Raw genomic sequence first — 57671 nt, 5'->3', positions numbered from 1 at the left:
ACTAGATAGTTGTTTCATATTGTCTCCTTATTTACTTGTTTAATGTGATTGGCTTTCCAGCATTTCCACATAGTCAATCGCGACACAGAGGGAAATGACTAGGTCTGCATAAGCGTCTTCAAGAACCGTTACGGTATAGGTAGAGGTCAGATGGAAGAGTTCCTTCTTAATTTCCGCAATCAACTGATCGCGATCATCCAGCAATTTGAAATTCAAATCCCAGATATTGCCCTCGATACGAAGACCTAGATTATCAAACTCATACTTATCTCGCCAGAAGGTCAACTTCTTACGAATGACAAAACTCGAGCCATCCCGAAGCTGAATCTCAAAACGAGGAAGCAAGGTCAAGATTTCTTTACTAATCTCACTGACTTGTTCACCAGCCGCATCATAGATGGTAAAGGTTTTAGGAATCTTAAAAAATGATCCCTCCACCTGATAGGCAATTTCTCCCCTGTCATCCTTGATAGCGAAGCGTTCGCCTCCAAGACGAAACTTTTGTTTGACAAGAAATGTTTTCATCAACACCTCCAAAAATCAAAAGACAAGCTCATATCACGAAGGGCGAAAAACCGCGGTACCACCTTCATTCAATGAACTTGTCATTCTCTTGTTCTTATGCAATTGTATGATTGAGTAGCATGACTTCCTAGCTTAGATGGCTCGCAGCACCGCCATTTCTCTGGACTAAGACAAGTGAAAATCAATTCTCAACTTTCTTATTATAACGTTTTTTTAAGCTTGCGTCAACTGGAAATGATCTCCGTTGAATTAGACCAATTCCCTACATCTCTGATTACTTTTTCAGGATATATTTTTTCTTACTGCCATTTTTCTTTTTATCCCAAATTTTCATATTACTAAACACAGCTACTAGAATATTTCCAAATATAAAGGTGCCTATCACCCAATATATGGACTCAGTTGTTAGGTATTGTCGATCCAAGCCATCCTTTAAATGGAATAGTATAACAGTTTGGTTAACAATCATAAAGGTTGGCCAGAAACTTTTTTTGAAAAAAGTAGACATTTTCATTATTTGTTGCCGCTTTCTGTAAGGTTAATACTCAATAAAAATCAAAAAGCAAACTAGGAAGCTAGCCTCAAGCTGTACTTGAGTACGGCAAGGCAACGCTGACATGGTTTGAAGAGTATAGGCTTAGTATACTACTAGGCAAGCAAATAAGCAAATAAACAACTAGAATAGAAAAAGATAGGGCTCTAAAAACTGACTTCTATTCCTTAAAAACGAACCAGCTTGACTGATTCGTCTTCTTACGTTTATCTCCTACTTCCGATACATTTTAAACTGTAGGAAGAGGTCGCTATATTTCCCTGTCCATTTATGGTCAAATTTCTCATAAACTTCTAGGTGTTTCATGGTTTCAACATCGGGATAGAAGGCCTTATCTTCCTTTGTTTCCTCTGGGAGCAATTCCTTCGCTGGTAGGTTTGGTGTTGAATAGCCGACATACTCCGCATTTTGGAGAGCATTTTCAGGTTTCAACATAAAGTTGATAAAGGCATAGGCTGAGTTTTGGTTTTTAACTGTTTTGGGAATGACCATATTGTCAAACCAAAGATTGCTGGCCTCTGTCGGTACCACATAACGTAGATTTTCATTTTTTTCTAACATTTGGCTGGCTTCACCAGAGAAGGTCACGCCGATTGCAACATTATTCTGAATCATATAGCCCTTCATCTCGTCCGCAACGATAGCCTTGATATTTGGAGTCAGTTTGTAGAGCTTATCCACTGTCTCTTCCAACTGCTGCAGATCCTTGGAGTTGAGGCTGTAGCCGAGGGAATTGAGTCCTAGTCCCAGCACCTCACGCGCCCCATCAAAGAGCATGATAGAATTCTTATACTCCGGCTTCCAAAGGTCATCCCAATGCTCAGGCGCTTCATCTACCATGGTTTCGTTGTAGACAATTCCTAAGGTTCCCCAGAAGTAAGGGATGGAGAATTTATTACCTGGGTCAAAGGACTGGTTGAGAAACTCTGGTCCGATATTTTCGATTCCTTCAATTTTTGAATAATCAAGCGGAACCAAGAGGTCTTCGTCCTTCATCTTGTTAATCATGTATTCACTTGGAATGGCAATATCGTAGGTCGTTCCACCCTGCTTTATCTTAGTGTACATGGCTTCGTTGGAGTCAAAAGTCTCGTACTGAACTTGAATTCCTGTTTCTTCTGTAAACTGAGTCAAGAGTTCAGGATCGATATAGTCTCCCCAGTTATAGATAACCAATTTTTGACTATCTCGACTATTGATTTTACTATCTAAATGAGTCGCAATTCCCCACAAGACAAGGATAATCGCTGCAATTCCTGCTAAAAATGAATAGATTTTTTTCATGCTTGCTCCTCCTTCTCACGAGAGATAAAGTAATAACCTACAACTAGGATAATACTAAAGAGAAAGACTAGAGCAGACAGGGCATTGATTTCTAAGGAAATCCCCTTGCGAGCACGAGAGTAAATCTCGACTGATAGGGTTGAAAAGCCATTTCCTGTTACAAAGAAGGTCACGGCAAAGTCATCTAACGAATAGGTGAAGGCCATGAAATAACCAGTAATGATAGACGGAGTCAGGTAAGGAAGCATGATTTCCTTGAACATCTGAAATTGACTAGCTCCCAAGTCATAGGCCGCATGAATCATGTCGCCATTCATTTCCTTGAGTCGAGGCAAGACCATCAAGACCACGATAGGAATGGAGAAGGCCACGTGACTAGATAGAACGGTCAAAAAGCCAAGTGAAAACTTGAGTTGGGTAAAGAGAATCAAGAAGCTAGCACCAATCATAACGTCAGGCGCAACCATGAGGATATTATTGAGTGATAGAAAGGCTTCTTGGTATTTCTTACGAGACTGGTAGATGTAAATGGCACCAAAAGTCCCGATAATGGTCGCTATCAAGGCTGATAGGAAGGCCAAGAAAAAGGTCTGAGTCACAATTAACATAAGGCGACCATCACCAAACATGGTTTTAAAATGGCTCAAGCTAAAGCCTGTAAAGCTGTTCATGTCGTTTCCTGCATTAAAGGCGTAGCCAATCAAGTAAAAAATCGGCAGGTAGAGGACAAGAAAGACCAGTCCCAGATAAAGGTTGGCAAATTTTTTCATCGTTCTCTCCTTTCCTTGGTCACCCACATGGTGATGAACATGGTCAAGATGAGAATTACACCGATGGTTGAACCCATACCGTAGTTGTCATTGGTTAGGAAATTCTGTTCAATAGCCGTTCCCAGCGTAATAACACGGTTTCCACCAATCAAACGGGTCAGCATGAAGAGACTCAAGCTGGGGATAAAGACAGATTGGACCCCACTTCTCACTCCGTTCATAGACAGAGGGAAGATGACATGACGGAAAGTCTCCCACTTGGTCGCACCTAGGTCATAGCTGGCATTGATGAGATTGTTATCCATATCGTCCAAGACATTGAAAATCGGCAAAATCATAAAGGGAAGCTCGATGTAGCTTGCGACAAAGATAAAGGAGAAATCGGTAAAAAGCAACTGCTGTGAACCAATTCCGATAAATTCCAAGAATTGGTTAATAGAGCCATTCTGACCAAAAATCCCGATAAAGGCATAAGCCTTAAGAAGAAGGTTGATCCAAGTTGGCAGAATAATCAGCATAATCCAGAGTTGACGGTGTTTGAGACGGGTCAAAAAGAGGGCCGTCGGATAACTGATAAGCAGTGTCACAAAGGTCACAATGCCTGCATAAAGCACTGAGTTGAAACTCATTTTAAGATAGGTCAAGTTTTGTGACGCAAAGTAAGATTTGTAATTTTCTAAACTGAACTGGCCTTCGATGTTGAAAAAGGATTGACCGAAAATCAAGACCAAGGGTGCCAATACAAAGAGGGCAATCCAAAGCATGTAGGGCACTACAAAGAGTTTAGAGCTTGTTTTCTTCATCTCTTTCCTCCTCGATTGCATTGATCAAACCTGCTTCTTGCTCTTCGATTTCTACGTACTCCTCAATACGAGCATCGAACTCTTCTTCGGTTTCATTGAGACGCATGATGTGGATGTCTTCTGGTTCAAAGTCCAGACCGATTTCCTCACCCACGATAGCCTTACGGGTTGAGTGGATCATCCATTCATTTCCAAGTTCGTCATAGGCGATAATTTCATAATGAACTCCACGGAAAAGCTGGGTATCGACCTTAACTTGGAGCTTGCCTTCTTCAGGAAGGGTAATGCGCAAGTCCTCTGGACGAATAACGACCTCAACAGGTTCATTTGGCTTCATCCCACCATCAACCGCTTCAAAGCGTTTGCCGTTAAATTCGACCAAGTAGTCCTCAATCATGATACCTGGCAAGATGTTTGACTCCCCGATAAAGGTGGCAACAAAGTGGTTGATTGGCTCATCGTAGATGTCCACAGGGGTTCCAGACTGGACAATCTCGCCATCATTCATAACGAAAATCCAGTCACTCATGGCCAGGGCTTCTTCCTGATCGTGAGTGACAAAGACAAAGGTAATGCCCAATCGTTGTTGTAATTCACGCAGTTCGTACTGCATGTCTGTTCTTAATTTCAAGTCCAGCGCTGACAAGGGCTCATCCAACAAAACCACACGGGGTTGGTTGATGATAGCACGGGCGATAGCCACACGCTGACGTTGTCCTCCAGAAAGTTTGCGGATGGAACGTTTTTCATAACCTTCCAACTGAACCATCTTGAGAACTTCCGCTACGCGTTGCTCGATTTCTTTCTTGTCAATCTTGCGCAAGCGAAGTGGAAAGGCAACATTTTCAAACACATTCATATGTGGAAACAAGGCATAGGATTGGAAGACCGTATGGACATCACGCTTGTTGGTTGGAATATCATTGATACGAACACCGTCTAGCATGATATCTCCTGTCGTCGCATCCAGTAAACCTGCAATAATGTTTAGGATAGTTGATTTCCCCGAACCAGATGCACCTAGAAGGGTGTAGAATTTCCCTTCTTCCAACTCAAAGTTGATGTCTTTGAGAACCTTGGTGTTGCTGTCTTCAAAAACTTTAGAGACGTTTTTGAATTCGATAATTGGTTTTTTCAATTGGTATAAATTCCTTCTTTTTCATAGATTAACAGATCGGGGCTCTGTCAGGTCGCCACTACCTCTTGCAGGGAGTAAAACCACCTGCATACATCTTCGCTACCGATAGGCTTTCACCCCCTTTCCATGACATAGCAGCAGCTTTTCAAATACAGCTTCCTACTTGCTTTCACCCAAGATCCGGACTTCTCTTTCAAGCGTAATACCTGAGTGTTCCTTGACTTTTTCGATAACCGATTGGATCAAGTCCTCGTAGTCTTTGGCCGTTCCATCTGCGACATTGATCATAAATCCTGCATGCTTTTCTGACACTTCTACGCCACCGATACGATAGCCTTTCAAGCCAGCTTCTGAAATTAACTGACCTGCAAAATGCCCGACTGGACGCTTAAAGACCGAGCCACAAGATGGGTATTCCAAAGGTTGCTTGAGTTCACGTAGGTGCGTCAAGCGGTCCATTTCCTGCTTGATAACCTGATGGGTTCCTGGAGCTAGGGCAAATTTAACTGACAAGACAACTGCACCAGACTCCTGAATAGCTGAATGGCGGTAACCAAAAGCCAAGTCTTTAGCAGACAGGGTTTCGATTTCTCCATCCTTGGTCAAGACCTTACAAGACTGCAAGATGTGAGCAATCTCGCCACCATAGGCACCCGCATTCATAAAGACAGCACCGCCAACGCTTCCTGGAATACCACAAGCAAACTCAAAGCCAGTTAAACTATGACGGAGGGCAATGCGAGTTGTTTCAATCAAGTTAGCCCCAGCTTCTGCTTCAATGGTATAGCCATCAACAGAAACGTTATTGAGCTTGTCACACAAGATGACAAATCCACGAATCCCACCATCACGAACGATGATATTGCTTGCATTGCCAAGAACCATCCAAGGGATATTTTCTTGGTTGGCAAATTTCACAAGGCGCGCCAACTCAAAACGATTTCGTGGAAAGACCAAATAATCAGCCTCTCCACCTACTTTTGTATAACTATAGCTATGCAAGGGTTCCTTAAAACGGATATCAATTCCTTCTAAGATTTCAAGCATTTTTTCTCTTACAGACATGTCACTCTTCCTTTTACAAAATTCATTCCATTATACCATTTTTAGAGACATTTGACGACCATAAAAATACCTTGTTTGGATTTTGCATAAGAAAAAGAGGTTCCCCCCTTTTTATGATTTTTTACAAAAGATTTCCTTGGTTCCATAGGCAACCAGAACGAGATCCAGTGCTAGAATCACTTCAACCAAGACTGGATTTGTCAACCAGCCTACTTGGAAAAGAGATGGTGCCAGATCAAAGAAGGCATGCAAGCCATAGGCTGCTAGGAGATAAATCCATTTCTTCTGGCGAACAGCTTGGTAAACCCAAACTGTCAAAAGTAATTGGAAACCAAGCGCCAAGATTCGCTCAAAACCAAGCAAATAAATCTGCCAGACCGAAAGTGACTGAATGGTTTTTAACATATTTTCAGACAGTAATTGCATAACCTGTGGATTCTGAGTTTGAACTGCCGAAAGAACGATGTAAAGATTGAGTAAACTAATAAGGCCTAGAAAAATCAACTCCAAGCCACCATGCCCTAGGCCATAGGCCAAGGCATCTGCCTTTTCCAAACTTCTCTTTTTCTCCAACCATTTGAAGAAAACAAGACGAGCCGTTTCCTCAAAAAATGCTGCCATGGCTAGGCCATAGATAATATAGATAAGCGGATGATCTTGCAAGAGGGCAATACTACCGTCTTTTTGAGGATGCAAAATCAAGATATGCACCAGTTTTTCCAAAATCTGCGAAGAGACAAAGAAAGCGACTGCACCCAAGCCCAAGACAGCTAGATTAATCTGGTATTTCTTTTTGGTAAACCAAATGCTTCCTATCAGAAAAGCTAGCAACAGCAACATGGTAATAATGATATGAATGGTCATTTTCTTCTCCTATTCTGCCTTTTCAATATCTTTTTTCATCTCGTCAACATTGAACTTAGCAAACAAGTATTGACGGTCTTGGACTGGGAAACGTTGGTCCAACTGGTCAACTGCTCCCACCTCGATAATGCCTTCCTTGATGACAAAATCCATGACATGTCCACCGAAGGTCAAATCATCTGATATGAAGTGCAGATGGTAGCCTGCCACACTGACCCCATGGAAAATCTGAGGCGTCCAGAAACCAACAATAGTCCCCGCAACATTGTCACGACTATATTCCGGTTGATGGGTTGCGATATCAGCAAACTTGGTATCGGGTGTTGACTTAGGAATCATACGCACATGCATATGTGAAAATTCCCCCCGAATCTTGATAGAGCGGAAAAGATTTTCCCCATCATAATAAGACTCAATTCGTTCTTTCAATTCCTTGTCTGTCATCTCAAAGCGCTGGCGGAAAATGACCTCTGCCTGATGCGGTACCACTGCAGCGTAAGGAATAAGGGCATCTGGTGACACTTCCACAATTTCTGGCTGGTCTCCTGACTCTTTGGCCTGATAAGCCTTGCCATCCAAGACAATCAATTCCCCATCAATGGAATCCAAGGTTCCCAAACCAAGGTCACCATGTTCTAGCAATTCTCCTACTGTCATAGTACCACCATAAAGGCCAGCCATCAAGGCTCCAAGAGTATTGTATTGAAATAATTTCACTGGTTCCTGCACGTTCTTATCCATTCACTTTCTTGTCTGTTATTCTATAAATCTTACTCCTAAGTATACCACATTTGCCCCTAGATGTGAACGAGAGAAACGCTCTAGACATTGCCAAGAAGGAAAAAAAAGGGTACAATGTAACAAAATCAAGGGAGGTCTGGAATGAAGAAACAAAGCAAGTACAAAGAGGTCGTTTCCTATCTGAAAAATGGTATCGAGTCTGGACGATTTCCGACGGGTAGTCGCCTGCCTTCTATCCGTCAACTGAGCCTTGACTTTCACTGCAGCAAGGACACCATTCAACGAGCCCTGCTGGAATTACGGCACGAACAATACCTCTATGCCAAGCCTCAGAGTGGCTACTATGTATTAGAACAAGGGCAACATCAAGACCTAGAAATCGAGGTTACCGACGAACATGCCAGTGCCTATGACGATTTCCGACTCTGTGTCAATGAAACCTTGATTGGCCGAGAAAACTACCTCTTCAACTACTATGACAATCAAGAAGGATTAGAAGACCTAAGACAATCCATTCACAAACTCCTCTTTGACCAAGCTCTCTACTGCAAGGCTAACCAACTAGTACTGACTTCTGGAACCCAACAAGCCTTGTTTATCCTCTCTCAAATATCCTTTCCTAGCCAAGCCAAGGAAATCTTGGTGGAACAGCCAACCTACCATCGGATGAATCGCCTCTTGATTGCACAGGGGCTGGACTATCAAACGATTGAACGAGGCATTGATGGGATTGACTTGGAGGAGCTGGAAGGCCACTTCAAAACAGGAAAAATTAAGTTTTTCTACACCATTCCTCGATTTCACTATCCCCTAGGCCATTCCTATTCTGAGCAGGACAAACGAGCTATTCTTGACTTAGCAGCCAAATATAGTGTTTATATCGTCGAAGACGACTATCTGGGGGATTTGGACTCTAAAAAGGGCCAGACCTTCCACTATCTAGATACAGAGGAACGCGTCATTTATATCAAATCCTTCTCAACCAGCCTCTTTCCAGCCTTGCGGATAACAGCACTCATTCTTCCAAATACTATCAAAGAAGCCTTCGTGGCCTACAAAAATATCCTAGACTACGACAGCAACCTCATCATGCAAAAGGCCCTGTCACTCTATATTGACAGTCAATTGTTTGAAAAAAATCGTTTGGCTCGCTTGACCAATCATGAATCTTACCAAAAACAAATCGAGGAAAGGATAACTAAAACACCTTGTCCCCTTCCTCATTATCCCCTACACGATGGTTTATTGCTAGACCTGAGACAGTATCCTAAAATCGCCAGTCTCAAACACAGTCAACTGGGCTTGGACTTCTTTGAAGAGGCCTATTTAAGCACCTGTCCTTATCAATTTGCCAAGGTGTCCCTAGACAATCTGGAAAATGTTTTAAACTATTTAAAAGCAGAATTGGAATGACATCCAACTCTGCTTTTTCTTATTCTTCAACTTCAGTTAAACTTGCTGCTTTTTCAAGATAGCTTTGGTAAGTTCCTTCATCCTTAAGTTTTTGGATGACCTTGTCTACCACTTCTTTCAAATCATCACTATTTTTTCTAAGAGCAACGACATTGGCGTCGCCGTCCTTCATCTTCAAGCTGACAGTTGCGACAGCTAAGCCAGCGTTTTTAGCAGCATAACTAAGTGCAACAGGCTCATCCATATGAACAGCATCTATTTTTCCAGCCTGCAATTCATTGACTGCTTCACCCATATTAGTTAGGGAAGTTAATTGAGCTTTTGGCAATTGTTCCTTGACCATTGATTCTGGAACAGTCCCTTTTTGGGCTGCAATATTAGCACTTTCTAGGCTAGTTAAATCCTTGTATTTTTCCACATCAGCCTTACGAACCAAGAAACTAATCTTGTTTTCATAGTATGGGATTGAAAAATCAAAGACTTCTTTTCTCTCGTCAGTAGCACTAATTCCTGCAACTGCTAGGTCAGCCTTACCAGTTTGAAGACTGGTCAAAACATTGTCAAAACTCATGCTTAAGATTTCCAACTTAACCCCAAGTTCATCAGCGATAGCCTGAGCCATGTCGATGTCTGCACCGACTACCTGGTTCTTTCCATCAACCAATGATTGAAATTCAAAGGGTGCATAGTCAGGACTGGTTGCCACAACTAATTTCCCCTTTTGCTTAATGGCCTCAACAGCTGACTGAGAACCATTAGAACCTGACTGGCAAGCTACTAAGAAGAAACTTGCAAGAAAATTACATAAAACAAATATCCATTTTTTTGATTTCATAAATAAACAACCTTTCTGTTAATTTTGTATAATTATAACGATATCCAAGTTACTTGTCAAGTGTTTTTTAAATTTTTATCTCAAAAATATTTTTTCGTTCAAAAAAAGGAGCCATCAGTTGATTTCAAGCTCCTTTTTATACAGAATTAAACTATTTTATAGTTCGACAATCTTACCTGTTTCAAAGTAGACAACCCATTCACAGATATTTTTAGCATAGTCACCGATACGCTCCAAGTAGGAAATAACTTGGAAATAATCACGACCCGTAACAATGGCTTCTGGATTTTTCTTAATCTCTTCAGTCGCAAGGTCACGGATAGTTTCAAAATAGTGGTTAATTTGCTCATCCATGGAGGCCACCCGGTATGCGTCGTCAACAGAACCATTAAGATAAAGATCAAGTGCTGCTTCAACAACGCTTTTAACTTCACGTCCCATTTTTTTAATTTCTTCCTCTACAGCTGGGATGCGTTCTTCCCCCTTCATACGGATGGTTGCCTGGGCAATGGCTACAGCGTGATCCCCCATACGCTCCACATCTGATACAGCCTTAAGGACAGTCAAGACTGTACGCAAATCTTGAGAGACTGGTTGTTGGAGTGCGATCATTTCAAATGATTTCTTTTCCAGTTTCACTTCGTATTCATTTACTTCTGCATCATCTTCTATGACCTCTTTTGCCAGGTCACGGTCATGCGTGACAAAAGCACGTACCGTACGATTGATTTGTGAGAGCACTTCTTGTCCCATAGCGTAGAACTGGTTATGTAATTTCTCTAAATCTTCTTCAAATTGAGATCGTAACATCTTTCATCTCCTTATCCAAATTTTCCTGTAATATAGTCTTCCGTTTCCTTGTGTTGGGGATCAAGGAACATCTGCTTGGTATCATTAAATTCAATCAAATCTCCATCTAGGAAAAATCCTGTCTTATCAGAGATACGTGAAGCTTGCTGCATGGAACGGGTTACCAGAAGCATGGTGTACTTGTCTTTTAGACCATACAAGGTTTCCTCAATTTTACCAGCTGAAATCGGATCCAAAGCCGAAGTTGGCTCATCCAAGAGGATGATTTTAGGACTAGTTGCCAAGACACGGGCCACGCAGACACGCTGCTGTTGACCACCTGACAATCCAATAGCTGAATCATATAGACGATCCTTGACCTCATCCCAGATAGAGGCACCTTGCAAGGCTTTTTCTACGGCTTCATCCAGAACCTGCTTATCCTTAATTCCATTGATACGAAGCCCGTAGACAACATTCTCATAGATAGTCATAGGGAAAGGATTAGGTTGTTGGAAAACCATTCCGATTTCCTTACGTAATTCAACCGTATCTGTACGCGGACTGTAGATGTTGTGACCATTGTACACCACGGATCCAGTTGTGGTCACCTCTGGATTGAGATCTCCCATGCGGTTGAGAGACTTGAGGAGGGTTGACTTCCCTGATCCAGATGGACCAATCAAGGCTGTAATTTCCTTAGGTTGGAAAGATAGGGAAACACTATTCAAAGCCTTCTTTTTATTATAATAAACGGACAGGTCTGATACCTGTAAAATCGCATCTGTCATACGGTTTCCTTTCTAACCAAAGTGACCAGATACATAGTCATTGGTGGACTGTAGCTTGGCATTTTGGAAAATAGTTGCAGTCTTATCATACTCAATCAAATCACCCAAGTAAAAGAAGCCTGTATAGTCACTTGCACGAGCAGCCTGCTGCATATTATGCGTTACAATGATGATGGTAAAGTTTTTCTTGAGCTCAAACATGGTCTCTTCTAGTTGCATGGTCGCAATCGGATCCAAGGCTGAGGCTGGCTCATCCATTAAGAGGATATCTGGCTTAACAGAGATGGCACGAGCGATACAGAGACGTTGTTGCTGACCACCTGATAAGGTCAAGGCTGACTTGTGGAGATCGTCTTTAACCTGATCCCAGAGGGCAGCCTGACGAAGGGAGGTTTCTACGATTTCATCTAGGACTTGCTTATCCTTAACTCCAGCACGTTCATGCGCAAAGGTAATATTACGGTAAATTGACTTAGCAAATGGATTGGGGCGTTGAAAAACCATTCCAATGTGTTTACGCATTTCATAAACGTTGATTTCTGGACGGTTGACATCAATTCCACGATAGAGAATCTGCCCAGTTACTTTAGCAATATCAATAGTATCATTCATGCGATTGAGACTGCGTAAGTAGGTAGATTTCCCCGACCCCGACGGACCAATCAAAGCTGTAATTTTATTTCTTTCAAATTGCATATCAATCCCCTTAATGGATTCATTTTTACCATAGTAAACATGGACATCCTTAGTAGAAAGGGCTACTTTTTCTTCAGGAAAGGTAAGGATATGCTTCTCATCCCAGTTATATGTTGACATGGCTTCTCCTTTAGGCAGCGGTTAATTTCTTGTGTAGATAGCTTCCGAACTTACGAGCTCCAAAGTTAAAAATCAGGATAAAGATCAGGAGCACAGCGGCAGAACCTGCTGATACAATGGTTCCATCTGGAATAGTGCCTTCACTATTGACTTTCCAGATATGGACAGCCAAGGTTTCTGCTTGACGGAAGATAGAGATGGGGCTAGTCACACTGAGGATATTCCAGTTAGACCAGTCAAGAGCTGGCGCCGATTGCCCTGCTGTATAGATCAGAGCTGCAGCTTCGCCAAAGATACGACCAGATGCCAAGACGACACCCGTTACAATACCTGGAAGCGCTTCTGGAATAACAACATGAACCACTGTCTCCCAGCGAGAAATCCCAAGAGCCAGACCAGCCTCACGTTGGGTATGGTGAACGTGTTTCAAACTATCCTCTACATTACGCGTCATCTGAGGCAAATTAAAGACTGTCAAGGCCAAGGCACCTGAAATGATTGAAAATCCATACTCAAACTGGACTACAAAGATCAAGTAACCAAAGAGACCCACCACCACTGATGGTAAAGAGGACAAGATTTCAATACAAGTCCGCACAAAGTTGGTAACAGGACCTTTTTTAGCATATTCAGCCAAGTAAATCCCAGCTCCCATAGAAAGAGGTACAGAAATAATCAAGGTAATGACCAATAGGAAAAAGGAATTGTAAAGCTGAATGCCAATCCCACCACCTGCTTGAAAAGCAGAAGACCTTCCAGTCAAGAAAGACCAAGAGATATGGGGCAAGCCCCGAACCAAGATATAGAGAATCAAGGAAGCCAAGATTGTCACAATGATGCTAGCAATCGTATAGAGGACAGCTGTTGCAAGTTTATCTAATTTCTTAGCGCGCATAATTTTTCTTTCCTCTTTCTTTCGTAATCAATTTAATCACACTGTTAAAAACTAAACTCATCAAGAGCAGTACCAAGGCCAGTGACCAGAGAACATTATTATTTACAGTTCCCATGACAGTGTTCCCAATTCCCATAGTTAATATAGAAGTTAAAGTTGCAGCTGGTGTGGTCAAGGAAGTTGGGATAACAGCTGAGTTTCCGACAACCATCTGGATAGCTAAAGCCTCACCAAAGGCACGCGCCATCCCAAAGACCACTGCAGTGAAAATACCAGAACGGGCCGCCTTCAAGATCACACGCCAGATAGTCTGCCAGCGAGTGGCTCCCATAGCGAAACTTGCCTCACGATAATAACGAGGAACCGCACGCAAGCTATCCGTTGTCATAAAGGTTACGGTCGGCAAAATCATGACAAAGAGGACGGAAATCCCTGACAAAATCCCAAAACCAGTCCCACCAAAGACACTGCGAACAAAGGGAACGACGACTTGCAAGCCAATAAATCCGTACACTACTGAAGGAATCCCAACCAGGAGTTCAATAGCTGGTTGCAAAATCTTCGCCCCTTTTGGTGATACTTCGGTCATAAAAACTGCTGCACCAATAGCAAAGGGTGTTGCGATAAGGGCTGAGAGAATGGTAACGATAAAGGAACCCAAAATCATAGGAAGGGCACCAAATTCTTTACTAGAAGGATTCCAAGTTCCTCCCAAAAGAAAGTCAAAGATATTCACACCATTGACAAAGAAGGTCGACAAGCCTTTTTGCGCTACGAAAACCAAAATCATGGCCACAAGGATGACTATCAAAGAAAGACAGGCAAAGGTCAAACCTTTTCCTAATTTCTCCAGACGAGAATTCTTTGATGGAAGCAACATTTTCTTAGCTAATTCTTCTTGATTCATTATTGTCTCCCTTCCAACACTGTCACAGTTCCGGCAGCATCTTTTTCAACCTTCATTTCCTTAATCGGAATATACTTCAATCCTTTGACAATCCCTTCTTGGGTCTCATCCGAGAGAACAAAATTGAGAAATTCTGCAGCTAACTCATTGGGCTGCCCCAATGTATACATATGCTCATAAGACCACAAGGGCCAATTATTGCTACTTATATTTTCTGGACTTAAGTCATAGCCATTCAACTTCATGCTTTTGACCGAATCATCTATATAGGTAAGAGATAAATAAGAGATAGCTCCTGGACTTTTTGATACGATTGATTTTACCGCTCCATTTGAATCCTGCTCCTGACTTTGCATGGCAGACTGACCTTCCATAATGACAGTATCAAAGGTAGCACGAGAGCCAGAGCCGGCTGCCCGATTGATAACAGAGATGGGTAAGTCCTTACCACCAACCTCTTTCCAATTGGTTACCTCACCTATGAAGATTTGACGAAGTTGCTCTGTCGTTAGATTATCAACATCAACCTCCTTATTGACAATCAGAGCCAAGCCAGCTACCGCGACCTTGTGGTCAACAAGAGCAGAAGCATCAATTCCGTCTTTTTCCTCAGCAAATACATCTGAGTTTCCTATATCAACTGCCCCAGACTGAACCTGGGACAAGCCTGTACCAGAACCTCCCCCTTGGACATTGACCGTTTTTCCAACATGGATCGTGCCAAATTCATCTGCCGCTACTTCAACCAAGGGTTGCAAGGCAGTTGAGCCAACAGCCGTTATGGATTCTCCACGATCAATCCAGCTAGCACAGCCTACTAAACAAGCCGTCAGCCAAAAAGCGATAAGAGACAGAGCAAGCTTTTTTCTTTTTTTCACTGTTTTTCTCCTCGAAAATAATTATGAATACTGTGAATTTTTTAAGTAGTTCTTTATGAGTTGACGCATGAATTCTTACCAAATTTCTGCGCAATTGATTATTTATATAATATAGGCTATATTACTCTTTCCTAACCTCCTTTTTTCATATGTGGATAAAATCTCTTGTCTATCCCTTCCCCCATTGTCACCCATTATAGTCATTTCGTGTCTCTTTTTCCCCTTTTTAATGCAAGGGAAATTACTCTCCTTAGATGATAATCTAAAAGCTAGAAAGGTATCTCAAATCTCTCTACTCTCCCAGACTAGTTTACAACTAAAAGGAAAAGATTCTATTTTATGAGAAATCTAGTTTACAAGCGGTAAGAACGCTAATAACTAAACTTCTTGTACTCTTTGAAAATCTCTTCAAAGCAGTGTTTTGAGCTATCTATGGCTAGCTTCCTAGTTTGCTCTTTGATTTTCATCGAGTAGTAAAACTACATGTGATGGCAATCAAGATATCAAGAATCATCCTACTAAAAAAATCCATACTTTCACTATAACATAGAATAAGATATTTGACTAGCATTTTCATTTGAATCTGAGGCCTTTTGGAAAATAATTTTTCAAAACATTTCCAGTAACCTTTGCAAAGCCCAAGCCATTGCCTTTAACCAAAACTTGGTACCAACCATTTGGCAGACTTTCTGCCAGCTGAACGGTTTCTCCAGCCGCATACTTGACAAACTCTTCTTGGCCAATTTCAACCGACTGTTCGACCTGACTCGGTTTCAAGGCTAAACCAAGAGCGAAACTGGGCTCAAAGCGTTTCTTCTTAAAAGTACCCAGATGCAGTCCATTGCGAGCAATCTTGAGCTTCCCTAAATCTGGCAAAAGTTCTGGCAAGAGATAAAGCTGGTCTCCAAAAATCTGCAAGATACCCGGTAGATTGACCTTCAAATGGTTTTGGGCAAATTCCTGCCACAAGGCAACTTGTTCACGGCTGAGGTTACTCTTACTTGCCTTAAATTTAGGAGCTGGATTGTTACCCTTAAACTGTAGATGGGCAACAAACTGACCCTCTCCCTTAAACTGATGAGGGTACATCCGAGCCGTTTCTGGCAGGTCAATACCAGCTACCATTCCATTGATATGCTCTACTGGCAACAAGTCAAAATCATACTCTTCCAGCAACCAATTGACAATCTCTTCGTTTTCCTCGGGTGCCCAGGTACAGGTCGAATAAACCAGACGACCACCTTCAGCTAACATGGTCACTGCATCCTCCAGAATTTCTCTTTGCAAGCTAGCACATTGACTCGGATAATCTAAGCTCCAATAGTCCATAGCATCAGGTTGCTTACGAAACATTCCTTCACCAGAGCAAGGGGCATCAAGAACGATTAAGTCAAAATAGCCTTTAAAGACCTTGACCAAGCGGTCGGCAGATTCATTGGTCACCACGACATTTGTCGCTCCAAAACGCTCCATGTTTTCAACCAAAATCTTAGCCCGTTTGCTTGAAATTTCATTGGAAACAAGTAGCCCCTCCCCTGCTAGATAGGCTGCCAGTTGAGTTGATTTGCCCCCCGGTGCAGCAGCCAAGTCCAAGACCTTCATACCAGGACTGGGTTGGGCTACTTGAGCCACCATTTGAGCAGCAGGTTCTTGCGAATAAACTAAACCTGTAGCATGCTCAGGCGATTTCCCTGAAACCTTCCCATAGTGGCCCCAAGGGGTTTGAGTAATGGCATCAGAAAAGGAAAGTTGCTCTTCTTTTAAGGGATTGACCCGAAAGGCCGAAACCGCTTCCTCCTCAAAAGAGGCAAGAAAATCTCTTGCCTCATCTCCTAGTATTTCTTTATATTTTTCAACAAATCCTTCTGGAAATTTCATTTAAGTTCTTTTCCTTTCGTAAATATAGGACTGAATTTCCTCCTGCATCTCAAGAGGCACCATCATGACCGGCTGTCTGGTTTGAAAATCAGGAGCTTCACCAAAAAGGGTCACAACCCGATAGCCCAGACTTTCCCCTAAAATACTAGCTGCGGCATAATCCCATGGTTGCAGATAGGTGAGATAGGTCAACAAACGCCCTGACAAAATCTTGGCAAAACTAATGGCCGCACTTCCATAGACACGAACACCAAGAACCGCTCGGCTCAAATCAGCCAGCCCCCATTCATTGGTTTCCAGCATACCACTATTCCCTGCAATGAGAAAATCTCCAAGTGGTTTAGTTTTAAAAGAAGCTAGGGGCCTATCATTTAGACAAACTGGAAATTCCCCACCACCGTGGTAACAATCCCCTTTGACCACATCATAAATCAGACCAAACTGTCCCTGACCATTTTCAAAATAAGCCATCATAACAGCAAAATCTTCCTGCTGGGCTACAAAATTATTGGTACCATCAATGGGATCAATGACCCAAACCTTGCCCTCTTGAACCGAGGCTCGCAGACAACCTTCTTCAGCACAAATCTTATCCTCAGGATAACGGGACAAAATCTCACCAACCAAGAGTTCCTGAACTTCTTTGTCCAGTCTGGTCACCAAATCTGTTGGAGAGGACTTGGTTTCAACACGCAAGTCTTCCTGCATATGGTCAAGAATGTACTGACCTGCTTTCTTAACAAGCTCTTTAGCAAATTCAAATTTACTTTCCAAGAGAAATCTTTCCTTCCCCTTTTTCTTTGGCAGCCTGAACTGCTCGGTAAAGTGAATAGCCACTAACCGTTTCAAATTCTCGTCCCAAACGTTTCTCTTCGCTCTTGCTTGGCACGACCGCTTTGAATCCCTTATAGGAGTCCAGTAACTTTTTAGCCTCTACTTTGCCTTCATAGGCAGCTTCAACATCATTAAAAAAAGAAAGCACTGAAGCAAGTTCTTCAGTGCTCCACGACAAATCTAGTGGGTAACTATACTGTTTGTTCATTAACTAATACCAGCTCTCATTCTTGCTTCTTTTAGTTCTTGCTTACGATAACTACGAGGGAGAAAAGCACGAATCTCATCTTCATTAAAACCGATTTGCATACGCTTGGCATCAATAATAATTGGACGACGCAAAAGACTAGGATACTGCTCAATCAAATGAAGCAATTCCGATACCGAAATACTCTCTACATCAATATTCAATTTTTGAAAAATTTTTGAACGAGTTGAAATGATGTCATCAGTACCATTTTCGGTCAAGGAAAGGATTTGTTGCAATTCTTTTCTTGTTAAAGGACTGGTCATAATATTGTGTTCCACAAAGGGAACCTTATGTTTTTCTAACCAGGCCTTAGCCTTACGACATGATGTACAGCTCGGTGATAGAAATAGTGTAATCATGCTTTTCTCTTCTTATCTATACTTTGCTACTTCTATTATACAAAAAAATAAGGCGCTTGACTAGGGATTTTTAGAAAAAAAAGCCTATTTTTCAAGAAAAATAGGCTGTTTGCGAACGATTGACACAATTGGATTTGGTTAATTCACTCTTAACGATGGTTTTAAACGATATATATTTTTATATATGCAAATTAAAAACATCTTTCATTTCATTTCCTACGACTTTTCAGACACAGATAGCCAAAGAAGCTTTCATAGAGGGCAAAAAAGAGGAGGAAGGCATGAAGAAAGAAGGTCTCTGGCAAAATCATAATAACAGGATCCTTGGCTGGATCAAAAAGCCAGGTATCATCTCCCACAAAGAGAATTTGATGGAAAAGAGTAAAGAATTGGTCAAAACCAATCAAAACTCCCCCAAGTCCAATCATCACAGGTAAGACTACTAGAGTCAGGAGACTTTTTCGATAAAGAGACAAAAAGTCCTTTTTCACAATTCTATTGACAAAGACATAGAAACTTGGCAGTGTCACTAGAGCTACTAGCTGAACCAAATGAAAGAGATTCTTGACCACTGCGAAATGGTGCAGACCAGCTGCTGACGAACGAAAATCAGGCATCTGTAAGACCTGACTAAAAGGATTGGTCAGATAATTCATCAAGATATGAAAATTGTATTGAATGGTTTCTGGTTTTAGATAGACTCGATTCGTTAAGTTTAGCCACTGAATCTCCATAGGATAGAAAATCCAAGCCAGATAAATGGTCAGAAGGATTGAGAGGGAGAGGAGAAAGAGCATAGAGCCCCAAAAGATCAATTTAGTTTTCATCAAAATCCCACTCCGCAAGGCTAGAAACCACATGTGTCGGTGCGATTGGCAGGCCAGCTACTTCTTCTGCCTTAGTAAAACCTGTCGTCACCAAGAGCGTTGGAATGCCATTGTCAATCCCAGCCCGGATATCAGTCAAATAATTGTCCCCAACCATAATTAACTCTTCACGTTCCAAACCTAAGTGCTCAACCGCCTTGTCCATAATGATGGCATTGGGTTTTCCGATATAAACCGGCTTCACTCGTGTCGCTACTTCAAGCAGCGTAATCAGGGAGCCAGCACCTGGCAAAAGACCACGTTCCGTCGGGATGTTGAGGTCAGGATTGGTTCCGATAAAATGGGCACCCTTTTGAATAGCAAGAGTTGCTGTGGCAAATTTTTCATAGTCGACTTGCCAATCCAGACCAACTACCACGTAGGCAGGGTTTTCCTTGTCTTCCACATAACCAGCCGCCTTGATGGCTTCCTTGAGTCCTGCTTCTCCGACGACATAGACGGTCTTTTCAAGCCCCAAATCATTCATATAGTCGATGGTTGCCAAAGTCGCTGTGTAGACAGTCGATAGGGGCGTATCGATATTAAAATTCTGAGCCAACATCTCCTTAACACTCTCTGGAGTGCGAGTTGTATTGTTGGTTACAAAGAGATAGGGAATGTCCCGCTTTTGCAATTCATGAACAAAAGTCTCTCCAGCAGGGATTCGGTCTTTCCCCTTATAAATGGTTCCGTCTAAATCAATTAAATAGCCTTTATATTTCATCTATTTCTCCCTAAGCCTTTTTTATTTCTTTCCAAGTAATGATTGCTTGGGCATTGATAACCCCATCACTTGTAATTTCATGCTTGCTTTCCAGTCCAGTCCGTTCAACAGCCGATGTAATCACCCCACCTGGTCGAACTTCCTTGACATACTTGAGGTTGATTTTCTTGGGAATATAGTGGGTCAAAAAATCCGCTCCCATGACCTCAAAAATCCAGTCCAAGTATTTACTGTTATTGACATGACCATTCATATCCAAGTCGTAAAAACGAACATGGTAATCCTTGCTGATCGGCTCTTCCAAGGACTCATACTTCGGTCCACGGATAAGTTTTTTATCAAAATCAGACTGGTAAGGAGCCACAATCTCAGGTTCAACAGCATGGACTTTTCGACTGTCGCGGTCCATGAGAACAAAGGTCGCCATCATATGGATGAGCTCCTGCCCCGCTTCATTATAAATAGTAAAGCGACGGTAGCAAAAAAGTCGATTGTAGCTCAAGGCTTCCGTTTCGATGGTAATTTCTTCCGCAAAACGAGGCAAACGAACCACCTCAATATCATATTCTGCGATAATCCAGACCAGATTATAGTCTTCCAAAATGGCCTTATCACTAACTCCCAGTTCAATCGACTGCATCCCTGAAACTTGCAGTGACAGCAAAATCACATCTGGAAGTTTGATATGACCGTTCATATCAGCCATATCAAAAGGAATTTTCATTTTCATTTGATAAGTTAAGCCCATGATCCTACTCCAAAATAAATCGTTCTGCTACAGTATCTCCCAAAAAGAGACCTCTCTTTGTCATGCGAACGTGGTCACCCTCAATCTGCATGAGGCCTTGTTGAACCAAATCTCTGACAATTTCTCCATAAAGTCCAGCAAAAGACTGTCCAAATTTTTCCTCAAATCGCGCCATGGAAACCCCGGATTTCTTGCGGAGTCCCAAGAACATTTCTTCTTCCATTTGCTCCTTTTGACTCAGGTGATCTTCTGTAATACAAGCATTGCCTTCCTCAACCGCACTGAGATAATGACGAATGGGACCATGATTTTTATAACGTACTCCATTGACATAACCAGATGCCCCTGCACCAATACCATAGTATTCAGCATTGTCCCAGTACATGAGATTGTGACGACTTTCAAAGCCGGGTTTGGAGAAATTAGAAATCTCATAATGCTCAAAACCTGCTCGCTCCAGCTCTGCAATGATGTACTCAAACATCTCCGCTTCTAGTTCCTCCTTAGGCAGAGGCAATTTCCCACGTCGCATCCGGTTCATAAAGACCGTATGGTTTTCTAAAATCAAACTATACAAACTCATGTGGGGAATATCCAGTCCAATGGCTTTAGCCACATTTTCCTTTACTTGCTCCATGGTCTGACCAGGCAGAGCATAAATCAAATCAATGGAGATATTGTCAAAACCAGCCAGTTTCAGGCGATCGATATTTTCATAAATATCCTTCTCCAAATGACTGCGCCCAATTTTTTTCAACATCTTATCATCAAAGGTCTGAACACCTAGCGAAACACGATTGACAGCCGAATTTTTCAAAACAGCTATCTTATCCGCATCCAAATCGCCTGGATTGGCTTCAATGGTCAACTCTTCCAAGACAGACAAGTTCAAGTTTTTAGTCAAGCCATTCAGTAACACCTCCAGTTGCGGAGCCGACAGGGCTGTCGGTGTTCCACCACCGATATAAAGGGTTGACAACTTTTCAATATCATAAGAACGAAACTCTTCCAGCAGATGCTCTAAATAGCTGTCGACTGGCTGATTTTTGATGAAGACCTTTGAAAAATCACAATAATAACAAATCTGGGTACAAAATGGGATGTGCACATAGGCTGACGTTGGTTTTTTCTGCATAGTAATTATTATACCACAAAGACTAGATTCCAGATAAAAATCACCATCCCCAGATACATAGTCCGTCCGGAGATGGTGATGGTTTATTCTTCTGTTATATCAATCACAATCTCTTCTGAGTCATCAAGAGCTTCGGCTTTTTCTTGCCATTGCTCCTTGAGATTATTTAATTGATTTTTTGATGCTTCTGTCGCTTGAAAAGCATAGGATTTAGCTTGAGCAAGTATACTGTCCACAGTGATTTCACCTGACTCAACCTGTTCTTTTGTTTTCAGAACAAAATCTGTAGCCTGCTCCTTAACTTCTGTCAGTTTTTCACAGACTTGCTCCTTGGCATACTCCGGATCTTCTCTCAAATCATCTAGAAAATCTTGAGCCTGACTGCAAACTTGTTTGCCCTTATCACTTGTTAAAAACAAGGCAAGAGCTGCACCTGAAACCGTTCCTAAAAGGATTGAGGATAATTTACCCATAAGGATTCTCCTTTTTTATTTTTTGAAAAATTTACTTGCAAGACGAAGAGCTGACAGACTTGCACCAGTCTTGAGTGTTTTTGAACCAGCTGATGAAGCTTTCTTGCTCAAGACACGCGCATGGTCATTGAGGTCTGAAACAGATAGAGATAAATCTGCAACAGCACTGAAGAGTGGATCAATCGTAGCCACCTTGACATTGATATCATCTGCCAAGACATTGACCTTAGCCAACAACTCATTGGTATGATGCAAGGTCACATCCACATCTGAAGTCAAGGTTTTAATCGTCTTTTCTGTTTCATCGATGACACGACCAAGCTTTTGTACAGTAATGATCAGATAGACCAAAAAGACAATCAAAGCTAGGGCAACAAGAATATATGCAACTTCTAACATTTAGTTTTCCTCCTCTGTAATATAGTAAGGGGCCTTCTTTCGATTTTGATAAATAACGATCATTATACCGAGACCGATAAGGACAACTGACAGCCATTGGGACACTCGAAGGCCGAAGAACATGAGACTATCTGTTCGCATACCTTCGATGACCATACGACCGAAACCATACCAAATCAAGTAAAAGGCCGTGATATGACCTCGTCTGAGACTCTTCCATTTCCGTCTAAAAATCAGAATCAAGGCAAAGCCAAGCAGATTCCATAGAGACTCATAAAGGAAAGTCGGTTGACGGTAGCTCCCCTCAATATACATCTGGTCACGGATAAAGCCAGGTAGATAATCAAGATTATCCACTGTTGCACCATAAGCTTCTTGGTTAAAGAAATTACCCCAACGCCCCAAACTTTGAGCAATCATAACGCTAGGCGCCGCAATATCTAGAAAATCCCAAGTATTGATGAGTTTACGGTCAGCAAAGATATAGAGCACAAGAGCCCCAGTTATCAAACCACCGTAAATGGCCAAACCACCATTCCAAATGGCAAAAATCTCTCCTAAATTCTGACTATAGTAATCAAATCGGAAAATAACATAGTAGAGACGAGCTCCTAAAATAGCCAAGGGAAAGGCTACTAAGATAAAATCTAAAATATCGTCTGGTATGATCTTCTTTCTAGGTGCTTCTTTCATGGTCAAATAAACCGCAAGAATCAAGCCTGTCACAATACATAAGGCATACCAACGAATGGCTAGGGGTCCTAGTTGAATAGCAATTGGATCAAGCATTTTGCACCTCATTTCGAGCGATTAGACTTGTCAGTCGTTCGTCGAACAAACGGGTCGCATCAAAGCCCATTTCCTTGGCACGATAATTCATGGCAGCTGCCTCAATCACAACAGAGATATTACGACCTGTTTTAACTGGAATACGAATACGAGGAATGGCTACGCCAGAAACTTCAAGTTCCTCTGCATTGTTTCCAAGACGATCAAAGGTCTTATGTGTATCGTAATTTTCCAAATAGACAGCAAGCTGAACCTGTGAAGAATCCTTGACAGCACTCGCACCGTAGAGACTCATAACATCGATAATACCAACCCCACGAATTTCAATCAAGTGTTTCAAAATTTCAGCTGGTTCACCCCAGAGAGTAATCTCATCCTTGGCAAAGATATCGACACGGTCATCGGCTACCAAACGGTGACCACGTTTGACAAGCTCAAGACCTGTCTCGCTCTTACCAATTCCACTATCTCCCTGAATCAAGACGCCCATCCCATAAATATCCATCAAGACACCGTGCACACTGGTACGTTCTGCCAAACGAGAATCCAGATAGCTAGATAACTCTCCAGATAAACGACTGGTAGCTGCACGGCTGGTTAAAATAGCAATCTTACATTCTCTAGCAGCCTTTAACATCTCCTCTGGAACCACCAAACCACGGGCAACAATGACTGCTGGTGTCTCAGGTAGAAACATTTTTTTCAAAACTTCATAACGGCTGTTGGAAGGCATGCTGATCAGATAAGACCACTCCTTCATCCCCAAAAGTTGAATCCGCTCTGGTGTATAGTAGTCAAAATAGCCTGTCATTTCAAGACCAGGTCGCGTAATATCCGCTATATTGATTTCCTTTTCAAGCAATTCTGGTTCACCATAGACAATGTCTAGTCTAAGCTTTTCAATCACTTCTTTTACTAAAACCGACATCATTTCCTCCTTCAAATGAGTTCTTCTCTCTATTATATCAAATTGTAGGAGGAAGTTTCAGATTTTTGCAGGCTTTGGAGTATTTATTTAAAAGAAAAAGGACTAGATTTCTCTAGCCTTTCATTCCAATTAGAATTTTTTACGTTTACGAGCTACTTCTGATTTACGTTTACGTTTTACAGAAGGTTTTTCATAGAATTCACGTTTGCGTGTTTCTTGAAGAGTACCAGCTTTAGTAACCGCACGTTTGAAACGGCGAAGTGCGTCGTCAAGAGATTCATTCTTACGTACTACTGTTTTAGACATTTTTTTCACTCCCTTCAAGTTCAATATCTATTTCATTCTACACGTAAAAGGAATAATTGTCAAGCAAAAATGCGGTTTAATTTTGATTTTTTCTTCCATTTATACAAGAGTTGAAAGCGTTCAATAGAACATTGCTTTTTTATTTTTCGAGTAAGCTAAGCGCTTCAGCATCTGCGATGATGGTTACATCAGGGTGATTTTGGAGGCTACTTGCAGGTAGGTTCTCAGTCACTGGGCCAGATACTGTTCCGGCAATGGCTTCTGCTTTCGACTCACCGTAAGCAAAAAGAATAATAGACTTGGCATCCAAAATGTTTTTAATCCCCATTGAAATAGCTTGGGTTGGGACGTCTTCAATCTTGGCAAAGAAGCGTGCATTGGCTTCAATAGTAGACTGGTCAAGTTCTACTAGATGCGTTTGACTGTCAAATGGAGTACCAGGCTCATTAAAGCCGATATGCCCATTGCGACCAATTCCCAAGATTTGGAGGTCAACTGGATGGTCAGCCAAAATTTGGTTGTAGCGTTCAACTTCAGCTTCAGCATTGTCCTTAACACCACGAGGCAAGAAACTTTCTTTAAATGGTTTTTGGTTGAACAAGTTTTCTTGCATGAAGTAACGATAAGACTGTGGATTGTCCCCATCAAGGCCCACATACTCATCAAGGTTGACACTGGTTAGATTTGAAAAATCAAGGTTACTCTCAACAATTTCCTTGTAAAATTCAAGTGGGCTACTTCCTGTCGCAAGTCCTAGAGTTTGAGCTCCATTAGCCAATTTTTCCTTCAACATCTCAAAAGCAACTTTTCCACCTTGAACTTGGTTTTCAACTTTAATAACTTTCATCTTTTCATCCTCCATTTCTGTCTATATTTATTATATGGTATAGACCAATTTTTGTCAAGTGAAAACGATTTAATTTCTAAAAAAAGAGCGTCCAAACTTGAAACGTGTTATAATGGATAGGATTAGAACTTAGAAAGAATGAACAGATATATGAATACAGCTGATTTTGATTTCCACTTGCCAGAGGAATTGATTGCCCAAACGCCCCTTGAAAAACGTGATGCCTCCAAACTCCTCATCGTCAACCGTGAGACAGGAGAAATGCAAGATAAACACTTCCACTCTATTATTGATATGCTGGAACCTGGTGATGCCCTTGTCATGAACGACACCCGAGTTCTCCCTGCCCGCCTCTATGGTCAAAAAGTGGAGACAGGAAGTCATGTGGAACTTCTCCTCCTTAAGAACACTAGTGGAGACGAGTGGGAAGTTCTGGCTAAACCTGCCAAACGCCTCAAGGTCGGTACTCGTATCAGCTTTGGTGATGGCCACCTCAGCGCTGTCGTTACAGAAGAATTGACCCACGGGGGACGCATTGTCCGCTTTGAATACCAAGGAATTTTCCTAGAAGTCTTGGAAAGTCTGGGAGAAATGCCTCTGCCACCTTATATCCACGAAAAATTAGATGACCGTGAACGTTATCAAACCGTCTACGCCAAGGAAAGCGGCTCTGCTGCAGCACCGACTGCTGGTCTTCACTTCACCAAAGAACTGCTGGCAGAAATCCAAGCTAAGGGTGTTCATCTAGTCTATCTGACTCTCCATGTCGGACTCGGAACCTTTAGACCTGTTTCTGTGGATAATCTGGACGAACACGAAATGCATTCAGAGTTCTATCAACTTTCTGAGGAAGCTGCTGCCACCCTTCGCTCTGTCAAAGAAAATGGTGGTCGTGTCATCGCTGTCGGAACCACTTCTATCCGCACCTTGGAAACTATTGGTTCCAAGTTTGATGGGCAAATCCAAGCAGATTCTGGTTGGACCAATATCTTTATCAAACCTGGGTATGAGTGGAAGGTCGTGGATGCCTTCTCAACCAACTTCCACCTGCCAAAATCAACTCTGGTCATGTTGGTTTCTGCCTTTGCAGGCCGTGAATTAGTCTTAGATGCCTACCACCATGCCATCCAAGAACACTACCGCTTCTTCAGTTTTGGTGACGCCATGTTTATTTATTGAGAAAGAATTTGTCTAAATCTTCGAAATTAAAATGCTTCCCCCTAGCTTCGAAAATATTGCCATAGATTGCGTTGACTCTCCAAATTGATTCATCTATATTTTATTTCAGCTTCCTATATTTTCTTCGCTGTTTGTAAATCAAAATGCAAGACACATGAGTAGCACCATATTTGTTACTCTTATCTGTCCTCTCAAGAGACTATTATGAGTTATTTCAGAATCATTCACTACTTTGACCCTGACTCTCCTTAGTCTCAAAATCAAAGACTTATACTCTTCAAAAATCTCTTCAAACCGCGTCAACGTCACCTTGGATTATATATGTGACTGACTTCGTCAGTTCTATCTACAACCTCAAAGCAGTACTTTGAGCAACCTGCGACTAGTTTTCTAGTTTGCTCTTTGATTTTCATTGAGTATTAAACAAAAAGTGAACAAATCTGAATTCTAATGTACAGAAGACTAGGCTTGTTCACTTTTTTATAGTCGCTATAAGATGACCTTATCTATAGCTTTTTATATATAATTATATATTCAGACATACTATTATCAATTTTGTCGCAGGGAGGAATCTGTTAACGCACCCATTCACCATTATCATTGACTCTATAGCCATCTATACTTGTATTGACCGCTAACTCACCCGATGCATTTACATAATACCATTTACCACCAACTTGGAACCATTGATTGACTTTCATAGAACCGTTGCTGTTGAGGTAGTACCATGAACCATTAACTTGTACCCAACCTGTTGCCATGGAACCATCAGTATTATAAAAATACCACATACCATTTTCTTGTTTCCAGTCTGTTGTTGGAGCAACTGCTTTAGCTGGTTCTACTGCTACATCTGTTCCTTGGTTAGATGTAACAGATACAGGATACGAAGGAATAGATGATTGCTCAGGAACAACAACTTTTTCAGGTTCTCTCGTCCCTCTCCTTATACGTCTTTTTACCATCTCTTTAGTAATTTGACGAGAAGTAGTTTCTTCAATTGTTCCATCACGTTCATCTACAGTATAGATTGTAGTAAGAGTAATTTACCAATTTCTCCTACTTCTTCTACTTCTTGACTTTTATCAAGAGTTGGGTCATCGAGATATTCTGTTTCGATTGGAATTTCTTGGACAAGAACTTGGGGCTTGGTTCCTTTTTTAACAACTCTTGTTTGAGAGTCTTCTTTTTGACTTAAAGTACTCTCAGTTACTTGTCCACTCTTTCCATCTACATCATAAGTTATCGTTGTAACTGTTTTCCCATTCTTTCCTAGAGTAATCTCTTGCTCCTGTCCTGCAGAAAGGTCATTGTCTGCTTCATATTTAGTAGCACATGGAACAAGAACTTCTTCAACCTTGCTTTTAGCTGGAACTTTGATAACTGTATCCGTGGCTTGTTTTCTATCAACAGTAACCTGTTCGGTAACATGACCAGTCTCTGGATTAACATCGTAGGTCCTTGTCGTAGTTACATAGCCATCCTCTCCATCAATTGTAACAGGATTTTCACTACGGTCTTTTGTTTCATCTTTTTCATAACGAATTCGCGTACTTGAAATTTTCTTGGTTACTACCTTAGGTTTAGTCGCTACTTTTACAATAATACCCCCATTGTCAGCGTCATCATACTCTATTCCCTCTTCTTTATCTCTAGTATCATCTCTGACATATTGAATCCCATCAGCAGCATGAACAAAACTTGTATTCAGATTCCTCCTAAAAATAAAGTTAGCCCGATTACCGCAGAACCAAAAATCTTTCCGAGTTTACGTAATGCATAGCGCTTATTAGTATTAGATTTTGCCATTACATCCTACTTCTAGTATAGCATCTTTTCTATCAAACGTTAAACAATATACTTTATATATAAAATAGACTTAGAATGATATATTGATTATTGAACTAACACTTTAACTATATCGTAATCAATCTCATATATAAAGGATTGCAGACATCTTATCTAAATACATGCTAATATATTTAGATACAAACATTCCAACTTGATAATTTTCACTCATCTTTCATCATTCCTTATACAACTATGCAGTATAAATAGAATAGTTTTCTCATCAGAATGAGACTATTTTAATATTAGATAATTTGATAGAAAAAACATGAATAAAATTGGTTGAATTTAATTCCCTAACTCGATAGAGGATTCTATTTTAAATTTAACAACAGCTAGGATTACACTATAAAAAGTACATTACCACCTGTTCGGCTGGAGAATCTAGTCGATTAGCTCCCTCTTAGTTACAAGCTTAAAGCGATTTTTTAACTAATACTAAACCAGATTAAAGAAGGAACTAGAACATCTGTCTTGTACTAATCAATATGCTATTTTAAAGTTTCAAATAAACTTGGAATGCTAATTATTATATTTACAATAAATAGTTGACTTCGATAGAAACAGAAAATAGAATTCAACATTCTTCCCTACTTATACCATAATAAATAAGATCCGCAAGATAGCCTTTTCTCTCTACACCATTAACAATGGTTTGTAGATAGGACATTCCAGCCTTTTCCATGACACGACCTGAAGCTGGGTTGAGACTGGCATAACGTGCTCTGACCTTTTGAAAACCTGCTTGAGTAAAACAAAAGTCCAAGATAGCTTTCAAAGTCTCTGTCATCATACCATTTCCCCAGTAAGCCTTGCCTAACACATAGCCAATTTCACAGCTTAAATCAGCCTCGTCTATCTTAACGATGCTGATATCTCCTATCACTTGCTCTGGGTTTTCTTTTAGACAAATGGCCCATTTATAATAGTTGAGATTAGTATAGGAAGCAACCCAATTGCGAATCGAGTTTCGAGTGATTTCGATATCAGGATGGGGATCCCAGGTAACATAGGTCAGATTCTCAGCAGATGAAGCCCAATTTTGAAACATGGCTTCTGCATCACTCTCCACAAATCTTCTTAAAATCAAACGTTCTGTCTGTAATATTTGCGTACCGATAGATTTCATGATGCTACCTCACTTCCTTATTTCTATGCTCGTAGTAAAAAGGCTCAACTCAGTAACAGCTAGAAAACGAGTTTGTCTTCTAATTTCTTGACGCAGTCGCTGCCTGGTTTGAAATGCGCTCTAGCAAGCTTTTTCAAACCTAGTCATCGTTGCAGGGGTAAGACGATGAAATCGAACTCTTCGAGTTACCGAATCTGCCTCATTTTCTTATTTCTAAACTCGGGGTTCAAGATCCCCCGGACCTTTTTACTCCCAAAAGTCATCAAATACAGTGATGGGTAAGTGGCGTTTGTGTTGGCCTTTGTGCCACCAGTTTTCAATGGTCGCTTGAGCTTCTGGGCTGATTGTTTTGCCTTCTAGGTAGTCGTCAATCTCTGCGTAGGTGACTCCAAGTGCGACTTCGTCAGCTAGGCCTGGTTTATCTTCTTCTAGGTCTGCCGTTGGGATTTTTTCATAAAGGGCTGGCTCTGCGCCAAGTTTCTGCAAGAGCTGTTTTCCTTGGCGTTTATTGAGGCGGTAAAGAGGGAGAATATCCGCACCGCCGTCACCAAACTTGGTAAAGAAACCTGTGATATTTTCCGCGGCGTGGTCTGTTCCAATGACCGCTCCGCTATGGGAACCAGCAAGGGCATACTGAGCAATCATACGGCAACGTGCCTTGATATTCCCCTTGTTGAAGTCTGAAACAGGACTACCTGTCGCTTCAACTGCAGCTGTCATGGCATCAGCTGATTCCTTGATATTCACAACCAAGCTGACATCTGGCTGGATGAAGGCTAGGGCTTTTTGAGCATCTGCTTCATCAGCTTGCACTCCGTATGGCAGGCGGACAGCGATAAATTTGTAGCTGTCGTCTCCCGTTTCAGCTCGCAGTTCTTCCATAGCTAATTGCGCCAAACGCCCTGCCAAGGTTGAGTCTTGTCCCCCAGAAATCCCTAGTACAAAGGTTTTTAGGAAGGGATGTTTTTTCAGATATCTTTTTAAGAAATCAATAGAACGACGGATTTCTTCCTGGGCATCAATCACTGGTTTGACACCCAGCTCTTGGATAATCGTTTCTTGCAAACTCATTCTTCTTCTCCTTCACCAAGGGCTTCCTTGCGCATCTTATCAATCAAGTCCATCTTATCTTGCCATACATCACGCGCCAAATCCACTGGATAGTGCTGCGGATTGAGCACACGCTTATACTCATCCCACAACTTGTCAAATTCCTTACGGGCATAATCCTGAATGTCAGTCAAACTAGGCAAGTTGTAAACTAATATTCCTTCTTTGAAGATATCCACCAAGAGAGGAACGGCATCAAAATTACGAACCGTCTTCTTGATGTATGTATAGGTCGGATGGAACATCTTGATTTCTGTCATGTCGCTAATATCCACACCATCATAAGTGATATAGTCGCCTTCTGACTTGCCTTTTTCACGACTGGTAATGCGCCACACCTGCTTCTTACCTGGCGTAGAGACTTTTTCCGCATTATTAGACAGCTTAATCGTATTGCGCATCTGACCAGTTTCATCTTCGATTGCAACAATCTTGTAAACTGCACCAAGAGCTGGCTGGTCATAAGCTGTAATCAGCTTGGTACCCACGCCCCAGACATCAATCTTGGCCTTTTGCATCTTGAGATTGAGGATGGTATTTTCATCTAGATCATTAGAAGCATAAATCTTAGCCTCTGTAAATCCAGCCTCATCCAGTTGCTGACGGACTTTCTTAGAAATGTAGGCAATATCCCCAGAGTCAATCCGCACACCCATAAAGTTAATCTGATCACCCAGCTCACGCGCCACCTGAATGGCAGCTGGTACACCGATGCGAAGGGTGTCATAGGTATCCACAAGAAAGACACAATTTTTGTGGGTCGCAGCGTAAGCCTTGAAAGCTTCATAGTCATTGCCATAAACCTGTACCAAGGCATGGGCATGGGTTCCCAAAACAGGAATGTCAAAGAGCTTACCCGCACGCACGTTGCTGGTTCCATTGGCGCCACCAATCACAGCTGCGCGTGTTCCCCAGATGGCCGCATCCATTTCTTGAGCCCGACGTGTCCCAAACTCCATCAAGGGTTCATCTTCGATAACCGAACGAATACGAGCTGCCTTCGTCGCCACCAAGGTCTGGTAGTTGACGATGTTCAAAAGAGCCGTTTCGACCAACTGACATTGGGCTAGAGGTCCTTCCACCTGCACAATCGGTTCATTAGCAAAAACCAAATCCCCTTCTTGGGCAGAACGAACGGTCAACTCCAACTTGAAATTGCGAAGGTAATCCAAGAACGCCCCATGATAACCAAGCGACTCCAAATAGGATATATCACTATCTGAAAAACGCAAGTCTTCAAGATAGTTCACAATTCTTTCCAAACCTGCAAAAACCGCATAGCCGTTCTTAAAAGGCTGTTGGCGGAAATACACCTCAAAGACCGCCTTCTTATTGTGAATCCCTTGGTCAAAGTAAACCTGCATCATGTTGATCTGGTACAAGTCCGTGTGCAATGTCAAACTATCATCTGGATACATACTTTTCCTACTTCCTTAGCTAGAAACCCATGAAAATTTTCAAGAACTTTCATGTATTCCAATAAATTAGTACTATTATATCACATTTTAGCTGGATTGAGAAAAGAGTAACAAGCTATTCTCCACTCTCCAATTCATCCATATCTTGTTCAAATTTTTTCTGAGCCCATTCGCCATAGCTCTTAAGACCAAGATTGCCAATAAAGACCCACGGAAGGTAAATGACATAAGTAATGACCCAAGCAGACAGGTATTTAAAATTCAAAGGATTGTGCTGATAAATTTCTATGTTGAATTGATAATTCTGCAACATCAAAAGAGCCGTAATAGCCAAGGTTAGGAAAAAACAACCCAAAATCGTAAAATGAAAACGACTATAGTAGGTCACTCCCAGATAACGGGCACGGTTAAAAAAGTAAAATGTCCCTATGATGATAACGATTAGCAGCATATTAGAATTAAAAAGGCTTGGTGCTAATACTGAAATGATATAAGATAGGAGCGACAAAGCGATGCAGATATAGAAACTTTCAGAGCCCGCTTTATTGATCAGTTGTTCTTCTCTTTCGTCTAGTAATTGATAATAATAAAATCTATTTTTCATCTTCTTCCTCCCAAAATAGTTGGTCTAGGGTTTTCCCTAAACATCTGCAAATAGACTGGCAGAGCGAGAGACTGGGATTGTATTTTCCCGCCTCTATCAAACCAATAGTCTGGCGTGTCACCCCGACAGCCTCTGCCAGTTGACCTTGTGTTAAATCACGCTCTACCCGAGCTAATTTTAATTTTAAATTTTTAGCCACCTTCGTCCTCCTTATAGTTTTAATACTCATCTACTCTTAAAAAATCCAAACTAACACAAGCTGTCAGCTATTTATTATAACCCCATTAATTTGCACTCCAGTATTATCTTCAGCCGAAAATCAGTATTTTAGGTTGTTTGAAATAAACTTCCTAGTTTACTTTTTTATTTTTATTTTTATTTAGCATTAGCTTTAGTAGGATCTTTTAAACGAGTTTTTATTGCTTATATTTCTTGTTTAGTTTAGTTGGTTTCATATCACTATTATATAATGCTTTTGGAAATGAGCCTAGTATAAGTCAAAAACGTGTTGAATAGTGAAAGCAGGAGCATACCAATATGACTGATTTTTTACTGTATTTTAGGTATGCAAAATAATACTAAATGAAACTAAAATGAATACTTCTTGCTTTTCTTGAGAGTGAAAAAGTACAATAAAATGATTGTAGTGATTGCCACAAGATACTGACTAATAGACATCGTATTTGAAGCCACAAATACAGGTAAAGAATAAAAAGGAAGAAGTTCAATTGCTTTGATAAACAAATCATTACTAGTATTCATCATCGTATTTAATATATTAGGGATAAAGAGTAGTAAAGCTACTAAAATACCAAGCCACTTTTCAATTTGTATAAATAGAAAATGTAAGATAATAGAAAATAAAACAGGACTAACAAAATTGTATTGACTACAATAGCTACTATAAAATCTAATCCTAAATCATCTGGAATACCCAATTTACTTACTATGACTAGTAACACAATGCCATTCAAAGCATAAATAATGGAAGCTGAGATGGCATATAGAAAATTAGACAAGACGTAAATCATCCGATTCTTCTGTTGATTATAAAACAAACTTACCGTATTGTGGGAAAAATCTCTACTAATGACTCGATTAGCATGTATAACAGCCATTAACATACCGAGCATAGCATAAAAGTTTGAAATATGCTTAATACCAAGCGATGTCCCTTAAGTCTTTAGAATAAAGAATGTAAGCAATATCGGCGGTATAAACGAGATAAGCAAACTGAGATATATTACGCCTGATGAATATAAATTTCTTATATTTTCCTTAAGAAAATTCAATTTATTTAATTTCATGATTATAACCTTCCTTTATTTTGAACGATTTAGGTAAATATCTTTAAGCGTCTCTTTTTTAGTTTCAAAATCAACTACTTTAATAGAGTTTTCGTTAAAAAATTTAAAAAGCTCACTACTTTGAATATTCCCAGACATAGTAATTCTCAATCCCTCTTCCTGAACAATATCCCCAAATTCTTGTTTGGTAATGAAAATGTCTCTATCTGTAGCTGATGAAAAAGCTATCTCAAACAAGAAATTATGACTATCTTTTCCTACTTTTTGAAATGTCAAAAGCCCGTTCTCCAAGAAAAGAACTCTCTCACAAATTTCTTCAATGTCTTCTAATTTATGACTCGATATTAAAATTCCCACGTTTTCATTTAAAGCTAATTTTTTTAGAACCGCTAAAACTATTTGTGATGATTCAATATCTAAACCATTAGTCGGTTCATCTAAAATCAATATATCAGGTTCCGTAACGAGAGTTAGAAGCAAAGCTAATTTTTGTTTTGTACCCAAAGAATAGGTCTTTACTTTTTTATTAATAGACTGAGTCAAATCTAACTCTTGGATCAAACTTCTAAATCTTTCTTGATTGTAGTCAACACCATATAAATTTGACAAATATTTTAAATTCTCTAAACCTGTTTTAGATAAAAATAATTTTGGTTCTTCGATTAAATACCCAACATTATCACTGCTTATAATATTACCTGAAGTCGGTTGATTATTTTGAACAAGAATTTTCATCAACGTACTCTTACCAACTCCATTTCTCCCTACTAGACCAACAATTTCACCCTTGTTAAGTGCAAAATTTATATCTTTGAGAATGATTGAATGACCATAATGCTTACTTACATTTTTATTCCTACATTAATATTCATGGTTTGCTCTTTGATTCTTATTGAGTTTAAAAAGTTGCGCCTCTTTTTAACAATATTATATCATATATCTAACTTGATGCAATATATAAATGTCATTTTGTAAAATTTTATTAACAAAAAACTCTCTACAACAAAATAATAGAGAGTTTTCTGCTTATTAATTTTTTTCAAAATATCTAAGACATCGCTTCTTTGTTTAATTTGATAGGCTTTGATACCTAAGCTCCGACTTTATCACTTAAAAAATAAAAAAGACAGCTAATCTCTTGCGCATCAAGGGATTTCGCCATTCTTTAATCTCGTTTAAGTGTTGTATATGGAGCTTTGCATAATTTTTTAAAACTAAACAACTACATTAAGCACGAACTGTGACGCTGGTTCCATCTTCCTTATAAAGATTGATAAGCCCCTCTTTAAGAGCTCGAACCATGTCTCCTGATTGAACGGGTTGTGGGACTTTAATAGTCAATAGTTCCATTGGATTTGGAGCGCGGTCGATTTTATTGCCTTTGGCATCATGCAAATCTTCAATATAGGTTTCAAAATGACGGAAACCTGGACCATAAAACTCAACTTGGTCCCCTTCGTTAATGACGTTTCGTTGACGAATGGTTGCTGTTTGTGCCGCATCATCATAAGAAACCACTTCAGCGACAAACTTGTACTCAGGGATTTTACGACGAGCACCAAACAACTGCTCATTTTCAGATGGTGTACCATAGTAAAATCCTGTAGCCAGTTCACGTTGGGCAACCTTCCACATCTCGTCCACCAAGTCTTGTTTGATAGCTTCAAACTTTTCAGGACTTTCAAGATAGGCATCCACAGCCGCCTTGTAGCAGTTGGTTACTGTTAATACATAGTGAATAGACTCCATACGTCCTTCGATTTTTAGACTGTCCACACCATTTTCAATCATATCTGGAATGTGGTCAATCATAGACATGTCAACGGCTGACATTGAAAATTCTTCTGGAATCTCACCCTGCAAACTCTTACGTTCTTTCCCAAATGGCATATCGTAAAGGTCGTATTTCCAACGGCATGACTGAGAACATCCACCACGGTTGGCATCACGCATACTCTAGACGCAATTCTAATCTTTTAGACTTTGCATAATAACTGTTAAACAGTTGAAAATTAACCCAGTTTTAACAAGTAGTCAAAATACCAGATAAAGGAAAAAAGTCTTTAAAATCTTAAAAACGCATAGTATCAGGTATTGAACAATCTTGATATTATGCGTTTTATTGTGGGAAGATTTACTTCATTTTCTCTTGGAATTGAGTTTTCTCCTACTTCAAAACTAGATGATTTGCTATTTAAAATAGCGTTCCTTATGATTTTGGCAACCTGGATTAAAGCGAGAAAAACAAAAGGGGCAACTTAAACTTTCTTTATATTGCTTATATGTTAGTAGTTTTAGACAAACACCACATAAAATAGGCTTATCCTGTATCAAAGATAAGGGATACGGCTCAAAAGGGTGATTTTCTAATGAATCATGACACCGATAACAAGCATAATACTTTTTACAATCATAGCATTGTAAAGCAATAATATCCAGCTTGCTATGGTAATGAATGCATCTTGTTTGCTTATCCACTAAGAAACCCTGTGCCTCTATCATTTCCTTTTCCTTTCTTAAGCTCGAACTGTGACGCTGGTTCCATCTTCCTTATAAAAATTGATGAGTCCTTCTTTTAATGCACGAACCATGTCTCCAGCTTGAACGGGTTGTGGGACTTTAATAGTCAATAGTTCCATTGGATTTGGAGCGCGGTCGATTTTATTGCCTTTGGCATCATGCAAATCTTCAATATAGGTTTCAAAATGACGGAAACCTGGACCATAAAACTCAACTTGGTCCCCTTCGTTAATGACGTTTCGTTGACGAATGGTTGCTGTTTGTGTCGCATCATCATAAGAAACCACTTCAGCGACAAACTTGTACTCAGGGATTTTACGGCGAGCACCAAACAACTGCTCATTTTCAGATGGTATACCGTAGTAGAAACCTGTTGCCAATTCACGTTGGGCAACCTTCCACATCTCGTCCACTAAGTCTTGTTTGATAGCTTCAAACTTTTCAGGACTTTCAAGATAGGCATCCACAGCCGCCTTGTAGCAGTTGGTTACTGTTGATACGTAGTGAATAGACTTCATACGTCCTTCGATTTTTAGACTGTCCACACCATTTTCAATCATATCTGGAATGTGGTCAATCATAGACATGTCAACGGCTGACATTGAAAATTCTTCTGGAATCTCACCCTGCAAACTCTTACGTTCTTTCCCAAATGGCATATCGTAAAGGTCGTATTTCCAACGGCATGACTGAGAACATCCACCACGGTTGGCATCACGCATACTCATGTGGTTTGAAAGAGTACAACGTCCAGAGTATGAAATACACATAGCTCCATGGACAAAGGCTTCAATTTCAACATCTGTACGTTTGCGGATTTCAGCTAATTCTTCCATTGAAACCTCACGCGCTAAAACGACACGAGTCAAGCCTAGCTCTTTCCAGAACTCAAGGGTTTCATAGTTAGTGGCACTGGCTTGGGTAGAAAGGTGGATTTCAAGGCCTGGTGCTTCAGTAGCTGCAATCATAATCAAGGCTGGGTCAGATACGATAACTGCTGCAATCCCGATATCACGCAGTTTACGGAACCACTCACCAGCACCAGCTTCATTTCCTTCGTGCATAACCATATTAGCCGCTACATAGACCTTGGCACCATACTTGGCCGCAAACTGCACGCCTTCTTCCATCTGTTCGAAAGTAAAGTTTCCCGCACGGCTACGAAGACCATAGGCCTGACCACCGATAAAGACAGCATCTGCTCCATACTGAACAGCTACCTTTAGCTTCTCTAAAGTCCCTGCAGGTGATAAAACCTCAGGACGTTTTAATGTTTTTGTCATAATTTCTCCTATTTGCAATATAAAAGTTTGACATTTTTCCTTCTCATTTTATAGTAAATAAAGGATAAAATCAAGCCTAGACGGATTGTTTTGACAATTCTAATCTTTTAGACTTTGCATAATAACTGTTAAACAGTCGAAAATTATCCCAGTTTTAACAAGTAGTCAAAAAGTCTAGAAAAGTAAAAACCAGTATCCAAAGATACTGACTCGTAAAAATACATAAATTAGTCCTTAGATGACTACTCCCACTCTATTGCTCCTATAATGGAAAAGGATTGATACAGTCTAGAATATCGCTTTTTTATTTATTATTCTGATATAAAACTGTTAGAATTGATTTTTTGTTTTATACCCAAATATGAATAGAGACATAGCTAATAAGTTGAATAACATATTTGGAAAAATGAGAAATAGCAATATTACTAGAATTTTTAGAAACAATCAATATTTAAAAAGAAAAAAGCTCAAAGAATTTATTAAACCATGTTATAATAGATATAGCTATAATTTTATTTATAACAAGAGGATAGAAATGACCGAATTAGAAAGAAAAAATCGAAAAATTAGCTAAGAAATACTCTGATAACTTAAACATCAAAGTTCAAGAGAGAGTTCGTGAAATGGCAAATGATAATAAGAGCCATTATTTGATATACAGAGTTTTAGGTATTTCATTTGAAGAAGGAGAAAATATCGATTTGTATCAAAATAAAGGTCGTTTTTTATACAAATATGCTGGTTCATTTTTAGAAGAAGCTGCAGTACTATGCTTTAACGAAAAATTTGGTACAGAAAATACTTAAAAAGTTAACATTCCTAATTCTGAAAGTACAAAACCTAAGACTTTTGAAATTGATTGTTTAGTCGGAGAAAAACACGCATACGAAATAAAATGGTGGGATGCAACTACAGATGGAGACCATATAACTAAAGAACACACTAGAATAAAAGTTATTCATAACAAAGGATATATACCAATTCGGTTAATGTTCTACTATCCAAATAGAACTCAAGCTATAAAAATTCAGCAAACTTTAGAAACATTGTATAACGGTATTGGAGGGAAATATTATTATGGAGATTCTGCCTGGGAACATTTAAGAGCAGTGACCGGTATTGATTTACTTAGTATTCTAACAGATATTGCAAATAAAAAAACAGGGGTAAAATCAAAATGACAGTATTAAAAGGAGATAACTTAGAAATATTAAAAACTATTGAATCCTCAAGTATTGATTTAATTTATATGGACCCCCCTTTCTTTACACAGAAAACCCAAAAATTATCTAATAACAAAAATATTATGTATTCATTCGAAGATACGTGGACTTCGATTGAGGATTACAAAGAATTTTTGTCTGTAAGATTAGAAGAATGCAAAAGAGTGCTAAAAAATAGTGGCAGTATTTTCGTTCATTGTGATAAAATTGCAAATCATCATATTAGATTAATTTTAGATAATATCTTTGGAGCAGATATGTTTCAAAGCGAAATTATATGGAACTATAAACGGTGGTCTAATTCAAAAAAGGGATTATTGAACAATCATCAAAACATTTACTTTTATTCAAAGTCAAAAGATTTTAAATTTAATACAATTTTTACAGAGTATTCTTCTACTACAAATATCGACCAAATACTAGTAGAACGAAAACGAAATGGAAACTCTAAAACTATATATAAAGTTGATAATAATGGTAACTATATTCTAGCAAAAGAGAAAAATGGAGTTCCCCTTTCAGATGTTTGGAATATACCATTTCTTAATCCAAAAGCTAAAGAAAGAGTAGGTTATCCTACACAAAAACCTATTCTGTTATTAGAACAAATTATAAAGATTGCTACTGATAAAAATGATATAGTTTTAGACCCGTTCTGTGGAAGTGGAACTACTTTAGTAGCCTCCAAGATTTTGAATAGAAATTATATGGGGATTGATTTATCTGAGGAAGCTATCAATATAACTCAGCAACGTCTGGAAAATGTTATAAAAACAAGTTCAAATTTATTGAATAAAGGAATCGAAGCATATAGAACCAAAACTGAGGAAGAGGAAAACATTCTTAAATTATTACAGGCAAAAATTGTTCAAAGAAATAAAGGAATTGATGGTTTTTTACCTAAACATTTTCAAAAAAAACCGATACCTATAAAAATTCAAAAAAATAATGAATGTCTGAATGAGAGTATCTCTTTATTACAGAATGCTATAAACTCCAAAAAACTTGATTTTGGAGTAGTTATAAAAACTCATTCAGATAATTTATTATTTGATTTTGATACGATCCCTGAAAATATAATAGTAGTTGACCATTTTGAACTTACAATCGAAAAATGGTTAAGTAAAAGTTAACAGTTACTATAGTTTGCAAATTATTTACAGAAAGAACAAAAATGCTCTGAAACACTGATTTCAAAGCATTTTTTGTTAGTTTAAAATTACTCCCATTCTTCTTTTCCAAACGTACAATATATCCAAAACCATTCAAAATACTAGATTCTATTTTTTATAATATCACTAAATCCACCTAATTATAGGACGTTTTCAGATTTTTATCCCGTCCCAGTCCCAGTACCGGAGAAATATTGTTTTAATATAATATCTCTTTTTGTCTTCTAAGCTCTTAAAAGCAAAAGAACAAGTAAAGAGTCAAGACAAGGATAAAAAGTCCATATTAGGGCAAATAAAAAGCTTTAAGACAGATGACAAATCTAAGTCAAATAAGAAAGACCATAGCAAAGGTGCAGAGAGATAAATATTGGCGGTCTTCGGACTGCCTTTATTTTTTTATCCATTTTTCAAATCAAATTTATTCAGACTATATATGCACATATACACTTAAATTCATATAAAAACATGGCTTGTAAAAAATTACTTTAATCACAATAATCGCATTTAAAATTGTGATGTTTGCAAGCTAAATTACGGACTTCACTTGGAAGTTTTCCCTTGTATCTTTTATAATAGATAGAAAATTTGCTGGCAGATGAATATCCAACAGATTCTGCTATCTCTTTTATAGGTAGTTCAGTGTTTAAAAGAAGAGTTTCAGCTACATTCATTCTTTTTCTTTGAGTGTACTCTGTAATGCTTTGACAATATTTTTCCTTAAATAAATTTTTTAATTTAGTACCACTCATTTTAGATATTTTTTCAAGCGTGCCTTGATTTACATTCGTTGCAAAATGATCATCTAAGAATCTTGCTACATCTTCAAGTGCTTTATCATCATCAATTTCAATTTTATATTTTTTTCTATTTAAGTATGTGTCAATTACTATACTTATCCATTCATTTGCCTTTGCTTTAAAGAAAAAATCAGCGGCAGGAGCGTCCATCTTACAATTTAATATTTCCATTGCCACTCTTTCTAAGGCCTTTGTAAGTATTATTTGATTCGGTTGAAGCAAGGTTGAATAAAAAGATTCTGGATTAATGTTAATAGATGCTAAATGTTTTTCTATTAGCTCTTTTTTAAAACCAATGGAAACAGCAAGATAACAACAATTCTCGTGTAATAAAAAAACAAAATCATCTTTTATATTATCAAAATCAAAAGTACATAAAGAGTTTGCGGTAATAGTTTGATACGGATTAAACTTTTCTCCGTTTGCACTGACAATGTAACTTGAATAAATTGAAACATAGTCTGACATACTATAAGTGCTATTTTGAACTACTTCCTCTTTGATATAAAAATCATGTATATCGATAATGAAGCTGCCTCCTTCATAAAACCAATATAGGCCTTCTGCATAAGTTGAATTCTCTTTTTTCCAACAAAATGTATGACCTGCACTTGAATACTTCTCATTGTTTTTACATTCATCTACTTTCATATAATCTTTTACAAAATCATAATATGACATAACACACTATCCCTTTTAGACAATATTCCAATTAGCCTTATTAATTCAAAACTATTGTATTAGTAATTATAACAGATGTATAATAGAAAAGCAATGATAGATATTATCAATTAAGCGAATTTATATCTAAAAGGGATATTAAAGAAAGGAGATATGCTTATGAAGATTTACAAAAAACTATTTGCTTATGTCCAAGATAAGAAATATCTTGGGGTTTTGGCCATAATTTTTTCTGCTATATCTGCTCTACTTACAGTATATGGATATTATTTAATCTACAAATTTCTAGATAAGTTAATAATTAATTCAAATTTATCCGGTGCAGAGAGCATAGCATTAAAATCTGTTATTACACTAACAAGTGGAGCGATATTTTATTTTGTCTCAGGAATGTTTTCACATATCTTGGGATTCAGGCTTGAAACAAATTTAAGAAAAAGGGGAATCGATGGTCTGGAAAAAGCAAGTTTTAGGTTCTTTGACTTAAATCCATCTGGTCAAATAAGAAAGATTATAGATGACAATGCTGCACAAACTCATCAGGTGGTAGCACACATGATTCCCGATAGTTCTCAGGCAATAATCACACCCGTACTTGTACTTGCACTTGGCTTTATAGTAAGTATAAGGGTTGGTATAACTTTGCTTGCTCTTACTATAATTGGCGGCTTAATTTTAGGGGCAATGATGGGCGAGCAAGAATTTATGAAGATATACCAAGAATCCCTATCTAAACTAAGTGCTGAAACTGTTGAGTACGTGAGAGGAATGCAAGTTGTAAAAATATTTAAAGCAAATGTAGAGTCATTTAAAAGCTTTTACAAGGCTATAAAAGATTACTCAAAGTATGCTTATGATTATTCCCTATCTTGTAAAAGGCCTTATGTTTTGTATCAATGGTTATTTTTTGGACTGATTGCAATTTTAATTATTCCTATAGTTTATTTTATGACTAGCTTAGCTAGCGCAAAGGTGATTTTACTTGAGCTTATCATGATTTTATTTTTATCAGGAGTTCTCTTTGTTTCATTCATGAGAATGATGTGGTACTCCATGTATATTTCTCAAGGAAATTATGCAGTAGATACTTTAGAGGCGCTTTACGAAGATATGCAAAAAGACAAATTAGTGCATGGTAATGTCAATAATTTTAAAAACTATAATATAGAATTTGAGAATGTTAGCTTTGCTTATAATGATAAAGCTGTCATTGAAAATTTATCCTTTAATTTAGAAGAAGGAAAGTCCTACGCACTTGTCGGTTCATCTGGATCAGGCAAATCAACAGTAGCAAAACTTATATCAGGTTTTTACAATGTTAATGAAGGAAGCATAAAGATAGGCGGGATAGCAATAAGTGAATATTCTGACGAAGCCTTAATTAAAGCCATTTCCTTTGTTTTTCAAGATTCAAAATTATTCAAGAAGAGCATTTATGATAATGTAGCTTTAGCTAATAAAGATGCGACGAAAGATGACGTTATGAGAGCCTTAAAATTAGCAGGATGCGATTTAATATTAGACAAATTCCCAGAAAGAGAAAATACAATCATAGGCTCAAAAGGTGTTTATTTATCCGGTGGAGAAAAACAAAGAATTGCAATTGCTAGAGCAATTTTAAAGGATTCCAAAATTATTATTATGGATGAAGCATCAGCATCTATTGACCCAGATAACGAGTTTGAATTGCAAAAAGCTTTTAAAAATCTTATGAAGGATAAAACAGTTATCATGATTGCACACAGGCTATCTACAATTAAAGACCTTGATGAAATTATTGTCATGGATAGTGGAAAAATTATAGAAAGAGGGTCTGACAAAGAATTAATGTCAAAAGATACAAGGTATAAGATCCTGCAAGAGATGTTTAACAGTGCGAATGAATGGAGGGTTTCAAATGAAAGAGTTTTATAAAAAAAGATTTGCTCTTACAGATAGAGGAGCAAGAAATTTAAGTAAAGCAACACTGGCTTCATTTTTCGTTTATTGTATAAACATGCTTCCTGCCATATTACTTATGATTTTTGCTCAGGAAGTTTTGAAAAATATGGGCAAAAGCAATGGCTTTTATATAGTATTCTCAATTTTGACTTTGATAGCAATGTATATTTTGCTTTCTATCGAATACGATAAATTATATAACACAACCTATCAAGAAAGTGCAGATTTAAGAATAAGGACAGCGGAGAATTTATCAAAATTACCTCTATCTTACTTTTCTAAACATGACATTTCCGACATTTCACAAACAATCATGGCTGATATTGAAGGCATAGAGCATGCAATGAGCCACTCAATACCAAAGGTGGGCGGCATGGTACTGTTTTTCCCATTAGTATCTGTAATGATGCTAGCGGGCAATGTCAAGATGGGTTTAGCTGTAATTATTCCATCTATTTTAAGCTTTATATTTATACCTTTATCTAAAAAATATCAGGTTAATGGACAGAATAGATATTATGATGTCTTAAGAAAAAACTCAGAAAGCTTTCAAGAAAATATCGAAATGCAAATGGAGATTAAAGCATATAATTTATCGAAGGATATTAAAGATGACTTATATAAAAAAATGGAAGATAGTGAGAGAATACACTTAAAGGCGGAAGTAACTACAATTTTAACTTTGTCTATATCTTCAATATTTAGCTTTATATCTCTTGCTGTTGTGATATTTGTCGGCGTAAATCTAATTATTAATAAAGAGATAAATTCTCTCTACCTTATAGGATATTTACTAGCTGCTATGAAGATAAAAGACTCTTTAGATGCATCTAAAGAGGGCTTGATGGAAATATTTTATTTATCGCCCAAAATAGAAAGATTAAAAGAAATTCAAAATCAAGATTTACAAGAAGGCGATGACTATAGCTTAAAAAAATTTGATATTGATCTAAAAGATGTTGAGTTTGCCTACAATAAAGACGCAAAAGTTTTAAATGGTGTAAGTTTTAAAGCTAAGCAGGGAGAGGTCACTGCTTTGGTAGGTGCAAGTGGCTGCGGTAAAACAACTATCTTGAAACTTATATCAAGACTTTATGATTATGACAAGGGACAAATCTTAATCGATGGCAAAGATATAAAAGAAATATCAACAGAATCTCTTTTTGATAAGGTCTCTATAGTTTTCCAAGATGTGGTTCTCTTTAATCAAAGCGTTATGGAAAATATTAGAATCGGAAAGCAAGATGCAAGTGACGAAGAGGTTAAAAGAGCAGCAAAACTTGCAAATTGCACAGATTTTATAGAAAAAATGGATAAAGGTTTCGATACAGTTATTGGTGAGAACGGAGCTGAGCTATCAGGAGGAGAAAGACAAAGATTATCAATAGCCAGAGCCTTCTTAAAAGATGCGCCGATATTGATCTTAGATGAGATAACAGCAAGCCTTGATGTTAACAACGAGAAAAAGATTCAAGAGTCTTTAAATAATTTAGTTAAAGATAAAACTGTTGTAATCATTTCACATAGAATGAAATCCATAGAAAATGCAGACAAGATAGTAGTTCTTCAAAACGGAAGAGTAGAAAGCGAAGGTAAGCATGAAGAGCTTTTACAAAAATCAAAAATTTACAAAAATTTAATAGAAAAGACAAAAATGGCAGAAGAATTTATTTATTAGGAGGACTACAATGGATAATAAAAAATTAAAAGTAAAAGATTTAGTAAGTATCGGTGTTTTTGGCGTAATTTATTTTGCCTTCATGTTTGGAGTTGGTATGATGGGCTTGATTCCAATATTGTTCTTAATATACCCGACAGTATTAGCCATAGTTGCAGGAACTGTTGTTATGTTATTTATGGCTAAGGTTCAAAAGCCATGGGCACTATTTATATTTGGTATGATATCACCACTTGTGATGTTTGCAGCTGGTCATACCTACGTAGTTGTGGTTTTATCACTTATAGTAATGATAATAGCAGAATTAATTAGAAAGATTGGTAATTATAATTCATTTAAATACAATATGCTTTCTTATGCAATCTTCAGCACATGGATATGTAGCTCTTTAATGCAAATGCTTTTAGCAAAAGAAAAATATATGGAGTGGTCTTTGATGACGATGGGAAAAGATTATGTTGATGTATTAGAAAAGTTAATAACTTATCCTCACATGGCTTTAATAGCCTTAGGTGCTTTCTTAGGAGGAATTCTTGGAGCATATATAGGCAAGGCTCTATTGAAAAAACACTTTGAAAAAGCAGGCATCGTATAATGCCTACTTTTTCTTCAAATGCTCCCTTTAATCCCAATCCGATCTCTAAGATATTAGTCGTATTTATCACAGGCTTAACTGTTATGCATAGCATAAACATCCGTTTTGAGCTGGCAATTGTTTGTCTTATTGGTATTTTGCTTTATTTGAATGGATACAAAAAAACACTTTTCAAATGGATTATATTGTGTGGGATACTTTACTCCTTGCCTAATTTTATGGTGTTATCTGAATTAAACCCTATAGTTAAGATGTTTTTGAGTATACCTATTGTTATTAGAATGTTTATTTTACCATTTATGGCAGCAAGCTTTATGATAAAGACCTCGGATGTAGGCGCAATAATTTCATCGATGGATAAGCTTAAGATTTCAAAGAATGTATCCATACCTATTGCGGTTATGTTTAGATTCTTCCCATCTTTTAAGGAGGAGAAGAAAAACATCAAAATGGCTATGAGAGTAAGAGGGATAAATTTTAAAAACCCAGTCAAATATCTTGAATATGTTTCTGTGCCACTACTCATTATATCATCTAATATATCAGATGACATTGCAAAAGCGGCAGAAACAAAGGCAATAGAAAATCCAATTGCCAAGACCAGATACATTCGCGTAAAGATACAGCTAATTGATTTTGTTTATGTTTTAGCGGTTGCTGGACTTATTGTGGGAGGCTTAATATGGTTGAAATAAAAAATTTAAGTCTTGATTATGGTGAAGAGCATATATTAGATGATATATCACTATCCATAGCCGAGGGAGAGTGCGTGCTATTTACAGGAAAAAGTGGAAATGGTAAGTCATCTTTAATAAATTCAATCAATGGACTAGCTGTAAGGTATGATAACGCAAAGACAAAGGGCAAAATAATTATTGATGGTAAGAATATAAAAAATTTGGAACTTTATCAAATCTCAATGCTTGTTTCAACTGTTTTTCAAAATCCTAAGACATATTTTTTTAATGTCAATACGACATTAGAATTATTATTTTATTTGGAAAATATCGGTCTTGCAAGAGAAGAGATGGACAGGCGTTTGAAGGATATGCTTGAGATATTCCCGATAAAAAATCTTTTGAACAGAAATATATTTAATCTATCCGGCGGTGAAAAACAAATTCTTTGCATTGCAGCTTCTTATATAGCAGGTACAAAGATTATAGTTATGGATGAGCCTTCATCGAATTTAGATATTAAAAGCATAAGTGTTTTGGCAAAGATGCTAAAGATATTAAAAGAGAAAGGCATAAGCATAATTGTTGCAGAACATAGAATTTATTATTTGATGGACATAGTTGACCGTGTATTTTTAATAGATAAAGGAAAGCTTAAAAAAACTTATACTAGAAGGGAATTTTTAAAGCTAGATAAAAATGAATTAAATGCTTTAAGTTTAAGAGATAAAGAATTAAGTAAATTAAAAGTTCCTTATTTAAAAGAAGGTGGAGAGTATCAGATAAAAAATCTTAGCTACAAATTTACTGATGATGAGTGTTTAAGCTTAAAAGATATTTCGTTCAAGCTTGGGAAAATTTATGGCATAATAGGATCCAACGGACGAGGAAAATCAACGCTTTTAAGATGTTTAATAGGTCTTGAGAAAAAATCAAAAGAAGAAATTTATTTTAAGGGAGAGAAGCTATCTAAAAAAGAAAGACTCAAAAACTCTTCACTTGTTATGCAAGATGTAAATCATCAATTATTCACAGATGAAGTATTCAACGAGCTTAGATTAGGAGTAAAGAATTTTGATGAAGAAAAGGCGAAAATCATTTTAAAAGATTTATGCCTGGACGAATTTATTGAAAGGCATCCGATGAGTTTATCAGGAGGGCAAAAGCAAAGGCTTGCAATAGCATCTGTTATGTGCAAGAATTCTCCATTTGTCTTTTTTGACGAACCTTCAAGTGGTATGGATTATTCCAATATGATAAAAATATCTGAACTGATTAATAAGTATAAAACCATGGATAAAATAATTTTTATTGTTTCCCATGATATAGAATTTTTAAATGAAGTGGCAGATGAAATTTTTGAATTGTAAAATAGAGTCTGTTAAACATGTCTATAGAACTAGTAAATTGTCTAAAAATTTAAAAGATACTAACACATATTGATATTTATTAGAAAATTAACTTCAGGATTTTTACAGTATTTATAAACTTTATAATATGTATTTATAGTATTAATAATTTCCATATCTTTAGGGAAATTATTTATTTACTTACCATAATTAAAGAGATGAGAGATAAATATCGGCAGTCTTCGGACTGCCTTTATTTTTTTACTTAATTTAATGCAGTAAATCATACGATTGAAAGGAATCTGCGTTATATGCTATAATTAGGTAGTTAATCTATACATTTAGAAAGGTAAAATATAGAATTGGAGAATGATATGGGATTTTCATATAATAAATTGTAACCGCCCAATAACGAAGTCTATTGAAAAATCTCCAGACTAGAGAACTCACGGATAGTTCCTAATCTGGAGATTTCTTATTTGTACTTTTCTTGTACAACTTTAGTCCATGGTAAATAGGCCTCTAAAACCTCTTTGTTTACGAGAGTTTCCTCGTTTGGAAGACATTCTAGAAGATAGGATAGATATTTCTCACTATTTAGTTGATGACGTTTAGCTGTTTCCAACAAGCTCATAATAATAGCTCTTGCTTTAGCTCCTTCAAAACTTTGAGAAAATAACCACCCTCGCTTTTTTAAACTGAGCTCAGGCTAAAAGAGTCCACTGGACTCTTTTACTCCGTCCCATAACCAATGATTTAATGGCGCGTTCAGCTAGATTATTGGAAAGGACCAGATGGTCCGTCTTTCAAAATAGTCTTAAAGGTTTCTTCATACTTGAGGCTGTATTCAATTGCCCTTCCTAGTTTTGAACCTGCTAAAACTGACTGACGGCGGCACCAAGCAAAGAAGTCTTCCATTAGGGGCTGGAGATGTTCTTGACGTTTCTGTAGTCGTTCATCAGCTGGCAAAGCCTCCCAGTCTCTTTCCAAGGAAAATAACTGATCACAATAAGCTAAACCTTTAGCTCCTAAGGATGATTTATCTGCTTGCTTGGGGGTCGCTTCAAAAAATTTCCTTCTCACATGCGCCCAACATCCAACAAGTTCAGCTTCTTCCAGTTGACGATAAGCTTCTAGCGGTTCGCAGTTTACCAAGCTTAGCGTCGCCTTGCTCCTAAACCTTGGACTGCTATCGCATAGGCAGAACTAGAGGACTAAAGTCCTAAGTTACTGCCGCAACATGTCACAATGAACATAGCCAGAATAATCTCCTAGGAATTCTTGTACTACTGAACCACTTCGACACTGATCATGGTGGTAAAGCGTAATCCCTTGTTTCTCTGCTTTACCTGACAAAAAAATCCAATAGTAAGTCAGCTGACTATCACTTTCTAGAACACGATAAGAGGTTTCATCCGCATGAAGAAGAGCTTGTTCTAACAACTTTTCTCGTAAAAGATTATAAAGGGGCTCCAAATAGTATTGACTCGCCTTGATATGCCAATTAGCAATTTCCTTACGTGTGATTGGTAAACCCATCTTAGCCCAATCTTCTTCTTGGCGATAATTGGGTACCTTCAGATTAAACTTCTGATGGATGGTGTGAGCGATAATAGAAGCTGAGCCAAGGCTATGCGCCAAAGGGGCTTTAGGAATAGGAGCTTTCACGATTTTATCACTCGGATTTTTATCACTGCATGCTTGGCACTTATAAGCGTGTTGGATATGATCTATTCGTTTTAATTGCGCAGGAATAAAGACTAATTCTTGTCGTTGAAGGGTTGCTCCAATCTCTTTTAGATCTCCCTGACAATCAGGGCAAATGCTCTCTTCTACTTGATGATAAACTTCTTCTGAATCAAATTGGGCAAGAAGAGCTTGGCGTTTCCCTTTAGATTTCTTACGTTTATAGGTGATTTCTTCTCTTTCAACTGGGTAAGTCAGAGTCTTCTTCCATATTTTGTTCCTCTTCAAAAAGACTGAGTTGTCCAGATGGGCAAACACTTTTCTCAGAGGATTTTCCATAGAGCTTTTGCGTTAGATAAGCCACTTGTTCACGAAGAAGGGCAAGTTCATTGGTGAGACTATCAATTGTAGCACTCTGTTGTTGAATGATTTTCAATCTTCTTCCATGGGCTTCCTCTCCTTATTTCCTAACTTTATTATAACTAAAAAGAAAGTCCTCATTTCAATAGAAATCACGACTTTCTGATGGATTTATAGTAAAATGAAATAAGAATAGGACAAATCGATCAGGACAGTAAAATCGATTTCTAACAATGTTTTAGAAGCAGAGGTGTACTATTCTAGTTTCAATCTACTATATTTTTGGAGTGATAGAAAAGCCCTTCATAAGCTAGTCTACTTGTTCAGGTGCGAGAGCTTTGACATCCTTTTCTGTACTTAGCCAAGTCAGTTTTCCGTTCTCAAAGCGTTTATATAGTAGCCAAAATCCTTGACCATCCCAGTAAAGGGCTTTAAAGCGGTCTTTACGTCCACCACAAAAGAGAAAAACTTGACCTGAGAAAGGATCTAATTCAAAGTGGGTTTTAACCAGATAAGCCAGTGAATCAATGCCTTGCCTCATATCCGTTTTCCCACATACGAGATAGACCTGTCCTAGGCTAGATAGATGAATTGTCATAGAGCAACACCTTATCCAAAAGCTGTTCTACCATTTCGAGATTGAGAGATTGAAAAAAACTTACTTCAAGCTTGCCAATACGAATTTTAAGCAGAATATCATTTCTCTTTTTAGAATCAAAAAGACGAGATTGTGGAATCTCTACAGGAACAATAGGTTGTGGCATTAAAATATCCTCCAATAGTTTTACTTTACTAATAGTATACAGGAGGAGCTCCATGAATGATAGATACCTTGTTATGACGCGCTTACTATATTAGAAAGTTGGCTCTCTAATTAAATTAATTCTCATTATATATATCAAAAGACCGCAGCTTGAAAACTACGGTCTAATTTTTTGTCCAAATGTAAACCACTTGGAACTATTATTCAATTTATTCTTTTTAGTAAATGTTCCCGTTTTAATCCCAGTTACAGTTTTTAATCCTCTGTAACCGTTGATTTTACAAAGCTTTTAATTTTTTTGCGATTATTCCCACTCAACTGTTGCAGGTGGTTTACTTGTAATATCGTAGACGATACGGTTAACATGATCCACTTCATTTACGATACGTACTGAGATTTTTTGAAGTACTTCCCATGGAATTTTGGCAAAATCAGCAGTCATACCATCGATAGAAGTGATAGCACGGATTGCAATCGTGTAGTCATACGTACGACCGTCACCCATAACACCGACTGAACGAACGCCTGTGTTAACAGTGAAGTATTGCCAAATATCGCGGTCAAGTCCAGCTTTAGCGATTTCTTCACGAAGAATAGCGTCTGATTCACGAACGGTTTCAAGTTTCTCTTCAGTGATTTCACCCATGACACGGATAGCAAGTCCTGGTCCTGGGAATGGTTGGCGCCATACGATATGGTCTGGCATACCAAGCTCTGTACCAAGAGCACGAACTTCATCCTTGTAAAGAGTATTGAGTGGTTCAATCAATTCAAACTGCATATCTTCTGGAAGACCACCCACGTTGTGGTGTGACTTGATAGTTTGAGCTGTATCCGTACCAGACTCGATAACATCTGTATATAAAGTACCTTGAGCAAGGAATTTCACATCTTTGAGCTTGCTTGCTTCGTCATCGAATACATAGACAAACTCGTTACCGATGATTTTACGTTTTTGTTCAGGGTCAGAAACGCCAGCAAGTTTGTCAAGGAAACGTTTAGCAGCGTCTGCTTTGACAATATTCAAACCAAACTTACCACCGAGCATGTCCATAACTTGATCAGCTTCGCCTTTACGAAGAAGACCGTGGTCTACGAAGATACAGATCAATTGATCGCCAATCGCTTTTTGGAGAAGAACCCCAACGACAGATGAGTCAACACCACCTGATAGACCAAGAAGGACACGTTTATCACCGACGGTTTCACGAATTTTTTTGATCTGCATGTCAATGAAATTATCCATTGACCAGTCACCTTTAGCCTTACAAATGTTAAGGGCAAAGTTACGAAGGATATCATTTCCGTATACAGAATGACGAACTTCTGGGTGGAATTGGATACCGTAAATGTGTTTATCTGGGTTTTCGATGGCTGCGTATGGGCAGTCAGCTGATGTACCTGTACGAACAAAGTCAGCAGGAATCTCAGTAACCGCATCACCATGGCTCATCAAAACAGTCTGTTCATCAGGTGTTGATTCAAAAAGCGCTGATGGTGTGTGAGTTAGGGTTGATTGACCGTATTCACGATTTCCAGCATCACCTGCAGGAACAACTTTTCCTCCAAGTTTATGGGTCAATAACTGCATACCATAACAGATTCCCAAAATTGGAATTCCGAGTTCGAAGATTTCTGGGTCAATATCAAATGAACCATCTTCATATACAGAATTTGGACCACCTGATAGAATAATTCCTACAGGATTGACTTCACGAACTTCAGCAGCTGAAATTTTATGGCTTTTTAGTTCTGAAAAAACACCAATCTCACGGATACGGCGTGAAATCAGCTGGTTGTACTGGCTACCATAGTCCAATACGATGATTTTTTCTACATCTTGCAAATCAGTTGAAATGTTGCTCATCTTTTTCCTTTCTCAAAAGAAATATCTTTTCTCAATATTCTATCACAAATAAGGGCGAATTACCAACTAAACAAGGCGAAGTTTGACTTTTTCTAGTTTATTGGGGTACAATAGAGAAAAGATAGAAATGAAGTGAAAAATATGCTACCTGCTTATATGAAAATCCATGATCAGATAAAAAAGGATATTGACGAGCACCGTTGGGCTATTGGTGAGAGGCTTCCCAGTGAAAGAGATTTAGCTGAGCAGTTTGCGGTCAGTCGCATGACCCTCCGCCAAGCTGTATCTCTATTAGTCGAAGAAGGCGTCTTAGAGCGCCGTGTAGGAAGCGGCACTTTTGTTTCCAGTACTCGAGTACAAGAAAAGATGCGAGGGACAACCAGTTTTACTGAAATTGTCAAATCCCAAGGTAAAGTTCCCTCTATCCAGCTCATTTCCTACAAAAAAACCATTCCCAATGAGCAAGAAGTTGCCAAGCTAGGAATTTTTCCAACGGACAATATTATCCGAATGGAGCGGGTCCGCTATGCCGACCAAGTTCCCCTAGTTTATGAAGTTGCTTCTATTCCTGAAAAATTCATTAAGGACTTTAAAAAAGAAGAAATCACCAGTCATTTCTTCCAAACCTTGCAAAAATATGGCTATCGTATCGGCAAATCTCAACAGACCATCTATGCTCGCCTTGCTAAAGAAAAGATTGCCCACTATTTGGAAGTTGAAAAAGGACATGCTATTCTTGGATTGACACAGGTTTCCTACCTAGAAGATGGTACTGCTTTTGAATACGTAAAAAGTCAATATGTAGGCGAACGCTTTGAATTTTATCTTGAAAATAATTAGATTACCACGCAAAAACTCTCTGTCACGGACAAAGAGTCTTTTTTATTTTTCTAAGAATAAATCTTTCAAAGAAATCAAAGTTACAGCAAACAATATCATTGCCATACCAAGAAAATCAATGGGATAAAATTGTTCATTCATTATTAAGAAGGCAAAGAAAATCGCCGATATTGGCTCAATTGAAGCCAACAAGCTTGACTTGACCGGTCCTATCAGACTGGCTCCTTTAAGGAAAGCTGTATAGGCAAAGACAGTCCCGATAAGGATAATGCCTGCAAACGCAAGGAGAAAATCAAGACTAGTCGGGATATCGGCCTGTAGAACCCCTGTAAAAGGAAGAGCGACCAAACCTGCTATGACCATTCCCACACCAATGACCAAGCTGCTCCCCCACTTTTTAATCAAGGCTATGGGTAAAATGATATACAGAGCATAAGTAAAGGCAGAAAAGAGACCCCAGAACAGACCAGCAGGTGTCATGGATAACTGGTCCAACTGCCCATGTGTTGCGATCAGGAAGGTTCCTCCGATGGCGAATATGATGGAAACTATCTCTCCCAGTGTCGGTGCCACCCTATCCTTGATACAGCTATAAATTAAAATTCCGACAGGACAAACATACTGAAGCACCGTCGCTGTTCCCGCATTGGTCTCCTGAATAGCAGACAGATAGGCGAATTGGTTGAGAAAAAGACCAATCAGAGCAAAAATAAGAAGAGACAGCAAACTCTTTCTATCCTTTAAAAAGACCAGTATTTTATCCTTTGCAGTAGCATAAGCCAAGAGCATGAGAATTCCACCAGCGATTAAAAGACGCAAGTTGGTCAAGACCAGAGCCGAAATTCCGTGTGCCATTAGGTATTGGCCACTCGTTCCTGACAACCCCCAAGCAATACCAGCCACAACTGTTAGTAAAGTCCCTTTTAAACTATTTGACATGTCTCTCCTTACTCTTCTTTGCGAATCAAGTTCATCACTTGATTGCGGTCTAATATCCATTGAGCTCTCTCGTCCTTTTCATAGGTACGATTCGATAGGAAAATAGTGGCTTCTTGCTTCTGACGATTCCACATGATAAAGGTACCTGTATAGCCCGTATGGTCTAGCCAATCTCCTTCCAAATTCCATGCTAAAGAACGTTCCTTGTCATCCAAAGGAGAAAAATTTTGACTTAAGTCTCTTGCAAAATCATCTGCTAAATAGTGTTCTAAAAAGATTTGTAAATCCTTTATAGTCGAAAATAAACCAGCACTTCCAGCATGTCTACCCAGGAGACGAGCCTTGGGATCATGCACTATGCCTGCCTCTACACCTCTAACTGTTGGAACAGCAAGCTCAACTGACCCAAACTTGGTTTCCGTCATTCCCCAAGGTTTCCAGACTTGATCCTTTAAAATCACATCCAAATCTTGATTAAAAATTCTTTCCAAAATAAAGCCCAACAGCAAAAAATGGACATCCGAATAAAGAAAGGCTGGCTGACTTCGTCTGTTGAGATGAAACATCGCTTCCTTTAATTCAGGGGCTGTTAAAAGATCACGATTAGGAATAAAAGGATCAAGGTCTGTTGCATGAGTCAAGAGCTGGCGAATAGTGATGTCTGGATAATCACTCTCAGGTAAAAAATCTATTACCAGTCTATCAATATCTAATTGACCTATTTCCCACAAGAAGGTACAAACTGTGCCAACCCCAACAACCTTGCTGACACTAGCTAGGTCATAAACTAGTCCTGCCTCAGTCTGCAAGCCATGCTCTGGGTCACTCTGGCCTAAATAGAACTCTGTCCATTGATTGTCCTTAAAATACGCAAAAGAGGCTCCGGGATAAATCCCTGCCTCGATTTGTTCTTCTATTTTTTTAATGATCTTGGTCCACTTCATACTTCTTCAAACCACAATTCAACATTATTTCTATCTTTACCAAGGAAGAATTTTTCAGACTTAGGAATAAAATATTCAATAGACTCAAACTTCTGGCGAAGACTTGCTATGTCTAATTCATTGACCAAGAACTTGAGCATAGATAAGTCCCAGGTAACCGTATTGTCCACAGTCAAATCCTGCCCCTGAGCTGGAATAAAATCAAGGGATGCCCCAATTTCAGATGATTCCAAGAAACTTTCGATATCAGTTGGGAGATGTAATTCCATAGAAATCTCAAATTTACTTAAAGAAATTGATGCCAAATCTGTTTGAAATTCAGGCTTTTCTCCTACTTCTACTAGACTTGCTCTGTCATCTTCCGCATGAATCAAAATCAAATCATCTTCTGGTGAGAAAATTTCAAAAGCGTAGCCATTTTGACCTTTATATAATCGATGAATCGAATCTGTTTTAGATAAGATTCCTTCAATTTCTAAGGGATTTTCCACCTTGACAATCAATCTAGCTAGTTTTTTTCTTCCCTCTACCTTACGAGTACGCATACTGGGAGCTTCTTCTAAAACCAGCTTTTCAAGACCCGTTTGGTCACCTAGTGACAGAAAGGCCGATTCTTCTAACAAGGCCTTCATTCCAAGGGTTTCAATATAAAATGTTTCATTTAATTTTCTATTATTAGCTTTTAAAGTAGGAATAATCCGTACAATCTGATTTACATTCATAAATTCCTCCGTCACTTTTTATTTTAAAGGATTTTAGAATTTTTTACAAGATATTATGCTCAAATTTAACATTATTTAGCTATTTAGTAAAGATAGTCTTTCAAGGCTTTTGACAAAGCCTGATAACCAGCAATACTGAGGTGCAGTCCATCAGTTGTATATTCTTTTTTGAGTTGGCCTGCTTGGTCTGTCAAACAATCAAATACTGGCACAAATTCCACCTGCATATAGGCAGATGCAAGCTCTTGATAGGCTTGATTCCAGTTCTGAATTTTTTCATTCGAGCGGATATAGACTGCCTGCTGGTACTCCTCTCCCTCATTGACAGGCAAAATGGAAAGCAATTTAATCTCTGTCAATGGATAATCGCGAGCAACGGATTGAATGATAGCTTCGAGATTATTGAGAGCCTCATTCACAGGAACATCCTTTCCGATATCATTTGTCCCAATCAGAAGAAAAATTTTATCTACTGCTCCACCATATAGATGAGCATCAAGGTTCTCTAGTAACAGTCCTGTCTGATAGCCACGAATTCCTCGATTGACAATCGTCTTTGAAGTCCCAAATAGTTCCTGTAGAGGATAATACTCGACAATGGAATCCCCAATAAAAAGAATGTTTGGTTCTACAACAGAAATGTGATTTAGGTGACGATACTTGGTTTGGATTTTTTCTTGTTCCTTTAGGAGCCAATTTTCTAATAACTGTACTGCCACTTCATTCTCCTTTTTCTAACCAGTTTTCCAAGACTTGATAAACTCCTCCTTGGCTGTTGGCTGGTGCTAGAGCAGTCGCCACAGCTTTGGCTTTCTCATCAGCATTTTCCATCGCATAGGCAATTCCAGCCATTTCAAGCATTTCAACATCATTTTCACTATCACCAAAAGCCATGATTTCTTGGGATTTCAAGTCCCAGCGCTTGAGTAATTCCTCCAAGCCCCATGCTTTATGAATCCCAGCTTGGAGGATATCAATGCAACCATAGCCACTGGATACAGCTCGGACACGGCCATCAAAGAGAGCATTGATTTCTTCCAAAACCGAACTCAAACGTTCCTCACCAACAACCATGCTCATCTTGAGCACACCACCAAAGAGGTCAGATGTTAATTCATCCACAAATTGCATCCGTTGGTAGAATTTTTCAATCATTTCTGGAATCATAAAACTTTCAAGATCTGTAAAAATCGTACCTTCCTTGACAAAATCACCCTTCATCCCCGTTACAACAAACTGGTCCTGACACGCTCGACCCTTGAAATGAGCCAAAGCCTTGTTGACAATGGCGTCATCCCATGTCTGAGCCTGAATCAATTCATTGTTTTCAAAAATACGAGCGCCATTAGCAACAACCAGAACCACTCGATCCACCAAGGGACTCAGTAGTTGTCTCATGCGGTGAATTTCATTGCCCGTCGCAATGACAAAACGAA

Annotated in this window: 60 protein-coding genes and 4 pseudogenes (2 of these 64 cut by a window edge); 10 read left to right on the top strand and 54 right to left on the bottom strand. The window is 38.7% G+C overall.

The genetic code is table 11. The features are described from left to right. The 10 genes from alaS to budA form a co-directional block, all read right to left on the bottom strand. Positions 1 to 18, bottom strand: the start of a protein-coding gene (alaS, locus tag AT689_RS07140) for an alanine--tRNA ligase (RefSeq protein WP_000811753.1). It extends 2601 nt beyond the left edge of the window; 18 of the gene's 2619 nt are visible here — the first part of the coding sequence; the start codon lies at positions 16 to 18; the stop codon falls past the left edge of the window. 21 nt (positions 19 to 39) lie between these two features. Further along, positions 40 to 525: an LURP-one-related/scramblase family protein gene (locus AT689_RS07135; protein WP_000847054.1), complete on the bottom strand. Its 486-nt coding sequence runs from the start codon at positions 523 to 525 to the stop codon at positions 40 to 42. A gap of 274 nt (positions 526 to 799) precedes the next feature. Beyond that, the gene (locus AT689_RS07130; protein ID WP_000784184.1) at positions 800 to 1039 is read right to left on the bottom strand and encodes a hypothetical protein; all 240 of its coding nucleotides are present in this window, start codon (positions 1037 to 1039) and stop codon (positions 800 to 802) included. 252 nt (positions 1040 to 1291) lie between these two features. After that, positions 1292 to 2362, bottom strand: a complete 1071-nt coding sequence (locus AT689_RS07125) for an ABC transporter substrate-binding protein (protein ID WP_000725682.1) — start codon at positions 2360 to 2362, stop codon at positions 1292 to 1294. Beyond that, positions 2359 to 3132, bottom strand: coding sequence for an ABC transporter permease (locus AT689_RS07120; protein WP_000712741.1), 774 nt, complete (start codon positions 3130 to 3132; stop codon positions 2359 to 2361). Before AT689_RS07120 ends, AT689_RS07125 begins: the two co-directional genes overlap by 4 nt. Continuing rightward, positions 3129 to 3935 (bottom strand): ABC transporter permease, encoded by an 807-nt coding sequence (locus AT689_RS07115; protein WP_000753797.1) that lies wholly within the window; start codon positions 3933 to 3935, stop codon positions 3129 to 3131. Before AT689_RS07115 ends, AT689_RS07120 begins: the two co-directional genes overlap by 4 nt. Further along, positions 3916 to 5073: an ABC transporter ATP-binding protein gene (locus tag AT689_RS07110; protein WP_000742910.1), complete on the bottom strand. Its 1158-nt coding sequence runs from the start codon at positions 5071 to 5073 to the stop codon at positions 3916 to 3918. Before AT689_RS07110 ends, AT689_RS07115 begins: the two co-directional genes overlap by 20 nt. 159 nt (positions 5074 to 5232) lie before the next feature. Beyond that, on the bottom strand, positions 5233 to 6138 hold the full coding sequence (gene murB, locus AT689_RS07105) for a UDP-N-acetylmuramate dehydrogenase (protein ID WP_000116169.1): 906 nt from the start codon (positions 6136 to 6138) through the stop codon (positions 5233 to 5235). A 111-nt stretch (positions 6139 to 6249) separates the two neighbouring features. Beyond that, the gene (locus AT689_RS07100; RefSeq protein ID WP_000152232.1) at positions 6250 to 7002 is read right to left on the bottom strand and encodes a YhfC family intramembrane metalloprotease; all 753 of its coding nucleotides are present in this window, start codon (positions 7000 to 7002) and stop codon (positions 6250 to 6252) included. 9 nt (positions 7003 to 7011) lie between these two features. Continuing rightward, positions 7012 to 7743, bottom strand: coding sequence for an acetolactate decarboxylase (gene budA / locus AT689_RS07095; protein WP_000360292.1), 732 nt, complete (start codon positions 7741 to 7743; stop codon positions 7012 to 7014). Between the two features lie 141 nt (positions 7744 to 7884). On the opposite strand from budA, the gene AT689_RS07090 reads away from it, so the two are divergent. Continuing rightward, positions 7885 to 9156 (top strand): aminotransferase-like domain-containing protein, encoded by a 1272-nt coding sequence (locus AT689_RS07090; RefSeq protein WP_000744824.1) that lies wholly within the window; start codon positions 7885 to 7887, stop codon positions 9154 to 9156. A gap of 19 nt (positions 9157 to 9175) precedes the next feature. On the opposite strand, the gene AT689_RS07085 is transcribed toward AT689_RS07090, so the two are convergent. From AT689_RS07085 to AT689_RS06985, 21 genes are all read right to left on the bottom strand, one after another. After that, on the bottom strand, positions 9176 to 9991 hold the full coding sequence (locus tag AT689_RS07085) for an ABC transporter substrate-binding protein (protein WP_000837354.1): 816 nt from the start codon (positions 9989 to 9991) through the stop codon (positions 9176 to 9178). A gap of 156 nt (positions 9992 to 10147) precedes the next feature. Further along, on the bottom strand, positions 10148 to 10801 hold the full coding sequence (gene phoU, locus AT689_RS07080) for a phosphate signaling complex protein PhoU (RefSeq protein ID WP_000946463.1): 654 nt from the start codon (positions 10799 to 10801) through the stop codon (positions 10148 to 10150). Positions 10802 to 10812: 11 nt separating this feature from the next. Next, positions 10813 to 11571 carry a phosphate ABC transporter ATP-binding protein PstB gene (gene pstB, locus AT689_RS07075; protein WP_000128639.1) on the bottom strand — a complete coding sequence of 253 codons (759 nt, stop codon included), beginning with the start codon at positions 11569 to 11571 and terminating at the stop codon, positions 10813 to 10815. Positions 11572 to 11583: 12 nt separating this feature from the next. Beyond that, positions 11584 to 12387: a phosphate ABC transporter ATP-binding protein PstB gene (gene pstB / locus AT689_RS07070; RefSeq protein ID WP_000109217.1), complete on the bottom strand. Its 804-nt coding sequence runs from the start codon at positions 12385 to 12387 to the stop codon at positions 11584 to 11586. Between the two features lie 10 nt (positions 12388 to 12397). Further along, complete coding sequence (gene pstA / locus AT689_RS07065) at positions 12398 to 13282, bottom strand: phosphate ABC transporter permease PstA (RefSeq protein ID WP_001201789.1); 885 nt, start codon at positions 13280 to 13282, stop codon at positions 12398 to 12400. Next, positions 13272 to 14189: a phosphate ABC transporter permease subunit PstC gene (gene pstC, locus AT689_RS07060; RefSeq protein WP_001070908.1), complete on the bottom strand. Its 918-nt coding sequence runs from the start codon at positions 14187 to 14189 to the stop codon at positions 13272 to 13274. Before pstC ends, pstA begins: the two co-directional genes overlap by 11 nt. Beyond that, positions 14189 to 15067 (bottom strand): phosphate ABC transporter substrate-binding protein PstS, encoded by an 879-nt coding sequence (pstS, locus tag AT689_RS07055; protein ID WP_000746338.1) that lies wholly within the window; start codon positions 15065 to 15067, stop codon positions 14189 to 14191. Before pstS ends, pstC begins: the two co-directional genes overlap by 1 nt. A gap of 573 nt (positions 15068 to 15640) precedes the next feature. After that, the gene (locus tag AT689_RS07050; RefSeq protein ID WP_000671535.1) at positions 15641 to 16945 is read right to left on the bottom strand and encodes an RsmF rRNA methyltransferase first C-terminal domain-containing protein; all 1305 of its coding nucleotides are present in this window, start codon (positions 16943 to 16945) and stop codon (positions 15641 to 15643) included. Next, complete coding sequence (locus tag AT689_RS07045) at positions 16946 to 17719, bottom strand: inositol monophosphatase family protein (protein WP_000444040.1); 774 nt, start codon at positions 17717 to 17719, stop codon at positions 16946 to 16948. It abuts the gene before it with no gap. Then, complete coding sequence (locus AT689_RS07040; protein ID WP_001041974.1) at positions 17709 to 17987, bottom strand: UPF0223 family protein; 279 nt, start codon at positions 17985 to 17987, stop codon at positions 17709 to 17711. The genes AT689_RS07045 and AT689_RS07040 overlap by 11 nt, the downstream gene beginning before the upstream one ends. Further along, entirely contained in the window at positions 17987 to 18388 is a 402-nt protein-coding gene (locus AT689_RS07035; protein ID WP_000631260.1) for a Spx/MgsR family RNA polymerase-binding regulatory protein, read from the bottom strand. Before AT689_RS07035 ends, AT689_RS07040 begins: the two co-directional genes overlap by 1 nt. Positions 18389 to 18597: 209 nt before the next feature. Continuing rightward, positions 18598 to 19215 carry a TIGR01906 family membrane protein gene (locus AT689_RS07030; protein ID WP_000850483.1) on the bottom strand — a complete coding sequence of 206 codons (618 nt, stop codon included), beginning with the start codon at positions 19213 to 19215 and terminating at the stop codon, positions 18598 to 18600. Continuing rightward, positions 19205 to 19978, bottom strand: a complete 774-nt coding sequence (locus AT689_RS07025; RefSeq protein WP_000875461.1) for a TIGR01457 family HAD-type hydrolase — start codon at positions 19976 to 19978, stop codon at positions 19205 to 19207. Before AT689_RS07025 ends, AT689_RS07030 begins: the two co-directional genes overlap by 11 nt. A 10-nt stretch (positions 19979 to 19988) precedes the next feature. Beyond that, positions 19989 to 20726: an acyl-[acyl-carrier-protein] thioesterase gene (locus AT689_RS07020; RefSeq protein ID WP_000524770.1), complete on the bottom strand. Its 738-nt coding sequence runs from the start codon at positions 20724 to 20726 to the stop codon at positions 19989 to 19991. Positions 20727 to 20730: 4 nt separating this feature from the next. Beyond that, positions 20731 to 21861: a radical SAM family heme chaperone HemW gene (gene hemW / locus AT689_RS07015; RefSeq protein ID WP_001170079.1), complete on the bottom strand. Its 1131-nt coding sequence runs from the start codon at positions 21859 to 21861 to the stop codon at positions 20731 to 20733. Positions 21862 to 21944: 83 nt separating this feature from the next. Then, the gene (locus AT689_RS07010) at positions 21945 to 22334 is read right to left on the bottom strand and encodes a YtxH domain-containing protein (RefSeq protein ID WP_000517372.1); all 390 of its coding nucleotides are present in this window, start codon (positions 22332 to 22334) and stop codon (positions 21945 to 21947) included. A 15-nt stretch (positions 22335 to 22349) separates the two neighbouring features. After that, complete coding sequence (locus AT689_RS07005) at positions 22350 to 22733, bottom strand: DUF948 domain-containing protein (protein ID WP_000895040.1); 384 nt, start codon at positions 22731 to 22733, stop codon at positions 22350 to 22352. After that, positions 22734 to 23522, bottom strand: a complete 789-nt coding sequence (gene lgt, locus AT689_RS07000) for a prolipoprotein diacylglyceryl transferase (RefSeq protein ID WP_000886663.1) — start codon at positions 23520 to 23522, stop codon at positions 22734 to 22736. Next, positions 23515 to 24450: an HPr(Ser) kinase/phosphatase gene (gene hprK / locus AT689_RS06995; protein WP_000115140.1), complete on the bottom strand. Its 936-nt coding sequence runs from the start codon at positions 24448 to 24450 to the stop codon at positions 23515 to 23517. The genes lgt and hprK overlap by 8 nt, the downstream gene beginning before the upstream one ends. Before the next feature lie 129 nt (positions 24451 to 24579). Continuing rightward, positions 24580 to 24756 (bottom strand): 30S ribosomal protein S21, encoded by a 177-nt coding sequence (gene rpsU / locus AT689_RS06990; protein WP_000048055.1) that lies wholly within the window; start codon positions 24754 to 24756, stop codon positions 24580 to 24582. A 139-nt stretch (positions 24757 to 24895) separates the two neighbouring features. Further along, entirely contained in the window at positions 24896 to 25603 is a 708-nt protein-coding gene (locus AT689_RS06985; protein WP_000864625.1) for a glucosamine-6-phosphate deaminase, read from the bottom strand. Positions 25604 to 25753: 150 nt separating this feature from the next. On the opposite strand from AT689_RS06985, the gene queA reads away from it, so the two are divergent. After that, a complete protein-coding gene (queA, locus tag AT689_RS06980; RefSeq protein WP_001090159.1) occupies positions 25754 to 26782 on the top strand; it encodes a tRNA preQ1(34) S-adenosylmethionine ribosyltransferase-isomerase QueA in 1029 nt (342 codons plus the stop codon). 575 nt (positions 26783 to 27357) lie between these two features. Here the strand turns inward: queA and AT689_RS13690 are convergent. The 12 genes and pseudogenes from AT689_RS13690 to AT689_RS06925 all read right to left on the bottom strand — a co-directional run bounded on the left by AT689_RS13690 (position 27358) and on the right by AT689_RS06925 (position 38001). Beyond that, on the bottom strand, positions 27358 to 27747 hold the full coding sequence (locus AT689_RS13690) for an N-acetylmuramoyl-L-alanine amidase family protein (protein ID WP_000240822.1): 390 nt from the start codon (positions 27745 to 27747) through the stop codon (positions 27358 to 27360). A 53-nt stretch (positions 27748 to 27800) separates the two neighbouring features. Next, positions 27801 to 28163: a G5 domain-containing protein gene (locus AT689_RS13685; protein ID WP_269431848.1), complete on the bottom strand. Its 363-nt coding sequence runs from the start codon at positions 28161 to 28163 to the stop codon at positions 27801 to 27803. Positions 28164 to 29207: 1044 nt separating this feature from the next. Beyond that, entirely contained in the window at positions 29208 to 29759 is a 552-nt protein-coding gene (locus AT689_RS06965; protein ID WP_000835652.1) for a GNAT family N-acetyltransferase, read from the bottom strand. A gap of 246 nt (positions 29760 to 30005) precedes the next feature. Beyond that, positions 30006 to 30830, bottom strand: a complete 825-nt coding sequence (nadE, locus tag AT689_RS06960; protein ID WP_000058033.1) for an ammonia-dependent NAD(+) synthetase — start codon at positions 30828 to 30830, stop codon at positions 30006 to 30008. Continuing rightward, entirely contained in the window at positions 30827 to 32287 is a 1461-nt protein-coding gene (locus AT689_RS06955; protein WP_000283126.1) for a nicotinate phosphoribosyltransferase, read from the bottom strand. Before AT689_RS06955 ends, nadE begins: the two co-directional genes overlap by 4 nt. 115 nt (positions 32288 to 32402) lie before the next feature. Continuing rightward, the gene (locus AT689_RS06950) at positions 32403 to 32891 is read right to left on the bottom strand and encodes a DUF6773 family protein (protein WP_000797188.1); all 489 of its coding nucleotides are present in this window, start codon (positions 32889 to 32891) and stop codon (positions 32403 to 32405) included. Beyond that, positions 32881 to 33090, bottom strand: a complete 210-nt coding sequence (locus AT689_RS06945; protein WP_001107505.1) for a helix-turn-helix transcriptional regulator — start codon at positions 33088 to 33090, stop codon at positions 32881 to 32883. The genes AT689_RS06950 and AT689_RS06945 overlap by 11 nt, the downstream gene beginning before the upstream one ends. A 389-nt stretch (positions 33091 to 33479) precedes the next feature. Then, positions 33480 to 34198: pseudogene (locus AT689_RS13475) on the bottom strand (hypothetical protein). A gap of 15 nt (positions 34199 to 34213) precedes the next feature. Beyond that, positions 34214 to 35020, bottom strand: coding sequence for an ABC transporter ATP-binding protein (locus tag AT689_RS06935; protein ID WP_171800964.1), 807 nt, complete (start codon positions 35018 to 35020; stop codon positions 34214 to 34216). A gap of 405 nt (positions 35021 to 35425) precedes the next feature. Continuing rightward, positions 35426 to 36154, bottom strand: a pseudogene (locus AT689_RS06930) (U32 family peptidase C-terminal domain-containing protein); the annotation flags it as partial. Between the two features lie 234 nt (positions 36155 to 36388). Continuing rightward, complete coding sequence (locus tag AT689_RS11815) at positions 36389 to 36700, bottom strand: CHY zinc finger protein (RefSeq protein ID WP_001809119.1); 312 nt, start codon at positions 36698 to 36700, stop codon at positions 36389 to 36391. Positions 36701 to 36714: 14 nt separating this feature from the next. Beyond that, positions 36715 to 38001 (bottom strand): peptidase U32 family protein, encoded by a 1287-nt coding sequence (locus AT689_RS06925; RefSeq protein ID WP_000169076.1) that lies wholly within the window; start codon positions 37999 to 38001, stop codon positions 36715 to 36717. Between the two features lie 596 nt (positions 38002 to 38597). On the opposite strand from AT689_RS06925, the pseudogene AT689_RS13470 reads away from it, so the two are divergent. Together AT689_RS13470 and AT689_RS06910 are read left to right on the top strand one after the other, a co-directional pair. Next, a pseudogene (locus AT689_RS13470) lies at positions 38598 to 39182 on the top strand (ApaLI family restriction endonuclease). Further along, on the top strand, positions 39179 to 40357 hold the full coding sequence (locus AT689_RS06910; protein WP_000217311.1) for a DNA-methyltransferase: 1179 nt from the start codon (positions 39179 to 39181) through the stop codon (positions 40355 to 40357). Before AT689_RS13470 ends, AT689_RS06910 begins: the two are co-directional and overlap by 4 nt. Positions 40358 to 40881: 524 nt before the next feature. Here the strand turns inward: AT689_RS06910 and AT689_RS06905 are convergent. Next, entirely contained in the window at positions 40882 to 41874 is a 993-nt protein-coding gene (locus tag AT689_RS06905; protein ID WP_000122904.1) for a helix-turn-helix domain-containing protein, read from the bottom strand. A gap of 159 nt (positions 41875 to 42033) precedes the next feature. Here AT689_RS06905 and AT689_RS06900 point away from each other — a divergent pair, with 159 nt between their 5' ends. From AT689_RS06900 to AT689_RS06880, 5 genes are read left to right on the top strand one after another with little or no spacing between them, the layout of a single operon-like run. Continuing rightward, positions 42034 to 43788, top strand: coding sequence for an ABC transporter ATP-binding protein (locus AT689_RS06900; RefSeq protein ID WP_000708388.1), 1755 nt, complete (start codon positions 42034 to 42036; stop codon positions 43786 to 43788). Further along, positions 43772 to 45493 (top strand): ABC transporter ATP-binding protein, encoded by a 1722-nt coding sequence (locus AT689_RS06895; RefSeq protein ID WP_000657845.1) that lies wholly within the window; start codon positions 43772 to 43774, stop codon positions 45491 to 45493. The genes AT689_RS06900 and AT689_RS06895 overlap by 17 nt, the downstream gene beginning before the upstream one ends. Positions 45494 to 45503: 10 nt before the next feature. Beyond that, entirely contained in the window at positions 45504 to 46088 is a 585-nt protein-coding gene (locus AT689_RS06890) for an MptD family putative ECF transporter S component (RefSeq protein ID WP_000368969.1), read from the top strand. Continuing rightward, positions 46088 to 46783 (top strand): energy-coupling factor transporter transmembrane component T family protein, encoded by a 696-nt coding sequence (locus tag AT689_RS06885; protein ID WP_001141950.1) that lies wholly within the window; start codon positions 46088 to 46090, stop codon positions 46781 to 46783. Before AT689_RS06890 ends, AT689_RS06885 begins: the two co-directional genes overlap by 1 nt. Beyond that, complete coding sequence (locus tag AT689_RS06880) at positions 46771 to 48135, top strand: ABC transporter ATP-binding protein (RefSeq protein ID WP_000229356.1); 1365 nt, start codon at positions 46771 to 46773, stop codon at positions 48133 to 48135. Before AT689_RS06885 ends, AT689_RS06880 begins: the two co-directional genes overlap by 13 nt. A gap of 454 nt (positions 48136 to 48589) precedes the next feature. On the opposite strand, the pseudogene AT689_RS13090 reads toward AT689_RS06880, so the two are convergent. From AT689_RS13090 to guaA, 5 genes and pseudogenes are all read right to left on the bottom strand, one after another. Next, positions 48590 to 50058: pseudogene (locus tag AT689_RS13090) on the bottom strand (IS66 family transposase). Next, the gene (locus AT689_RS06860) at positions 50042 to 50236 is read right to left on the bottom strand and encodes an IS66 family transposase (RefSeq protein WP_000691855.1); all 195 of its coding nucleotides are present in this window, start codon (positions 50234 to 50236) and stop codon (positions 50042 to 50044) included. Before AT689_RS06860 ends, AT689_RS13090 begins: the two are co-directional and overlap by 17 nt. A 234-nt stretch (positions 50237 to 50470) precedes the next feature. Next, entirely contained in the window at positions 50471 to 50758 is a 288-nt protein-coding gene (gene tnpB, locus AT689_RS06855; protein WP_025173796.1) for an IS66 family insertion sequence element accessory protein TnpB, read from the bottom strand. Beyond that, positions 50739 to 50924: a hypothetical protein gene (locus tag AT689_RS06850; protein WP_001136120.1), complete on the bottom strand. Its 186-nt coding sequence runs from the start codon at positions 50922 to 50924 to the stop codon at positions 50739 to 50741. Before AT689_RS06850 ends, tnpB begins: the two co-directional genes overlap by 20 nt. 303 nt (positions 50925 to 51227) lie before the next feature. After that, the gene (guaA, locus tag AT689_RS06845; protein WP_000065723.1) at positions 51228 to 52790 is read right to left on the bottom strand and encodes a glutamine-hydrolyzing GMP synthase; all 1563 of its coding nucleotides are present in this window, start codon (positions 52788 to 52790) and stop codon (positions 51228 to 51230) included. 141 nt (positions 52791 to 52931) lie between these two features. On the opposite strand from guaA, the gene AT689_RS06840 reads away from it, so the two are divergent. Continuing rightward, positions 52932 to 53630, top strand: a complete 699-nt coding sequence (locus tag AT689_RS06840; protein ID WP_000936186.1) for a GntR family transcriptional regulator — start codon at positions 52932 to 52934, stop codon at positions 53628 to 53630. Between the two features lie 42 nt (positions 53631 to 53672). Here AT689_RS06840 and AT689_RS06835 read toward each other — a convergent pair whose 3' ends face one another. From AT689_RS06835 to AT689_RS06815, 5 genes are all read right to left on the bottom strand, one after another. After that, positions 53673 to 54569 (bottom strand): DMT family transporter, encoded by an 897-nt coding sequence (locus AT689_RS06835; protein WP_000071665.1) that lies wholly within the window; start codon positions 54567 to 54569, stop codon positions 53673 to 53675. A gap of 8 nt (positions 54570 to 54577) precedes the next feature. Continuing rightward, complete coding sequence (locus AT689_RS06830; protein WP_000872220.1) at positions 54578 to 55513, bottom strand: serine hydrolase domain-containing protein; 936 nt, start codon at positions 55511 to 55513, stop codon at positions 54578 to 54580. Next, on the bottom strand, positions 55510 to 56235 hold the full coding sequence (locus tag AT689_RS06825) for a CppA family protein (protein WP_001102214.1): 726 nt from the start codon (positions 56233 to 56235) through the stop codon (positions 55510 to 55512). Before AT689_RS06825 ends, AT689_RS06830 begins: the two co-directional genes overlap by 4 nt. Before the next feature lie 83 nt (positions 56236 to 56318). Next, complete coding sequence (locus AT689_RS06820) at positions 56319 to 56954, bottom strand: SGNH/GDSL hydrolase family protein (protein ID WP_000290648.1); 636 nt, start codon at positions 56952 to 56954, stop codon at positions 56319 to 56321. A gap of 1 nt (position 56955) precedes the next feature. Beyond that, positions 56956 to 57671: the 3' portion of an HAD family hydrolase gene (locus AT689_RS06815; RefSeq protein WP_000972921.1), read on the bottom strand. The gene runs 112 nt beyond the window's last position; only the last 716 of its 828 coding nucleotides appear in the window; the start codon falls outside the window, past its right edge — the gene reads right to left on this strand; its stop codon occupies positions 56956 to 56958.

The sequence above is a fragment of the Streptococcus pneumoniae genome, from assembly GCF_001457635.1.
Taxonomy (GTDB): domain Bacteria; phylum Bacillota; class Bacilli; order Lactobacillales; family Streptococcaceae; genus Streptococcus; species Streptococcus pneumoniae.
The sequence above is the reverse complement of the archived record's forward strand: the minus strand, read 5'-3'. Positions and strand labels throughout refer to the sequence as shown.

Bases quoted from the DNA above. Each gene is read 5' to 3' on its own strand.
- AT689_RS07135 (WP_000847054.1), bottom strand. From the start codon at position 525: ATGAAAACATTTCTTGTCAAACAAAAGTTTCGTCTTGGAGGCGAACGC.
- AT689_RS07130 (WP_000784184.1), bottom strand. From the start codon at position 1,039: ATGAAAATGTCTACTTTTTTCAAAAAAAGTTTCTGGCCAACCTTTATG.
- AT689_RS07125 (WP_000725682.1), bottom strand. From the start codon at position 2,362: ATGAAAAAAATCTATTCATTTTTAGCAGGAATTGCAGCGATTATCCTT.
- AT689_RS07120 (WP_000712741.1), bottom strand. From the start codon at position 3,132: ATGAAAAAATTTGCCAACCTTTATCTGGGACTGGTCTTTCTTGTCCTC.
- AT689_RS07115 (WP_000753797.1), bottom strand. From the start codon at position 3,935: ATGAAGAAAACAAGCTCTAAACTCTTTGTAGTGCCCTACATGCTTTGG.
- murB (WP_000116169.1), bottom strand. From the start codon at position 6,138: ATGTCTGTAAGAGAAAAAATGCTTGAAATCTTAGAAGGAATTGATATC.
- AT689_RS07100 (WP_000152232.1), bottom strand. From the start codon at position 7,002: ATGACCATTCATATCATTATTACCATGTTGCTGTTGCTAGCTTTTCTG.
- budA (WP_000360292.1), bottom strand. From the start codon at position 7,743: ATGGATAAGAACGTGCAGGAACCAGTGAAATTATTTCAATACAATACT.
- AT689_RS07090 (WP_000744824.1), top strand. From the start codon at position 7,885: ATGAAGAAACAAAGCAAGTACAAAGAGGTCGTTTCCTATCTGAAAAAT.
- AT689_RS07085 (WP_000837354.1), bottom strand. From the start codon at position 9,991: ATGAAATCAAAAAAATGGATATTTGTTTTATGTAATTTTCTTGCAAGT.
- phoU (WP_000946463.1), bottom strand. From the start codon at position 10,801: ATGTTACGATCTCAATTTGAAGAAGATTTAGAGAAATTACATAACCAG.
- pstB (WP_000128639.1), bottom strand. From the start codon at position 11,571: ATGACAGATGCGATTTTACAGGTATCAGACCTGTCCGTTTATTATAAT.
- pstB (WP_000109217.1), bottom strand. From the start codon at position 12,387: ATGTCAACATATAACTGGGATGAGAAGCATATCCTTACCTTTCCTGAA.
- pstA (WP_001201789.1), bottom strand. From the start codon at position 13,282: ATGCGCGCTAAGAAATTAGATAAACTTGCAACAGCTGTCCTCTATACG.
- pstC (WP_001070908.1), bottom strand. From the start codon at position 14,189: ATGAATCAAGAAGAATTAGCTAAGAAAATGTTGCTTCCATCAAAGAAT.
- AT689_RS07050 (WP_000671535.1), bottom strand. From the start codon at position 16,945: ATGAAATTTCCAGAAGGATTTGTTGAAAAATATAAAGAAATACTAGGA.
- AT689_RS07040 (WP_001041974.1), bottom strand. From the start codon at position 17,987: ATGAACAAACAGTATAGTTACCCACTAGATTTGTCGTGGAGCACTGAA.
- AT689_RS07035 (WP_000631260.1), bottom strand. From the start codon at position 18,388: ATGATTACACTATTTCTATCACCGAGCTGTACATCATGTCGTAAGGCT.
- AT689_RS07030 (WP_000850483.1), bottom strand. From the start codon at position 19,215: ATGAAAACTAAATTGATCTTTTGGGGCTCTATGCTCTTTCTCCTCTCC.
- AT689_RS07025 (WP_000875461.1), bottom strand. From the start codon at position 19,978: ATGAAATATAAAGGCTATTTAATTGATTTAGACGGAACCATTTATAAG.
- AT689_RS07020 (WP_000524770.1), bottom strand. From the start codon at position 20,726: ATGGGCTTAACTTATCAAATGAAAATGAAAATTCCTTTTGATATGGCT.
- hemW (WP_001170079.1), bottom strand. From the start codon at position 21,861: ATGCAGAAAAAACCAACGTCAGCCTATGTGCACATCCCATTTTGTACC.
- AT689_RS07010 (WP_000517372.1), bottom strand. From the start codon at position 22,334: ATGGGTAAATTATCCTCAATCCTTTTAGGAACGGTTTCAGGTGCAGCT.
- AT689_RS07005 (WP_000895040.1), bottom strand. From the start codon at position 22,733: ATGTTAGAAGTTGCATATATTCTTGTTGCCCTAGCTTTGATTGTCTTT.
- lgt (WP_000886663.1), bottom strand. From the start codon at position 23,522: ATGCTTGATCCAATTGCTATTCAACTAGGACCCCTAGCCATTCGTTGG.
- hprK (WP_000115140.1), bottom strand. From the start codon at position 24,450: ATGTCGGTTTTAGTAAAAGAAGTGATTGAAAAGCTTAGACTAGACATT.
- rpsU (WP_000048055.1), bottom strand. From the start codon at position 24,756: ATGTCTAAAACAGTAGTACGTAAGAATGAATCTCTTGACGACGCACTT.
- AT689_RS06985 (WP_000864625.1), bottom strand. From the start codon at position 25,603: ATGAAAGTTATTAAAGTTGAAAACCAAGTTCAAGGTGGAAAAGTTGCT.
- queA (WP_001090159.1), top strand. From the start codon at position 25,754: ATGAATACAGCTGATTTTGATTTCCACTTGCCAGAGGAATTGATTGCC.
- AT689_RS13690 (WP_000240822.1), bottom strand. From the start codon at position 27,747: ATGGTAAAAAGACGTATAAGGAGAGGGACGAGAGAACCTGAAAAAGTT.
- AT689_RS06965 (WP_000835652.1), bottom strand. From the start codon at position 29,759: ATGAAATCTATCGGTACGCAAATATTACAGACAGAACGTTTGATTTTA.
- nadE (WP_000058033.1), bottom strand. From the start codon at position 30,830: ATGAGTTTGCAAGAAACGATTATCCAAGAGCTGGGTGTCAAACCAGTG.
- AT689_RS06955 (WP_000283126.1), bottom strand. From the start codon at position 32,287: ATGTATCCAGATGATAGTTTGACATTGCACACGGACTTGTACCAGATC.
- AT689_RS06950 (WP_000797188.1), bottom strand. From the start codon at position 32,891: ATGAAAAATAGATTTTATTATTATCAATTACTAGACGAAAGAGAAGAA.
- AT689_RS11815 (WP_001809119.1), bottom strand. From the start codon at position 36,700: ATGATAGAGGCACAGGGTTTCTTAGTGGATAAGCAAACAAGATGCATT.
- AT689_RS06925 (WP_000169076.1), bottom strand. From the start codon at position 38,001: ATGACAAAAACATTAAAACGTCCTGAGGTTTTATCACCTGCAGGGACT.
- AT689_RS06910 (WP_000217311.1), top strand. From the start codon at position 39,179: ATGACAGTATTAAAAGGAGATAACTTAGAAATATTAAAAACTATTGAA.
- AT689_RS06905 (WP_000122904.1), bottom strand. From the start codon at position 41,874: ATGTCATATTATGATTTTGTAAAAGATTATATGAAAGTAGATGAATGT.
- AT689_RS06900 (WP_000708388.1), top strand. From the start codon at position 42,034: ATGAAGATTTACAAAAAACTATTTGCTTATGTCCAAGATAAGAAATAT.
- AT689_RS06895 (WP_000657845.1), top strand. From the start codon at position 43,772: ATGAAAGAGTTTTATAAAAAAAGATTTGCTCTTACAGATAGAGGAGCA.
- AT689_RS06890 (WP_000368969.1), top strand. From the start codon at position 45,504: ATGGATAATAAAAAATTAAAAGTAAAAGATTTAGTAAGTATCGGTGTT.
- AT689_RS06885 (WP_001141950.1), top strand. From the start codon at position 46,088: ATGCCTACTTTTTCTTCAAATGCTCCCTTTAATCCCAATCCGATCTCT.
- AT689_RS06880 (WP_000229356.1), top strand. From the start codon at position 46,771: ATGGTTGAAATAAAAAATTTAAGTCTTGATTATGGTGAAGAGCATATA.
- tnpB (WP_025173796.1), bottom strand. From the start codon at position 50,758: ATGACAATTCATCTATCTAGCCTAGGACAGGTCTATCTCGTATGTGGG.
- AT689_RS06850 (WP_001136120.1), bottom strand. From the start codon at position 50,924: ATGCCACAACCTATTGTTCCTGTAGAGATTCCACAATCTCGTCTTTTT.
- guaA (WP_000065723.1), bottom strand. From the start codon at position 52,790: ATGAGCAACATTTCAACTGATTTGCAAGATGTAGAAAAAATCATCGTA.
- AT689_RS06840 (WP_000936186.1), top strand. From the start codon at position 52,932: ATGCTACCTGCTTATATGAAAATCCATGATCAGATAAAAAAGGATATT.
- AT689_RS06835 (WP_000071665.1), bottom strand. From the start codon at position 54,569: ATGTCAAATAGTTTAAAAGGGACTTTACTAACAGTTGTGGCTGGTATT.
- AT689_RS06830 (WP_000872220.1), bottom strand. From the start codon at position 55,513: ATGAAGTGGACCAAGATCATTAAAAAAATAGAAGAACAAATCGAGGCA.
- AT689_RS06825 (WP_001102214.1), bottom strand. From the start codon at position 56,235: ATGAATGTAAATCAGATTGTACGGATTATTCCTACTTTAAAAGCTAAT.